At 62.6% G+C, this 57671-nt stretch carries 53 protein-coding genes, 1 tRNA gene and 8 pseudogenes (1 of these 62 running past the window's edge); 49 read left to right on the top strand and 13 right to left on the bottom strand.

Annotated elements, in window-relative coordinates:
- The 15 genes from traC to CFB34_RS32985 all read left to right on the top strand — a co-directional run.
- On the top strand, positions 1–2492 hold the 3' portion of the coding sequence (gene traC, locus CFB34_RS33055; RefSeq protein WP_027811076.1) for a type IV secretion system protein TraC. The gene continues 103 nt to the left of window position 1, outside the view; only the last 2492 of its 2595 coding nucleotides appear in the window; the start codon falls outside the window, past its left edge; it ends in the stop codon at positions 2490–2492.
- Between the two features lie 2 nt (positions 2493–2494).
- Positions 2495–2863 carry a TrbI F-type domain-containing protein gene (locus CFB34_RS33050; RefSeq protein WP_205713840.1) on the top strand — a complete coding sequence of 123 codons (369 nt, stop codon included), beginning with the start codon at positions 2495–2497 and terminating at the stop codon, positions 2861–2863.
- A gap of 214 nt (positions 2864–3077) precedes the next feature.
- Positions 3078–3587, top strand: coding sequence for a S26 family signal peptidase (locus CFB34_RS33045; protein WP_049030195.1), 510 nt, complete (start codon positions 3078–3080; stop codon positions 3585–3587).
- A 193-nt stretch (positions 3588–3780) separates the two neighbouring features.
- Positions 3781–4482 carry a type-F conjugative transfer system protein TraW gene (gene traW / locus CFB34_RS33040; protein WP_223274481.1) on the top strand — a complete coding sequence of 234 codons (702 nt, stop codon included), beginning with the start codon at positions 3781–3783 and terminating at the stop codon, positions 4480–4482.
- 46 nt (positions 4483–4528) lie between these two features.
- Entirely contained in the window at positions 4529–5221 is a 693-nt protein-coding gene (locus CFB34_RS33035) for a hypothetical protein (protein WP_027811080.1), read from the top strand.
- On the top strand, positions 5218–6249 hold the full coding sequence (gene traU / locus CFB34_RS33030; RefSeq protein ID WP_027811081.1) for a conjugal transfer pilus assembly protein TraU: 1032 nt from the start codon (positions 5218–5220) through the stop codon (positions 6247–6249). The genes CFB34_RS33035 and traU overlap by 4 nt, the downstream gene beginning before the upstream one ends.
- On the top strand, positions 6246–7034 hold the full coding sequence (trbC, locus tag CFB34_RS33025; RefSeq protein WP_027811082.1) for a type-F conjugative transfer system pilin assembly protein TrbC: 789 nt from the start codon (positions 6246–6248) through the stop codon (positions 7032–7034). The genes traU and trbC overlap by 4 nt, the downstream gene beginning before the upstream one ends.
- Positions 7035–7039: 5 nt before the next feature.
- Positions 7040–8320, top strand: a complete 1281-nt coding sequence (locus tag CFB34_RS33020; RefSeq protein ID WP_165581455.1) for a hypothetical protein — start codon at positions 7040–7042, stop codon at positions 8318–8320.
- On the top strand, positions 8317–9597 hold the full coding sequence (gene traN, locus CFB34_RS33015; protein WP_049030196.1) for a conjugal transfer protein TraN: 1281 nt from the start codon (positions 8317–8319) through the stop codon (positions 9595–9597). The genes CFB34_RS33020 and traN overlap by 4 nt, the downstream gene beginning before the upstream one ends.
- On the top strand, positions 9594–9986 hold the full coding sequence (locus CFB34_RS33010) for a hypothetical protein (protein ID WP_027811085.1): 393 nt from the start codon (positions 9594–9596) through the stop codon (positions 9984–9986). Before traN ends, CFB34_RS33010 begins: the two co-directional genes overlap by 4 nt.
- A gap of 58 nt (positions 9987–10044) precedes the next feature.
- Positions 10045–10545, top strand: a complete 501-nt coding sequence (locus tag CFB34_RS33005; RefSeq protein ID WP_027814060.1) for a hypothetical protein — start codon at positions 10045–10047, stop codon at positions 10543–10545.
- Positions 10542–10736: a hypothetical protein gene (locus CFB34_RS33000; protein WP_027811087.1), complete on the top strand. Its 195-nt coding sequence runs from the start codon at positions 10542–10544 to the stop codon at positions 10734–10736. The genes CFB34_RS33005 and CFB34_RS33000 overlap by 4 nt, the downstream gene beginning before the upstream one ends.
- Positions 10733–11542, top strand: coding sequence for a conjugal transfer protein TraF (locus CFB34_RS32995; protein WP_027811088.1), 810 nt, complete (start codon positions 10733–10735; stop codon positions 11540–11542). Before CFB34_RS33000 ends, CFB34_RS32995 begins: the two co-directional genes overlap by 4 nt.
- Positions 11542–12987 carry a conjugal transfer protein TraH gene (locus tag CFB34_RS32990; RefSeq protein WP_027811089.1) on the top strand — a complete coding sequence of 482 codons (1446 nt, stop codon included), beginning with the start codon at positions 11542–11544 and terminating at the stop codon, positions 12985–12987. The genes CFB34_RS32995 and CFB34_RS32990 overlap by 1 nt, the downstream gene beginning before the upstream one ends.
- A 2-nt stretch (positions 12988–12989) precedes the next feature.
- Positions 12990–16925, top strand: coding sequence for a conjugal transfer protein TraG N-terminal domain-containing protein (locus CFB34_RS32985; RefSeq protein ID WP_223274480.1), 3936 nt, complete (start codon positions 12990–12992; stop codon positions 16923–16925).
- 37 nt (positions 16926–16962) lie between these two features.
- Here the strand turns inward: CFB34_RS32985 and CFB34_RS32980 are convergent, their stop codons facing one another.
- Positions 16963–17355, bottom strand: a complete 393-nt coding sequence (locus CFB34_RS32980; protein WP_027811091.1) for a hypothetical protein — start codon at positions 17353–17355, stop codon at positions 16963–16965.
- Between the two features lie 263 nt (positions 17356–17618).
- On the opposite strand from CFB34_RS32980, the gene CFB34_RS32975 reads away from it, so the two are divergent.
- The 19 genes and pseudogenes from CFB34_RS32975 to istB all read left to right on the top strand — a co-directional run bounded on the left by CFB34_RS32975 (position 17619) and on the right by istB (position 37893).
- A complete protein-coding gene (locus CFB34_RS32975) occupies positions 17619–18245 on the top strand; it encodes a phospholipase D family protein (RefSeq protein ID WP_027811092.1) in 627 nt (208 codons plus the stop codon).
- 33 nt (positions 18246–18278) lie between these two features.
- On the top strand, positions 18279–18539 hold the full coding sequence (locus CFB34_RS32970) for a hypothetical protein (protein WP_027811093.1): 261 nt from the start codon (positions 18279–18281) through the stop codon (positions 18537–18539).
- Between the two features lie 14 nt (positions 18540–18553).
- On the top strand, positions 18554–20533 hold the full coding sequence (locus CFB34_RS32965; RefSeq protein WP_027811094.1) for a zeta toxin family protein: 1980 nt from the start codon (positions 18554–18556) through the stop codon (positions 20531–20533).
- A gap of 8 nt (positions 20534–20541) precedes the next feature.
- Positions 20542–20958: a hypothetical protein gene (locus CFB34_RS32960; RefSeq protein WP_027811095.1), complete on the top strand. Its 417-nt coding sequence runs from the start codon at positions 20542–20544 to the stop codon at positions 20956–20958.
- 54 nt (positions 20959–21012) lie between these two features.
- Entirely contained in the window at positions 21013–21411 is a 399-nt protein-coding gene (gene bamE, locus CFB34_RS32955; RefSeq protein WP_027811096.1) for an outer membrane protein assembly factor BamE, read from the top strand.
- Between the two features lie 126 nt (positions 21412–21537).
- The gene (locus tag CFB34_RS32950) at positions 21538–22047 is read left to right on the top strand and encodes a hypothetical protein (protein ID WP_027811097.1); all 510 of its coding nucleotides are present in this window, start codon (positions 21538–21540) and stop codon (positions 22045–22047) included.
- A 101-nt stretch (positions 22048–22148) separates the two neighbouring features.
- Positions 22149–22571 carry a hypothetical protein gene (locus CFB34_RS32945; RefSeq protein WP_027811098.1) on the top strand — a complete coding sequence of 141 codons (423 nt, stop codon included), beginning with the start codon at positions 22149–22151 and terminating at the stop codon, positions 22569–22571.
- Complete coding sequence (locus tag CFB34_RS32940; RefSeq protein ID WP_034175799.1) at positions 22568–23050, top strand: protein-disulfide reductase DsbD N-terminal domain-containing protein; 483 nt, start codon at positions 22568–22570, stop codon at positions 23048–23050. The genes CFB34_RS32945 and CFB34_RS32940 overlap by 4 nt, the downstream gene beginning before the upstream one ends.
- Before the next feature lie 380 nt (positions 23051–23430).
- Positions 23431–27999 carry a YadA-like family protein gene (locus tag CFB34_RS32935; RefSeq protein WP_027811100.1) on the top strand — a complete coding sequence of 1523 codons (4569 nt, stop codon included), beginning with the start codon at positions 23431–23433 and terminating at the stop codon, positions 27997–27999.
- Between the two features lie 14 nt (positions 28000–28013).
- A complete protein-coding gene (locus CFB34_RS32930; RefSeq protein WP_027811101.1) occupies positions 28014–28682 on the top strand; it encodes a hypothetical protein in 669 nt (222 codons plus the stop codon).
- 29 nt (positions 28683–28711) lie between these two features.
- Positions 28712–28924 (top strand): hypothetical protein, encoded by a 213-nt coding sequence (locus tag CFB34_RS32925; RefSeq protein WP_034192229.1) that lies wholly within the window; start codon positions 28712–28714, stop codon positions 28922–28924.
- A 15-nt stretch (positions 28925–28939) separates the two neighbouring features.
- Positions 28940–30382 carry a DUF1173 domain-containing protein gene (locus tag CFB34_RS32920; protein WP_027811103.1) on the top strand — a complete coding sequence of 481 codons (1443 nt, stop codon included), beginning with the start codon at positions 28940–28942 and terminating at the stop codon, positions 30380–30382.
- A gap of 262 nt (positions 30383–30644) precedes the next feature.
- Positions 30645–30782 carry a hypothetical protein gene (locus tag CFB34_RS32915; protein WP_153260042.1) on the top strand — a complete coding sequence of 46 codons (138 nt, stop codon included), beginning with the start codon at positions 30645–30647 and terminating at the stop codon, positions 30780–30782.
- 8 nt (positions 30783–30790) lie between these two features.
- Positions 30791–31684 (top strand): hypothetical protein, encoded by an 894-nt coding sequence (locus tag CFB34_RS32910; protein WP_027811104.1) that lies wholly within the window; start codon positions 30791–30793, stop codon positions 31682–31684.
- A 672-nt stretch (positions 31685–32356) separates the two neighbouring features.
- Positions 32357–33268 (top strand): SOS response-associated peptidase family protein, encoded by a 912-nt coding sequence (locus CFB34_RS32905; protein ID WP_027811105.1) that lies wholly within the window; start codon positions 32357–32359, stop codon positions 33266–33268.
- 72 nt (positions 33269–33340) lie between these two features.
- A pseudogene (gene imuA / locus CFB34_RS32900) lies at positions 33341–33964 on the top strand (translesion DNA synthesis-associated protein ImuA); the annotation flags it as partial.
- A gap of 1 nt (position 33965) precedes the next feature.
- A pseudogene (locus CFB34_RS32895) lies at positions 33966–35348 on the top strand (error-prone DNA polymerase); the annotation flags it as partial.
- Positions 35349–35588: 240 nt separating this feature from the next.
- Complete coding sequence (istA, locus tag CFB34_RS32890) at positions 35589–37100, top strand: IS21 family transposase (RefSeq protein ID WP_027809980.1); 1512 nt, start codon at positions 35589–35591, stop codon at positions 37098–37100.
- A gap of 4 nt (positions 37101–37104) precedes the next feature.
- Entirely contained in the window at positions 37105–37893 is a 789-nt protein-coding gene (gene istB / locus CFB34_RS32885; protein ID WP_012213993.1) for an IS21-like element ISBmu1 family helper ATPase IstB, read from the top strand.
- 259 nt (positions 37894–38152) lie between these two features.
- Here the strand turns inward: istB and CFB34_RS32880 are convergent.
- Together CFB34_RS32880 and CFB34_RS32875 are read right to left on the bottom strand one after the other, a co-directional pair.
- Positions 38153–38226 (bottom strand) — tRNA-Gly (locus CFB34_RS32880).
- Positions 38227–38265: 39 nt separating this feature from the next.
- The gene (locus CFB34_RS32875) at positions 38266–38568 is read right to left on the bottom strand and encodes an H-NS histone family protein (protein ID WP_077187207.1); all 303 of its coding nucleotides are present in this window, start codon (positions 38566–38568) and stop codon (positions 38266–38268) included.
- A gap of 187 nt (positions 38569–38755) precedes the next feature.
- On the opposite strand from CFB34_RS32875, the gene CFB34_RS32870 reads away from it, so the two are divergent.
- The 6 genes from CFB34_RS32870 to CFB34_RS32845 all read left to right on the top strand — a co-directional run bounded on the left by CFB34_RS32870 (position 38756) and on the right by CFB34_RS32845 (position 42921).
- Positions 38756–39823: a hypothetical protein gene (locus CFB34_RS32870; protein WP_048992704.1), complete on the top strand. Its 1068-nt coding sequence runs from the start codon at positions 38756–38758 to the stop codon at positions 39821–39823.
- Positions 39824–39874: 51 nt separating this feature from the next.
- The gene (locus CFB34_RS32865; RefSeq protein ID WP_153260041.1) at positions 39875–40015 is read left to right on the top strand and encodes a hypothetical protein; all 141 of its coding nucleotides are present in this window, start codon (positions 39875–39877) and stop codon (positions 40013–40015) included.
- A gap of 69 nt (positions 40016–40084) precedes the next feature.
- Positions 40085–40423 carry a hypothetical protein gene (locus tag CFB34_RS32860; RefSeq protein WP_143282317.1) on the top strand — a complete coding sequence of 113 codons (339 nt, stop codon included), beginning with the start codon at positions 40085–40087 and terminating at the stop codon, positions 40421–40423.
- 87 nt (positions 40424–40510) lie between these two features.
- Positions 40511–41767, top strand: coding sequence for a DUF6402 family protein (locus CFB34_RS32855; protein WP_027813803.1), 1257 nt, complete (start codon positions 40511–40513; stop codon positions 41765–41767).
- Positions 41740–42420 (top strand): hypothetical protein, encoded by a 681-nt coding sequence (locus CFB34_RS32850; RefSeq protein ID WP_027813802.1) that lies wholly within the window; start codon positions 41740–41742, stop codon positions 42418–42420. The genes CFB34_RS32855 and CFB34_RS32850 overlap by 28 nt, the downstream gene beginning before the upstream one ends.
- Before the next feature lie 69 nt (positions 42421–42489).
- A complete protein-coding gene (locus tag CFB34_RS32845; RefSeq protein WP_048985624.1) occupies positions 42490–42921 on the top strand; it encodes a hypothetical protein in 432 nt (143 codons plus the stop codon).
- A gap of 15 nt (positions 42922–42936) precedes the next feature.
- Here CFB34_RS32845 and CFB34_RS32840 read toward each other — a convergent pair whose 3' ends face one another.
- The 8 genes and pseudogenes from CFB34_RS32840 to merR form a co-directional block, all read right to left on the bottom strand.
- Positions 42937–44781: a phage integrase family protein gene (locus tag CFB34_RS32840; RefSeq protein WP_027813964.1), complete on the bottom strand. Its 1845-nt coding sequence runs from the start codon at positions 44779–44781 to the stop codon at positions 42937–42939.
- A 3-nt stretch (positions 44782–44784) separates the two neighbouring features.
- Entirely contained in the window at positions 44785–45213 is a 429-nt protein-coding gene (locus CFB34_RS32835) for a hypothetical protein (RefSeq protein WP_027813566.1), read from the bottom strand.
- A 251-nt stretch (positions 45214–45464) separates the two neighbouring features.
- Entirely contained in the window at positions 45465–45800 is a 336-nt protein-coding gene (locus tag CFB34_RS32830; protein WP_027813564.1) for a hypothetical protein, read from the bottom strand.
- Between the two features lie 4 nt (positions 45801–45804).
- The gene (locus tag CFB34_RS32825) at positions 45805–46230 is read right to left on the bottom strand and encodes a hypothetical protein (protein WP_027813563.1); all 426 of its coding nucleotides are present in this window, start codon (positions 46228–46230) and stop codon (positions 45805–45807) included.
- Positions 46227–46517, bottom strand: coding sequence for a hypothetical protein (locus CFB34_RS32820; protein ID WP_027813562.1), 291 nt, complete (start codon positions 46515–46517; stop codon positions 46227–46229). Before CFB34_RS32820 ends, CFB34_RS32825 begins: the two co-directional genes overlap by 4 nt.
- 81 nt (positions 46518–46598) lie before the next feature.
- Entirely contained in the window at positions 46599–47270 is a 672-nt protein-coding gene (locus CFB34_RS32815) for a hypothetical protein (RefSeq protein ID WP_034176084.1), read from the bottom strand.
- Positions 47271–47735: 465 nt separating this feature from the next.
- Positions 47736–48145: pseudogene (locus CFB34_RS32810) on the bottom strand (DMT family transporter); the annotation flags it as partial.
- A gap of 71 nt (positions 48146–48216) precedes the next feature.
- Positions 48217–48651 carry an Hg(II)-responsive transcriptional regulator gene (gene merR, locus CFB34_RS32805; RefSeq protein ID WP_027813560.1) on the bottom strand — a complete coding sequence of 145 codons (435 nt, stop codon included), beginning with the start codon at positions 48649–48651 and terminating at the stop codon, positions 48217–48219.
- 70 nt (positions 48652–48721) lie between these two features.
- On the opposite strand from merR, the gene merT reads away from it, so the two are divergent.
- From merT to CFB34_RS32760, 9 genes and pseudogenes are all read left to right on the top strand, one after another.
- Positions 48722–49072, top strand: a complete 351-nt coding sequence (merT, locus tag CFB34_RS32800) for a mercuric ion transporter MerT (protein ID WP_027813559.1) — start codon at positions 48722–48724, stop codon at positions 49070–49072.
- 14 nt (positions 49073–49086) lie between these two features.
- Complete coding sequence (gene merP, locus CFB34_RS32795; protein WP_027813558.1) at positions 49087–49362, top strand: mercury resistance system periplasmic binding protein MerP; 276 nt, start codon at positions 49087–49089, stop codon at positions 49360–49362.
- A gap of 18 nt (positions 49363–49380) precedes the next feature.
- Positions 49381–49814: pseudogene (merC, locus tag CFB34_RS32790) on the top strand (organomercurial transporter MerC).
- Positions 49815–49859: 45 nt separating this feature from the next.
- Positions 49860–51539, top strand: a complete 1680-nt coding sequence (gene merA / locus CFB34_RS32785) for a mercury(II) reductase (protein WP_089460186.1) — start codon at positions 49860–49862, stop codon at positions 51537–51539.
- Positions 51540–51555: 16 nt separating this feature from the next.
- Positions 51556–52137, top strand: a complete 582-nt coding sequence (gene merB / locus CFB34_RS32780; RefSeq protein ID WP_080324417.1) for an organomercurial lyase MerB — start codon at positions 51556–51558, stop codon at positions 52135–52137.
- Between the two features lie 74 nt (positions 52138–52211).
- Positions 52212–53893: pseudogene (locus CFB34_RS32775) on the top strand (transposase family protein).
- Between the two features lie 2 nt (positions 53894–53895).
- Positions 53896–54803: pseudogene (locus tag CFB34_RS32770) on the top strand (TniB family NTP-binding protein).
- Positions 54800–56013: pseudogene (locus tag CFB34_RS32765) on the top strand (TniQ family protein). The pseudogenes CFB34_RS32770 and CFB34_RS32765 overlap by 4 nt, the downstream one beginning before the upstream one ends.
- A 62-nt stretch (positions 56014–56075) precedes the next feature.
- Positions 56076–56691: pseudogene (locus CFB34_RS32760) on the top strand (recombinase family protein).
- Between the two features lie 173 nt (positions 56692–56864).
- On the opposite strand, the gene CFB34_RS39220 reads toward CFB34_RS32760, so the two are convergent.
- Together CFB34_RS39220 and CFB34_RS32755 are read right to left on the bottom strand one after the other, a co-directional pair.
- Positions 56865–57191, bottom strand: a complete 327-nt coding sequence (locus CFB34_RS39220; protein WP_347404567.1) for a LysR substrate-binding domain-containing protein — start codon at positions 57189–57191, stop codon at positions 56865–56867.
- A gap of 221 nt (positions 57192–57412) precedes the next feature.
- Positions 57413–57661 (bottom strand): LysR family transcriptional regulator, encoded by a 249-nt coding sequence (locus CFB34_RS32755; protein WP_242808744.1) that lies wholly within the window; start codon positions 57659–57661, stop codon positions 57413–57415.
- Positions 57662–57671 lie beyond the last annotated feature (10 nt).

Raw genomic sequence — 57671 nt, 5'->3', positions numbered from 1 at the left:
CCGTTGCCGCGGACCAGCGACGCATAGAGACGGTCGGACTTCATAACCTGCTTCCGTATGACCAGTACGACCCCGCCACCGAGCTCTACTACAACACGGATTCGGTTGGCTTCGTGCTTGCGGTTGCACCGCAGACGGGCGCCGACGCGGAGTTGACCCGCAGTCTCCACGGCCTATATGACTCGGTTCCGGCCGGCTATGGGCTCCAATGGATGCTGTTGGGCGACCCCATCATCGAGGAGTCATTGAACGCCTACGTCGACCTTCGGCGCGAGTACGCCGAGGCGGGACGTGCGCCCTCGTTCTATCTGGAACAGGCCGAGCGCCGCGCCGCATTCATTCGCGGCAAACTCGGCCAGCCGCTGTTTCTTGGCCAAAACTATTCGATCACGGACAAGCGGCTGTTGCTGTCGATCGTGCGCAAGGGCTCGCTCGACGATCTGAAGCTGATCGAAGAAATCCAGAATATTCGCGACGTCGTCGGTGCGACGTTGAGTTCCGCAAGCCTGGCAAGCCGTAGCGCGGAGCCCAACGATCTGTTGCGTTTTCTCTGGCCGATCCTCAACCCCGGTGCGTTCTTTGGCGATGGGGCTGAAACGATCGATCAGACTTATAGCGACGACAAGCCCATTCGTGACCAACTGACGGCTTTCGGTCACCACATGCGGGTGAAGGCAAAGCATTTGCTCTACGGAGTGCCGCCGGAGGATGCCGACGAGCCCGACGCACGCATCGCTGTGCGCAGCTTTGGCGTGCACCAGTATCCGAAGAGCAAAGAGCTGTGGGAGATGAACAACATCGTCGGCTCGCTCTTCAACGATGTCCATCAATACCCCTGCCCGTACCTGATCACGCTCGGCGTCCTGATTCTCGATCAGACCGCCGTCGAGACACGGGCCGCTTTGCGTAGTGCGCGCGCGACGCAGAACGCCGAATCGAAGATCGCGAAGCTGCAGCCCGAACTGGCGCTGCAGAATCAGGACTGGAAAGCCGTCTCGATGCAGCTCACGCAAGGGGGCTCGATGTGTGAGCTCTATCACACGCTCACGCTCTTCGCGCCGCGCAAGAAGATGGAGCAGTGTGTGGCGGCCGCGAAAGGCATCTGGCGTTCGGAGCGCTTCAAGCTGTTCCCGATGCTGACCCAGCAGCTGACGACATTCCTGTCGGCCCTGCCCATGATGCTGACAAGCGACATGCGGGACGACCTCAAGAAGTTTCGGTTGATCACCACCAAGACCACCGTAAATGCGACCGATATGGCACCGGTGCTCGGCGAGTGGTCGGGTACGAATGGACGGGCAAGCCTGCTCTTTTTTGGCCGTCGCGGTACACCCGCGCTTGTAGACATTTACTCGAGCGGAACGAACTACAACGGCTTTGTCGATGGTACTTCCGGCGCCGGTAAATCGGTGCTCATGAACGACATCATCGGAGCGTTCCGCTCGGTCGGCGGAATCATCCGGATCTGTGACGTGGGCTATTCGTACGAAAAGCAGATCGACATGGGAGACGGCCAGTACATCGACTTCAAGCCTGGGTCGCGAATCGTCATCAATGCGTTTTCGACCGCTGGCATCGATACCGAAAATGGTCTCGACAGCGAGGTGAAATTCATCCGGCCGATCATCGCGCGCATGGTATCGCCGACCGCTCCTATCACTCCGTTCGAGGGCGCGTTGCTCGATGTCGCAGTGCGCATCGTATGGAAGGACTACGGCCAGGAAGGTAGTCCCACGTTGGTGCGAGACGCCCTGCTGAGCCTGAAGGACCAGAATGGGCAACCCGAGCGCATCGCGTATGAACTTGCCGTGCGTCTCGAACCGTTCTGCAAGGGGGGTGTTTACGGCGACTACGTCAACGGGCGCACCAACGTACGACTCGACAATGAAGTGGTTGGACTTGAGCTCGAGCACCTCAACAGCGATCCCCAACTGCGCACGGTGATCATGCTCGGCCTGACCAATCAGGTCACCAACGAAATGTACCGCTTTGACCGGTCGCGACCGAAGCTGTTCCTGCAGGACGAGGGCTGGCAGATCGTCGGTGACGATCAGGAATCGGCCGACTTCATGGAAGAAGGCTATCGGCGTGCGCGCAAATACGAAGGCAGCTTCTTTTTCGCGACGCAGGGGATCACCGACGCCGGGATGAACAAGGCAACGCAGGCCGCGTTCGACAACTCCGCATGGAAGTTCCACCTCAAGCAAAGCGACGACACGCTCAAGAAGATCGAGAAGGGCGACGTGATGGATCTGTCGCCGGGGTTGAAACGCATGTTGAAGTCGCTACGCCCGGTACCCGGTCGCTATAGCGAGTTCGTCCTCGTCGATCCGAACGGCGGCACGCACCTACTGCGCCATATCCCTGACGAATTCACGCTGGCCATGGCGACCACGAAGGGGCCGGACTACGAATTCATGCAGCGTTTGCGTGCCGGCGGCACGTCCACAGAAGACGCGATCCGCGCCCTAATCCAAGCCAAACGGAAGTGAACATGCGACACGACCTCGTACTCACCGGCCTTATCTCGATCGGCGCTTCGTTGGTGCTGGGCTCCCCGCTCGTCTACTTATGGACGCAACGCGAAAGAGTTGCGCCGGTCGTCGTGGTTGACGTGCAGAAGCTCATCAGCGATGAGCAGGAAACGCTGCTGAAGACCTTCAATAATGGCGATCCCGTCCACATGACGGACGACGCGAAGAATAAGGCGACCCAACACGCCGGCGATTACGCAAAGCGCCTGTCGGCCGCGCTGGACCAGCTCGGCACACAGTGCGGCTGCGTTGTCGTCAATAAAGCTGCCGTGCTCGCAGGTGATGCGCCCGACCTCACTGACCTGATCGCCAAGAGGATCGCGAAATGACTCGTCTCCGATCGACGGCCCTCTCCCAGTTTTCTGCGCGCACGCTTGGAACAAAAATGGTGGGCGGACGATTTGCACCGACCGCCGTTGGTGATTATCTGGCCGCCTCGACCAGTACTTGTGCGGCGGCGCTTGCAAACGTAACGACGCATTTCGACTTGCGTCGATCGGGGGGCGCGAATTTTGCAAGAACCGACCTTCGCGGAGATGAGCAGTGATCGCGCTCGTCGCCTACTCCAGCGGCCTGGCTCGCTATCGACGGTTTGTTCGCACCGTGGTCGCGCTGACGGTCGTGGCGGCTGTCGCATGGGGCCTCACGCCTTGGTATGGGCTGACGTTCAACATGTCGACCAGTCTGCCGGGGACGCTCTACTTCATCCGCAAGGGCCCCTGTCGGCCGCGCCTCGGCGACACCATCGCATTTCGGTGGCACGGTGGGGCGACCTACCCCGCAGGACTGACCTTCATCAAACACGTGGCTGGTTTGCCTGGCGATGTCGTGCACGTCGTTGGTCGCAACGTCTGGGTCAATCAGACCTATATCGGCTACGCCAAGCCGCTCTCGCTTGCAGGGATGGCGCTGTTTCCGACCGAAGACGGCGTGATTCCGCCGGGACACTACTTCGTGGCCACGCCGAACCCGAACAGCCTCGATTCGCGGTACTCGATCGCCGGCACCGTTCCTCAAACCGCAATCGTCGGGGAGGCCTATGAAATTTTTTAACCGCTGCCGCGCCCTCAGCACGCCGGCCGGCGCTTCAACTGGAGGCTCAGATGACGCTTCTGATGCTTGCAATTGGCTTGTTCATATGGGCCGTATGGATGTGCGTGATCGTGTTCTGTCTTGGTGTGGGGTTTCTGGTGGCCTGGTTTATAGGCATGTCATTGGTACACCACATTTCTTTATCGTCCAAATAGTGGACACAGGGATAGGTCCAGCCTGCTTGCTCGTTGGTTGGAGGCAGCTACGACAGCTTATCCGACGAGCTGCAGTCCTGTGGATCGCGGCACTGACGGTCGCGGTATCCCCGATTTCAGCGATTGCGGAGGACCTGGGCGTGGTTGGCCCGACGTATCCGATTGCGGAGCACGACGCGATTGCGATGCTGAAGCGCCGCCTGCTCGAACTGCAAGCCAATGGTGGGCTGGCGGCCATCGAGCGCCGTGCGCGCCAGCGCGCGCTGCATGACGTCACGTCCCTGCCCCCGGTGCCGGGCATTTCGACCGTCAGCGCGTACTCGAGTCGCCTGATTGATCCGACGGTCACCTACTCCAAGCCCGTCACCAACGACGAGGGCGCCGTGATCGTCGCCGCCGGCACGCGTATCAATCCGCTCGACATTGTCACGCTGCACGAGCGCCTGGTGTTCTTCGACGGCCGCGATGCGGGACAGGTCAAGGCGGTGCAGGCGCTCGCGGCCCGCTCCGGCGATTCCATCAAACCGATCCTGACTGCTGGTTCGTGGTTTGACCTGACGAAGTCGTGGAAACGGCAAGTGTATTTCGATCAGCAGGGTCGACTTAGCCAGCGTTTCGGGATCACCCGCGTGCCGGCCGTCATCAGCCAGCGCGGCAACCAACTGCTTCTTGAGGAAGAACCTGCGGAGCAACTGCGTTGACCCGGCGACCAAATCACCTGTCACCTCCCAATTTATCGGAATCGCGATGAACAACTATGACCGTCTGGACTTCACTGCCGACCCGGCCGTTATCGACGTCGTCGAGAAGAACTCGCCCCACGACGGCGCTGCTGCTCTTCAGCACTTCAATGCGACAGTCGAGCCGATCCGGTATGTCGTAGACGTCACCAATGATCAGGTCGTCGTTTCAGGAAAGGGTGTGCTCGCGACTTACTACTGGCGCGCGAGCCCCTACGACAGCAGGGTCGCTCGTCTATCCGTTCAACCTGACCGCCAGATCGTAGGAGACAGCAGCGGGGAAACCTTTCGTGTTGTGGTGGGTGCTGTAGATGATATCCACCGTCCTGCTGCGGTCATCGCCGAGCATCTGAGCGAGGTCGAAGCCGTTGAGCTGATCGGTCGTATCGAGAAGGGGGTGAAGGGCGCCCTCGGTATCGGCGTCGAATCGACCCATACGGTCCAGTTGGATGAGCCTCTTCCCGTCTCCGGCGTTGTTGAGTCCGCACGTCGTTCGATTGGAGCGAAGCTGCTCGACATCCTGGCCACGGTAACGTCACGTGTGGTATGGGTCGCCGCTTGGGGCGTTGCCGGTGCGGCGACCGGCGGTCTTGCAGTGATCCTCCTGCCGATCGTCTATCGCCTTGGCCATCACGTCGGCGCATACCTGATCGACTTCGTCTTCCACGTGTATCCGGCGATGCGGGAGCTGCTTTCATGAGCATGCGCCCTCTCCTTCGCCGCTGGATTCTCGCGATCGCGCTGGTTGCCAGCTGCTTCTCGTTCTCGGCGCCGGCCGATGCGGGTCAGTGTGTCGGCCGATTCGCCAATCCGATCACGGATATCTGCTGGGAATGCGCTTTCCCGATGGCCATCGGTAGCGTCACGTTCCTCAATATGGGCCAGGACGACACCCCGAACCCGGGCGGATTCCTCTGCTTCTGTAGCGGCACGTTTGGCGTCAAGTTCAGCTTCTGGGAGCCGATCCGGCGCGTCGACGTCACGCGCTCGCCCTACTGCTTCGTGTCGCTCGGCGGGATCTCGCTGAACCCGGGCATCCACGCCCCGGAGGGGGAGGTGCGCGAGCAGAAGGACGACACCAAGCAGAGCTTCTATCAGGTGCACTGGTACACCGATCCGGTCATGTACTACACCGAGATCCTGCTAGACGACCCCTGTATGGAGACGGGCAGCTTCGATGTCGCGTACATGACCGAAGTCGATCCGACGTGGAGCGACGACGATCTCACCATGCTCCTCGAGCCGGAGACCTACCTGTTCGGCAGTCCGATCGCCCAGGCCGCTTGCGCAGGTGACTGCGTGCTCTCGAGCCTAGGTTTCGGCAGCAACCTGCTCTTCTGGTGCGCGGGCTGCAACGGCTCGATCTATCCATTCAACGGCCACGTTCAGGCCCATGTGTCCGCGATCCAGGCGTCGTCACTGCTGGTCGAGCGCATGACCGCAAAGCTGCATCGCGAGGGTTTGATGTGGGGCACGACAGGTGACGGGGCCATGTGCGGCTACTACCTGCAGCCGGTGATGGACAAGACCCAATACAAGTACACGATGCTCTACCCCGTTGCGCAAACCGACCAGATCAACGGTCAGTGCTGTCAGCCGTATGGCCGCACGTCGGCGCTCTGGGGCGCCGGAAAGATGATCCCGTACACGGGGGAGGACTTCGCGTACGAGATTTTCCGCAAGCGCAACTGCTGCATGGGTGCGAACCTCGGAGACTTGCCCCAATGAGTCGGCTCACTTTCTCCATCATAGCCGCCGGCACGATCGCCCTCGCGGCCGGTCATGTGTCGGCACAAACCGTGTCGAATGACGCGCTCGCGCGTGAGCAGCAGCAGATCAATACCACGCGCCGAGCGATCTTCGATGAGGCAGCCAGCGGCACCGCACGTTACCGAGGCGTGATGCCATCGTCGGATGCGATTGATGCCGAGATGAGCCGTATCCAGCGCAGTCGCGATCGGCAGATGGCCCAGGCGGCAGCAAAGGCAGCTCACGATGGCAACGCGTTCCCGAACCTACCGGCGCCGGCGCCAGCCGCCGCCGGTGCAGATCCGTTCGCCGTCGCCAAACGGTACGAAAGCCGTACGCAGCGTCGTGTGACCGACTCCTTCGTCGCGTTCGCGAGCTTCTCGATGCCCGCTGCCTCGCTGGTACGCCTGGTGAAGACCATGAATCAGGCCGGGGGAACTGTGGTGTTCCGGGGCTTCAAGAACGACTCGCTGAAGGCGACGGCCGCTGAAATGCAGCGGCTGGGGATTGCGTCCGGCGGCATCGTCGTCAACCCGAAGGCGTTCACGCAGTATCGCATCGCCCGTGTGCCCGCCTATGTCGTCACACGCGGTGGAGACGCCAACAGTCAGGTCGACAGCAGCGGATGTGCGCTGCCGGCGTCGTACGTCTCCTTGTCGGGAGACGTGACGCCCGCGTATGCCCTGCGCCAGATCGTCGATCACAGCCCTACCTACGGGGGGATCGCCGAGCGATATCTCCGTGCACTGGGGGATGTCGAATGAACGGAATGCGGGCAACCCTGCGCCGAAGCGCACCACTGGCCATCGCGACCGCTCTGGCTGCGGTCGCCGTGTGCGCTGCTGCGGACGCCCCATCTACCGGGACTGCGTTTACTGAAGGCCAGTCGTTCGGTAAGTCAGGAATGAACGCGGCTCACGGAAGCATCAGTGGCGGTAGCTCGAACGTGCCGAACTACACGAACCAGGACGGCGAGCTGACGCCGCTGTATGGCGGTGGGCAGGGCAGTCTCGGGCCGGCCGGGTCAGGGAAGGAAGCGGATTGCTCAACGCAGCCAGCGAACCCGAGTGCCTACTGGCGTCAGGAATGCGATGCCGTGAATTACCTCGCGAAGAAGCCTCCCAATCGCATGCCGATCACCGCGAGCGATCCGATCGTGACCGGAAGCAAGGGCGCGATCAATAACCCCGGGTCTACGACGAGTTCGCAGGACTGCCACAACGTGACGTCGACGGTGCCGGCGACCTACCGGAAGGAAACCTGCGAACAGGCCGTGGGTACGCAAACCTATACCTGCAACCGCATCAATGACCCCGTCTGCACCGAACCCTATCAAGGCTGCGCCGCTGGCGGGGTCGTCGAGGGAAGCTTCACCGGCGGGTTTGCCGCGCGCCTGGCATCGAACTCTGCGCTCTGGAACTTCGGCGCTGACACGGGCTATCACGACAACTCAGGCTACAACGGACTGACCGTGTCCGGCTCGATGAGTTTCAGCGTCCAGAACCTTGGTCAGATCGGTACCGCAGTCATCAGCCAGATCACGGCAAACAATACGCTGCGCAGCGTCGACATTAACGGCGTCACGGTCTACACCGATGCGCCGGACGGCGGGCGCATTCTCCAATGCGGAGTGGCGACGCTGCCGGCGTCGGCCGGCGGTATTGATGGACGGCAGACCACCGGCTATCTTGCCGCGTCTTCGCCTGGTGTGACCTTCACACACAATTTGATTTACAACGGCATTCGGAGCGTGTGTTCGGATAAAACTGCCTTTACGGCAGATGGCGGTCTCACAGAGTATCGACCGTTCTTTACCTTCGGTAGCGAGTACGAGGGGAACCCGTCGACCATTGCGCCCAACACCGACATCCGCGCGTATTTGCACGAGGGCGTCAATACCGTCGAGATTCAAGCGGCGATAGGCGGGTACGGTTTCCAGGGCGGCGGGCAGGCCCGAGTTCAGCTCACGCTGAACCAGATCTGCACCGCGACTTGCACGCCGAACTGGATCGACCAGTGCAGCTCGTTCGAACAGCGGGCCGCACAATGAATATCCGCGCTCTCATGTTCGCCGCGCGTGCGTTCACCCTCGTCGGCAGTGTAATGACCGTCACCCTGCTCGCCGCGCCGGTAGCGTATGCCGCGCCCACCTGCCAACGCACTGGTTCAACCTGCATCGAGCCGGCCGGCACACGCATCATCAACGGGATTCCGCTCTACCAGGATTGCTGGAACTACCAGGATACCTACGAATGCCAAGCCGCTTCCACCGTTAACGACTGCGCGCCATTGCAGCAGCAAGGCTGCGGCCTAGTGAACCAGCAGTGTGTGTCATACAACGACGCGGTGCAGGGAAGCTGCGACACGATGCAGTACACGTACCAGTGTCTCGATACTCCGGCGCACACGACGACCGTCACCCAATGCACGAACACGATGTGCGCACCGGGTGCCGGATGCTTCTCGTCAAGTAGTGGTGCGGACGGCGCGCTCGGCAAGGTCGTAGCAGGGCTGGAAACCGGGCGCGAAGCCGGCGCCTACGGTGTCGGTGGCGGTAACGTGAACATTTTCAAAGGCTACGACAGCAGCTGCTCGATCAAGGTGCTGGGCGGCCTCGAGATCAAGAGCTGCTGCACCAGCAACGGCGGCGGTGCCGCTTACTCGAACAACGCGATCGGAAGCGCCGCGGTCAGCGCTGGACTGTCGGTTGGCGGAACGGCGGCGAAGCAGGGCATCGCGTTAGGGTCGAAGTATGTCTTTGACCAGCTGTACGAAACGGTCGATAGCTCGATCGTGAACTCTGGTCTCTTGCAGATGGGCGCATGGGCGGACAGGGCGTTGTCTACCTCCGGAACCTTTGGTGCCTACGGCTTTAGTTTTTCGTTCTCCCTCACCAATGGTGTTCAGCTTGCCGATTTCAATCCGTACGTATTCGCGGCCGAGATCGCTGCGCAGCTGATCCAGATGTGGCTCGCCTGTTCCCCTGACGAGCAGGTGCTCAGTCTGAAGCGTGGCCAGAACCTCTGTGTCCAGTACAACCAGGGCTGCTCCAAGCGCGTGCTCGGCGTTTGCGTCGAGGAAAAGAAGAGCTACTGCTGTTTCAATTCGTTGATCGCGAAGCTCGTCAACCAGCAGGGCAAGGCGCAACTCGGCATCCCGTTCGCAGGCTGCGGTGGCTTCACGGCCGACCAGCTGCAGCGTATCGATTTTTCGAGTATCGACTTTACCGAGTTCGTCAATTCGATCCAGTCCAAAGCCGTCGACGAGGACGCGATTCTGCAGCGCGTGCGGCAATCGATCGGAAGCGGCAAAGGGGTATCCCAATGAAGCGCCTCGTCTCCGCAGCGTTTACTACTGCGATTTTTGCGCTGCCGGCCGCCGCCTTCGCCGGCAGCTACGACGACTTCAGTGCAGTTCTCATCGACGCGATTGATCACGGGTCAGCGTTTGGCGCGCTGCGTGGACCCGTTGCGGGTTCACTCGTCACCAAGCTGCACGCCAACGGTCCGGTCTACGTCACGGCTCGCTCGATCGGCGACTTGCCGCGGCCTGGCTGCAAGCGTCTGGATGTGCTGTTCGACGTCCGCGGCATCCAGACCGAGGCGGGCGAAACCAGCGGGCGTCTGGACGTGAAGATGAACTACTGCCGCGATCGAATTCCGCCGATTGGCTTGGCGCCGGCGGCGCCGGCGCAACCTGCAGGAGATACACCGTGACGCGGGGCCGCCCACTGGTTGCAGATTTCAAAACCCTCACTACCCAGGAGCGTTGATCATGTCCATCGAAAGCCTGTTTCCCCCTTCGCGTGTCCGCTCGAACTGGCGCTATGCGCTACTCGCCAGCCTGCCCTGCTACGTGCGGCGATTCCTCTTCGCTTTCGTCATTGTGCCGGCGGCCGTCCCCGTCGTCGCGCTCGCAATACTGAATCATGGGTCTTTCACGGGTATGGCAACGACCGTGCTCGAACAGGCGGCTGGAAGCGGTACGAATCCGGACACGATCCGACTGCGGACATGCACCGATACGGCGGCTCGCCACGCGCCGTCGGCCGCCATTTGTATGCACTGGCGCACTGACGACGTGCCGATCACGACGCTCGCCCCTCAGGTTGGTCACGGCTTGTTCGTCGCGTGGCTCGTTGCTGTCGTCGTCATGCTTGCGACGGATCTCGGCGTTTCCCCGCCCTCGCCTATCGGACTGCGCAGACGTCTCGACTCGATCGGACGGCCGCGTGCCGAACTTAGTCGTGCAATCCGCGAAGGAGAGGTGAAGTGAGACTGCAGATTACGATCACCAGTATGCGCGCCGCGCCGGCGCCCGACTTGCCGAGCCATCTCTTTGCTGGTGCCGCCAGTGACCGCGCGACCTTCCGGGTAACGCACGGCGCCGCGCCGTCGCGCGAAGCCATTTCCGTGTTGCTCGAGGACGCCGGCTTTGAAGTCGACGCGCAGCGGAGCCGGCCATGAGCGCATTCCGTGGATTCCGGCTCGCGGTAGCGGTCCTGCTTCCTGCAGCGCTGCTGGTGCCGCCGTTTGCGGACGCAGACGGGTTGGACTACAAGTCCGCCTGGAGCTGCGACGGGCAAGAGAAATTCAACTGGTACTGCGATGACGACAAGCCCGCGGCGCCCGCGGGTGCGAGCGCGGCCAAACCGGTCGATTCCGACGACTTCGATCAGATCAAGTCGGCCGACGAGATGCGCGAGGCACTGAAGCACCGACTCGACGTCGCAAACATGGACCCGACGCCCGAGCACATCAAGGAGTACATCAAGCTTTGGGAGTACGTCCAGCAAAAGAGCGCTGTCTTCGCCGATCAATGGCGCCGAGTCGTATGGCAGAACCCGAGCCTCGATTACTCGCTCAAGCGTCCGACCAACAACGTCGCTGTCCATACCTATGACCGGACCCGGGATTCCGACCAGGACGGGCAACTGCGTGCACTCGCGCAGAAGCACGGCCTGATTTTCTTCTTCCGCTCGGACTGCCCGTACTGCCATGCGATGGCCCCGACGATTGTGCTGCTCGCGCAGCGCTATGGCATCGACGTGCTGCCGGTCTCTCTGGACGGTCGGGGTATTGGCGAGTTTCCGAACCCGACGCCTGACCACGGTCAGGCGTCGGTCTGGGGTGTGCAGCAGGTGCCCGCCCTCTTCATTGCGTCCAAAGAGACCGGCGACCACGCAATGATCGGCTCGGGAACGATGTCCCTCCAGGACATCATCGACCGCATTTTCGTTCTCACTGCCTCGCAGCCCGGGGAGCTTTTCTGATGAAACCGACACGCTGGTTTGCCGTACTGACGGCTGCAGTGGTTGCCATCGCCCCGGTGTGTGCGCAGGCGATGTCGATGCAGCAGGTCTTCGACTCAATCAACGCCATGGGCAACGTATCGAGCCCTCGGGCGTTGCAGGGCGAGACGATGGATATGTACAGCGGCGGCAGTGTGTTCATGCGCACGCCACACAAGACTTACCAGCTCGCGAGCGTCACCGCCCCGGAATGGGGTGCGGGTTGCGGCGGGATTGACCTGTTTGCCGGCGGGTTCAGCTTCATCAATAAGGAGCAGTTTGTTGCGCTGCTGCGCAACATCGGCTCGAACGCCTTGGGCTACGCATTCAAGCTTGCCCTGCAGAACCTCTGCCCGACCTGCGACAACGTCATGCAGTCGTTGCAGACCATCGCCCGCGACGTCAACCGGATGAACATCGACTCGTGCCAGGCCGCTGAGGGCATCGTCAATGCGGTGACGCCTGTTGCATGGAAAAAAGAGCAGGCGAACCTGGCCGACACGCTCGGGCCATTCACGAACCTGTATTCGGATATGACGGATGCCTGGACAAATACCGGAAACAGCTCGGCGCAAGCGGCGCAGACGATCAATACGGCCACTGCATCGGATTCCAATCTCGCGGCCAAGCAGCCGTACGGCAATGTGACGTGGCAGGCGCTGCAGCAGCTGCCGGACCTGAGCACGTCGGATCGCGAATTCCTCATGTCGCTGGTGGGGACGGTCATTTTTCCCGACCCGTCGGATTCGGGCGGCACGGAGGTGAATCCTGTATTCCTGCCGCGAATCGGCAGCCTCACGGTGCAGGAGTTGGTCGGTAACGATCCTGCTGCGAACAGTGGCACCACGATTCAGGTGTACGTGTGTGACGAGACGACGAAGTGCCTGAATCCGTCAGTTCAGGAAATTGGATACACCCCCTTCCGTACGCTCGTACAGCAAAAGCTGCAGGTAATCACGGATGCGATCGCATCGCGCTCCGCGATCCCGAACCCGGCGGACACGTTTCGGTTCCTGAGCATGACGGACCTGCCGGTCTACAAAATGATCGCGGTCGGCACGCGTCTGAACAATTCGTCTCTGGCTGACCAGTTGTTGAGTACCTACCAGTCGCTGATCGCTGCCAAGTACGCCGAAGCGTATATCCACGGATCCGCTGAAGATCTTCGCCGGGCAATCGCGCGTTACGGCACCGTGAAATCCAGCACGTCGCTGCTCGACGAGGCCACGAAGCTCAATACCAACATTGACACGGTCGAATCGGAAGCACGCAGCGCAGTGATGCAAGCCTTCAGCCAGACGTCGAACGCGTGGCAACTGGTCGAGCAACTCCAATCGATCGAGCGCGCCGTGCACGCGAATGTGTCGTCCTCGCTTCGGAACTCGTTGGCCTTTGGCCAGACGTTGAACGGCGGGGGGACTCAATGAACATGGAAATCGACACCTATGGGAACGTCGATACCTTGTACTACGTCATGCAGGGTATCGCGTCTTTCATGGGTAGCGGAACCTGGACAGGTCTCATCCGTTACACGTTGTTGAGCGGCGTCGTAATCTGGACGATCGTCGCGATCGGCCGGAAAGGCTATGAGATCTTCCGGTGGTTCGCCGCCGCGATGCTGATGACGCAGCTGCTGTTGCTACCGGTCGAGAACGTGTTCATCACGGACGTCAACAACGTGCAGCCGACTCGGGAGGTGGATCACGTCCCCGCCTATCTCGCCGCGGTTGCCCAGAGCTTCACGCTCATCTCTCGCGTGCTGACACAGTCGTACGAAACGATCTTTTCGGTGCCGGATACGCTGACCCTGAAAAAGGGGGATGTGGGTTTCGGCATCTCCGTGCTGCAGAAGGTGAACAAGGCTGAAATCACCGATCCGGGGCTGCACGCTGACCTTATCCAGTTCTTCAAGGAGTGCACGGTCTACGACATCCAGGACGGCGCGATTGATCCGAAGACGATCATGAACGGCACCGACCCCTTCAATACCGTGTTCACGTCGACGAGCCCTGCCCGATATGTGACGACGAACACCCTCACCGCGAACCCTACGACGGACACCTGTTCCGCGACCGGCACTTTGTTGCTGCTGCGCGTACAGGACGCTGAGCAAGCGGCCGAGCAGATGTATGGCAGCGAGATGTATCCGGAGATCGCCGACCCCTCCATGGCGAAGGCGGAATTCGTCAACGCGATTGGAGATTCGTACGGCTTCATCCTCCAGTCGTCGCAGAACGCGTCGTCGGCGCTACGACAGGCAATGTTCAACAACGTATGGCGCCAGGCGGGAGCGGAGCTGCCCGCGATGCTGAACGATCCGGCGCGCGTGGCCGAGGTCAATGCGTTGATGAGTTCTGCCCAGGCTGCAGTGGCGACGAACGGCTCACTCGCCTCCATGGCGATTCTCGCCAAGAACACGCTGCCGACCGTTCGCAACTATGCCGAAGCGATCATCTATGCGGTTTTCCCGCTCATTCTGGTGCTCTGCCTGATCAGCGGCGCGGATGGGGCCAAACGAATCCTCGCGATGTACGCCAAGACGGTGGCATGGGTGTCTGTCTGGCCGATGCTCTTCGCGGTCATCAACGGGCTGTCGCTGATTCACCTGAGCCATGAGATGCGCTCGATGTCGCTGCAGGCCGGCGTGCCGTTCGGCATGGCGGCGAAGTTCGGACAGACGTTGCTCGACGAGCAGGCGCTGCTTGGATACATGGTGATTATTACGCCTCCCCTTGCGTGGCTGTTGCTGAACTTCGCATCGGCCGGCGTTGTCGGTGCGTTCTCTCAACTGAGCGGCGCGTTGACCGGCTCTGCTCAACAGATCGGTGGTCAACAGGCGCAAGGCGACGAAAACATCGGCAACGTGCACATGGATTCGTCGTCGATCGATAACGCGTCGCGCAACGTGACCTCGGCGAACAAGTACGACAACACTGTGCAGTCGCGCACCGGGTCGATGAACGTCGATACCGGGACCGGCTCGGCCTTCACGAACTTTGCCAATGGCCTGATCGCTCGCACCGAGTTTCAGAACAGCCTCGGCGTTTCGGCCACGTCCCAGGACGCATTTGAGCGGTCGCTCGGCACCGACACCTCGACGGGTGTCGCGGCAAACCGCACGAATTCCACGTTCGCTGGGCGGGAGCAGCTTGCGTCCAGCACGAACAGTGTCTCGAGCAGCCAGGAGCGTGGAAGCTCACAGCGCCTGTCCGACGATTCCAGTTCGGGTACGCGGGCCTCGTCTAGCCAAACAGGTGAGCGGCGGACCGCACATGATCAGCAATATGCGATAGATCAGTCGCACTCCGTCGACGGTACAACTTCTGCAGGAGCCAAAGGTTCGATCATGCTTGGTGGCGGCTTTGCCAAGTCGTTTGGCGAGGATGGGGCGCCGTCCGGCAACGCCGGCGGTGGAGGCGGCGGCTCAGCCGGTGGTAGCGGGCGTGGGCCTTCCGGCAATGGTCGGCAAGGAAGCAGCAATCCGGTCTCGAACTCGCCTCTTTTTAACCAAGCAGAAGAAGACAAACTCGCTCGTAAGGCCGAGTCACTTGGAAAATCGCCGAACGAAGTTCAAGCGATTCGGGATGCGTATCGATTGAAGGTGCGGGCTGCGGATTATGCAAATGGCGGTGGCACGGGGAAAGGGCAGTCGAGTCTGAAGTTTGGTCTCGATGTTTCGGGCGAAGGTGGATATACGAAGTCTTGGCGGAATTCTGACGCACAAAAATTCGTCGATCAAAACAGTAGTTTGGCCGCCTACACCGAGAGCGATAACGTCTCTCACGAAGGCTCGCAGATGCACAATGACTCCACCGGAATGGAGTCCGGGCAGCACGTTCGCCGCGACCGGTCGGCGTCTCTGACGGACCAGGTTTCGTCCGGCTCTCGCGTTGCAGCGGATCTCACTCGCAGCGCAGACGTGCGCCAGCGCGGATCGACGCAAGTGGTTTCGCGCGTAGATACCTCGACCAACCTGATGACGCCTGAGAACCTGCAGGCGGTCGCTGCGCGCAACGGTATCCGATACAGCCAGCTGATGACGTTGCCGTCCCCGCAGATCGCTCAGCTGGTCGCCCAAGATGCAGCGATGCGCGACATCGTTTCGCGCAACTCGACGTTGCCGACCACGGCTCGTGATGGGTCTACTCTCCCTGCGAGCGGCATCGACGTCGTTCGCCAGGACCAACGCAACCAGTCCGGCGTTGGTGCAAGTGCCCCCGCGTCGTTCCAGCGTTTTGCAGGTGCGGTTGGACCAGTGGATACGACACCCCTGGATGTTGCGACGCCGATGCCCCAAATCGTGACCGACGCACAGCACCGTGTGGATGTTACGCAGCAACGGGTCGCGAGCGAGTCCGCCGCGCCGATCAAGCAGGTGCGTGACCACGTCGATCCGTCGGCCGACAACAAGCCGCTCATGACGCCCGAGCGGGCGCCGGGCCGCTTGCTTTCCTCTCCGCCCGCGGCGCCGTCAGCTTCCGATAGCAAGGGGCCCCTGTCGGCATGGGTGAACTCGATTCAGCCGAGCGGGCCGGCTGGAACAACGTCCACCTCGGCACCAATTGAAAACTTCCTACATCCGCGAACTACGGGAAATGGCCCGACTCTTGAAGCCGCTCGAGCGACGGAAACCGGCACGGGCTCGCCCGCGACTCAACCGCGTCTGTCCGAATCTGACTTCAGGATCGTGACTCTGCCGGCCGGCAATGATCACATGTCACATCGGCAGAGTGATCGTCGAGTGCCCGATGCTCCTGACGGGACATACAGCCGGCCGTCTCCGGAGCTACCCAGCCCTGATCAAGAAGCTGTAGCGCGGCCCGTCGGCTCGATACGGGGTCGCCGGGTGGTTGACGATGGAAGTCGGGGAAGTAGCTTGCCGACCGCATCAATGAAGCGTAGCGGCGGGGTCTCAGTCATGGCTCCTGGAACGACGGCTGGCAACCCTGGTTCACGAATCGACAACGTCAAACCAGCTAACTCTGGTCAGGAGCAGGCTACGCCGGCGCCTATCGCGCCTGAACCAGCTGGCCGGAGAAGTTCGCCGTCCGGTGGCATCGGCCTCGCAAGCGTCGGGTCAGAAGTCGGTGGCGTCGACAGAAAGGTGCAGATCGGTCGCGCGCCAGGCGGGTCATCTGCTGCAGGGGATGCCTTGCCATCGACACCCTCGCAATACCTCGATGCCGCAACCGTCGGAGCCGACGCATCTGCTCCGCACGACGACTCGGCGGTAAGCGGCGCGGCCACTTCCCCGAGCGTTTTGGCTTCGGCGAGTCGACTAGGACGCGGTTCTGCAGATGACGCACGTGGAGTCAAGTCGCTCCCGAGCGCGGGCGTTGCAAACGATGATCCCGACAACCAATGAAAAAGGGGCCTTGCGGCCCCGGACGGTAATTCCCCAATCAATGACGCCAATCGCTATGACTCATCTGATTTCTTTGGTCTCTCCAAAACCAATCGTTCGAGAGGTCGCTGCTTGCATTGTTGCTCGAACGAGCGGTGTTCCAGCCGTCATCATAGTGCGCGCCGGTCATGATGAGATGGCCCAGCTTGACTGCAACGCCCAATTGGGCGAACACGCCGAAGATGCAGGAAAAGAGAGCGCCAAAAGCCAAAATGGTAAAGGGCAGCTGCATTACCGTAATCACGATGGCCGCAACCAGGAGCGTGGTCAGATAGCCCCACATGATTTTCCGGTAAATCAATCGGCCACTGCGCGAGGCGATAAACGATGTGAAAACCGAGAAAATCGCTGCTGCCATTATCGCCATGAAATTCGCAAGCACATAGTCCATGATGAGCGCCCCCGTACGCAATTAGTATCGACGTTACGCCTGATTTCTCGTACTGGCAAGTTAATCCTTGATGACGTAATTCGTCGTGGTGTCAATTCATTTGCGTCTTTAATTAGCGCGATCTCGACGGTGAGTCGAGTGCGTCTGGTCGCGCTCACGTTTTCTGCCCTGCTTCTTGCTGCTTGCGCCTCGGTGCACAGCTACGACGCCTGCGCCCGCTCCTATTCAGCGGATGGCCACGCCTCCCACGTCGGGAGGTCGGCATGAAGTTTCTCCTCTTCCTCGCGATCACGGCCGGTGTCGGCTACTACGTGCTGCATGACGGGCCGACGCCGGATCTCGGCAATTTGTCGTCGTCCGTTGGGCATTTTGCGAGCTCTCTGAAGCACCCAGCCGACAACGCCTCACATTCTGAAAGCGCAGGCTCTGGCGACCACGCCTCCGTCCAATTCGCGACTTCACCCGACGGCCAGGCCGAGGCGCTCGTGCTGAGCGTGATCGACAGCGCGCAGTCGGAGCTCGACGTCGCCGCTTACGAGCTCACCAATCGTCGCATCGTTACCCATCTGATCGAGCGCGCCCGCGCTGGTGTCCAGGTCCGTGTCGTCCTCGACCGCTCCCAGCTTGACGGCCGCGGCTCGAAGCTCGCGGATCTCGTCGCGGCCGGAATACCGGTTCGCATCGACATGGCCGTACCGCTCATGCACGACAAGTTCATCGTCGCTGATAGCGATACGACCCAGACAGGCTCGATGAACTACACGCAGGCCGGTGCCAATCACAACGCTGAAAACGTCCTCGTCATCTGGCATCACGCCACGGTCGCCGCAGCCGTGCGCGCCGCGTGGGCGCGCCTATGGAATGAATCGAAGCCTTACCCAGGTGTTTGACCCGGCAATCACGCGCGTAAGCCGAACTTTTTAATGGAGAACACGATGCCTCATGTCGATTTCGAAGTCGCCTGCCAGACGATCGGGCAGCTGATCGCCCACTATGTCGCCGTCATCGCTGAAGAGGAGTCGCGCAGCGAGCCGGATGCGGAGTGCATCGCTATAGCCGACGCGGAACGCAAGACTCTGGTTGCCGCTCGCGATGCGCTGCATCCGGATGATGCGGCTGCGATCGCTCGTGCGCTGGACATCTACGGCCTGCGTGTCCGTCGCTTGAACATCGGTCACGCCTGATTCCGGAGCCCATCATGGACACTATTCCGGATGTCGTGATGCAGCGCGCGTATGCGCGAGTGGAGCGCGAGGCGATTGACGGCAGCCGCGAGCAAGCCGAGCCGAAGGCGATCCTCATCGGTGGCCAACCCGGTGCCGGCAAGACGGCCATTGCGCGTCAGGCGATGGGCGAACTCAACGAGCGCGGTGGTGCCGTTTTGATCGACGCCGATCGCATGAGGGAGAACCTGCCGCAGTACAGCCGGCTTCTTCGCGAGGATCCGCAACATGCAGCCGACCTGACGCATGCCGATGCTGGCCGGTGGGCGGGCCGGCTAACCACGGCCGCATCCGACGTGCGCCGTGATCTTGTGGTCGACGGCACGATGCGTAACCCCGATAGCCTGCGCAATCTGGCGCGGCGGCTCAAGGACCGCGGTTACACGCTGGAGGTTCGGGGCGTGGCCATGCCAGCGGACGTGTCGCTTACGCGTGCGCAGATGCGTACCGAGCGCGAAATCGCGACGACGGGCGTGGGACGGGTGGTCAATCGCGAGCAGCACGACCAGGCGTATGCCGGCATGGTGGAAACGGTCGCATTGCTCGAGCGTGAGAAGGCAGTGGATCGAATCCTGATCGTCGATCGGCATCACCGCGAGATATACCGCAACGAACTGCATCAGGGTGAATGGCGCGAGCCGCAAGCGGCCGCGGCGTCGATCGTGCATGAGCGCGAGCGTCCGATGACCCGCGACGAGATAGCCCATCACGTTCAAATGCTCGATGACATTCGTGACGCTCGTACAGGCCGAGGCGCGCCGGCGCCGGAGATTGCCGACATCTCGCTGCGTCGTGAGCAGGCGCTACGCGTCCCGGAGAGGGATGCGCAAGCACGGGTCAACGGAGCGTCTGCGGATGCGCGGCCGGCACCGGAGCGCGGCTTGCGCGACGTCCTCCGGTCGATGACGCGTGACGTGCCGAACGTCGGTGGCCACTTCCCCGATCCGGTCGCCGAGGAAATCGCTGCGTCGCGCCATCTGCCCGCCCTCGAGGCCAGGCTTCGCTCGCACGGGATGACTCACCTGACACCGCTGGACGCCGGCGCGTCGTCGGTCGTGCTGGCGGCCGACGACAAGCATGTGGTGCGGCTCGGAACCGGCGATCTTGCCGTTCGGCCAAAAATTCCCGAGGTCTTGCAGCCGGTGGCGAGCGGCACCGAAGGCAATCTGCGATACGAAATCATGCCCCGCGCCGATATGCGAGGCGTGACATCGGCCGACGTCGCGCGCACGGCCGACGCGCTTCGTCAGCGCGGATACCACTGGAGCGATCAGGGCGTCGACAATCTGGGCATCGTGGACGGTCGTGTGGTCGTCGTCGATCCGGGTGGCATAGAGCCGGTACGCGAACGGGCCATTCTGCCGTCTGCACGCCAACCGGATCAGCCAAAGACGGAGGTCGAAGTCGATACGGCGCGCGCGCCGCGCCGGCGTACCGTTGACCACGCGCGCGACGCGGAGCGCGGCCGCGCGTTCGACACGCTGGGCCGTGACCAGGCGCTCGCCCTCTTCCCCGAGCTCGACGCGGCCTACCACCACCTCGAAACGCGGACCTCGATCAGCACGGTTCCCCACAGCGAAATCGAACGCGCCAACCTGTCCGAACAGATCCATCGGGGCCAGCTACCCGAGGGTGACGTGCCGGACGATGTTTCGCGCCGGGCGATCGGCCTGGCCGGCGATTACCACAACCTGATTCTGCGCGATGCGCAGCAGTTGGAGCGCCACTACCGCGGTGAGGTGCTCGCCAACTCGACGCACCACTCGCTGGTCAAGATCGGTCAGACCGTTGGCATCGTCTATCCGCGCGATCGTCTGTCCCGCGATGTCGAGGTCGGCGAGCAGATCGCGATTCAGTATTCGCCGGACAGCGCGCTGCACCAGGTCAGGGAGCGCGATCACGAAGCGGAACGCGCAGACCGATCACACGACCACCAGCTTTCTATCGAGCGATAGGGGCCGCCATGTCTATTTTCAATCGCCCCCGACGTGTGCGTCCCGTTCCGCATTTTACGCGGCTCTATCTGGCCGAACGTCGACACATTCGCCGTCGGCTGTGGACCAGTCCGAGACTGCTGCGTATCGAAGCCGATTGGGCGACGCGTTACGTCGTGCAGTGGCTCGCACTGTGCTGGTTGGCATGGGCACCGGCGTTGTTGCTCTGGTGGCGGCTGATCTCCAACGGATTCCACCTCGACTACCCGATCGTCGTCGAGCCGCGCGCTTCGCTGCCGATGTACGTGTTCGCCGGCCTCGTCGCTTCGCTTTTCTACGCGTGGTGGCGACCGTACATCAGCTACGTCGAGCTGCAGGTCAGGCGCCACATGGACGACTGGTATCGCACTGTATGTGAAGCGGCGCGATCCGGCCGCCTGTATTAGGCCAGCAACGAATCACCGCCATTTTTGACTGTTGATCACACCAAGGGGAAGACCATGAAATTCACGAAGAACACGCTCCTGATCGTCGCGTTGTCGGCCACTGCGTTACTTGCCGGTTGCGCCACCACTGGCAACGAGCACCTCGAATCCGCGACGCAATCAAGCGTTCAGGCCCAAATCCAGCAGGGCAAGAGCACGAAGCAGGACGTTCAGGATGCTTTCGGTTCACCGAACAAGACCACATTCACCGATTCGGGTCTCGAGATCTGGACATACGAGCTGGCGCACGCCACGCCGCACGCTATCAACTTCGTCCCGATCGTCGGTGCGTTTGCACATGGCGCTGACGTGCGGAAGAAGACGTTGACAGTGCTGTTCGACGACAGCGGGGTCGTCAAGAAATACACGTTTGCCGAGACCACCGACGTGGCCAAGGGAGGCATCGGCCAGTAGCGCCTGCCTGATCGCAATTTAGTGGCGGGAAGGTGCTGTTCCTTACCTTGCGCCTTCCCTTTGACGCCAGCCGGCTTGCCGGCTGGTCTTTTTCCCCGATCTCGCGTTTCTGTAGAGGCACCCGCAATGAATCGATATCGCGCATCTTCCATCGAGCGCCGGCGAGCTGCAGCCTCGATCGCCTGGCCAAAAGGCACGTTGATCCTGACCAACACGGATCCCTCTGCCCAACGCACGCTGAAGGGCGCGGCGGTCGCGCTTGCGGCGGCGGCTTGCCTGTTTTCCATCACTTGCACAAACGGGCCCTTGCAGTCCTGGGCTCGCTCGCGCGAGCACTTCGACATGCGACCTGCGATGGAGGCCGCCCTGAAAGCCGGAAGTCGTTCCGCCGGTACATGGCTTGCCGTTCATTTCAATCGCGACTATCCGGGCTTGCTCCAGGCCGAGTCAGACGCTGGCGAACCGACAGCGATGTACCTGGTTGCTCGCATGCACCTGCAAAAGCACGCGGGTTTCGGCCACACCACGGCGGCGACCGATTCGGATCAGGAAATCGGCATGCAACTCATGCGTCGAGCCGCGGCGGCAGGCGGTCAGGACGCCCTGCGCTATCTGGTCAGTGGGTCTGCGAACTGAACACCACGATGGAATTGGACAAATACGCGGCATGTAAAGGAGAAAGCCGTATGCATACGCGTCCCCTTCACCCCCCCGTTCATCGTCGACATGTGCGAATCATGCTTGGCGTGTTGGCGCTCGTTACCTGGTTACTGATTGCGCCTATTGCTTACCTTGATGCGCTCGGATTCTGGAATAGCACGGAGCCCGTGTTCATCGCCGCGTTTGTTACGGCGCTACTGTTCTTGGCGGCTGTACGTTCGACGTGCACTCGACGTGGAACGTGGAGCGCACTACGTCGTGCGCAACGCGGTTTGCACCGTTTCGGCATGTGTGTCTATTTCATTTGCATGCTGTTGATGATCGTGATCGTCGGGAACTTCGATTCGTCGGCGGCCGGGTTGGCGGAATCGGCTTTCGACTTGTGTTTCGACGGAATGGTTGCCGGCGCAACGTTGTACTTCTGGAGCCTACTGGCGCTGCCGGTCTTATATATTCTCGCCCGCACTGAATCGGCGTGGAAGCAGCGAGGTGCGCGATGACCGCTCGAACTCGCGTTCTGCACCGTTTAGTCGTGGCCGTGTCGCTGGCGTTGCTTGCGTGGATCGTTGGCGGTGTCCTCGCTCGCCAGGCACACGCGCAGGAGTTTCTGTCGCCCGAGCAAGCGTTCCGCGTTCGCATGACCGAAGAACGTGGCGCTGTCGTCCTCCATTTTGCGATCGCTGACGGTTACCGACTTTACGGCGACCGCTTCCGGGTCGCGAGTGATGACGGCCGCGCGCACCTCGGTTCAATTCAGCACCGCGCCGGCAAGGTCGTCGCTGATCCGAGTGCTGGGCGTCCGGTTGAGGTGTTCGAGCGAGAAGTGACGTTGCGTGTGCCGGTCAATGCTCGCGAGATGTTCGGCCTCACGGTGACCTATCAAGGCTGTGCAATCAACCAGATCTGCTATCCGCCGATGCAGCGGACCTTTCCGGTGATTGCTGCTGCACTGCTGTCGCAGTCGGAGGCGTCGCGATGACGGCCGTCCTTTCTCCCTTCTCGCGTGCCCAGTACGCCTATGCGGTCTGTACGACAGACCCCGGTTCGCCAAAGTGGTTCAGCCACCTCCATGCCGCTCGGCACCACGCGATAGCACCCGCTCGCGCATGCGTCGGCATCCACGATGGGGAATTCCCGCCCCTGACTGCCGATATCCCGATGCTGCGCGACGCCTTCGAGGGTGCCGTGCTTGAGATTCACCAAAGGCAGCGCCGTCAGATCGATGGCGATGTTGCCGAAAGAAACCCCCTCTGTTCCCGGAATCTTGGCGGAGGACAGGAACAGAGGGCTCCAGGTCCTGCGCGAGCGCAGGCGTAAACGTCCCGTAGACCGGGCACTCGTTGTTAAGCGGGGATTGTAATGAAATTTTCGAAACGCCCTACACCAAGCGGTTTATCGATCGCGATCGCCGCGGCGATCGCATCGATGGCTGGTCCAGTGCATGCTCAGACGTCCGGAGACGGTGCGCTTTCAGATGGGAATGGTGCCGTTGCCTCTGGCGATTATTCCGTTGCGATCGGCACGGCGGTTACCTCTGCCGGGCCGCGCTCGTTGAGCTTTGGTTACGCGTCGACGGCGGCCGGAGCCGATTCGATCGTGCTCGGGACGTCCAGCACCGCGCAGACGAATGCGGTAGCGGTCGGCAATACGACGGCGGCCGGTACGAATGCAACGGCAATGGGTTCCGCCGCCACTGCCGCGGGCAATGGTTCCGTCGCGATCGGAACCGGCGCCGTCGCGAACAATTCGCAGGATGTCGCAATCGGATCGGGATCCACGACCGGCGCCGCGCACCCGCTTAGTAGCTTCGTTATTGCTGGTGAGAACTACTCGGTGGCGGGATCAACGTCCAACGGGGTGGTGAGTTTCGGTGCGCCGCAAAGTCCGAGGCAACTGACTAATGTTGCCGCCGGCGCCGTTAGTGCAACAAGTCTCGACGCCGTCAACGGATCCGAGCTCTATCACATGGGACAGGCAGTTGGGAGTCTCTCAACGTCGACGAGTCAGTCCGTGACGTCGCTGTCGACTGCGACCGCCAACAATGCCACGGGAGTTGCCGCCGTCTCTTCCGGACTCGCTACGCTGTCAACCACCGCCTCACAATCTTTGTCGTCGCTATCGACAGGGCTCTCGAGCAACACGGCCAACGTCACGAGCCTGTCGAGCAGTGCAGCCTCAAGCGTAGGTTCGCTCTCAACCAGCGTGGCCGGCGCCGGTACGGCGTTGGCCAGCTTGTCGACCGGTATTGCGCAGTCAGCCACGTCGCTGTCAACGGGCCTGGCAAGCAACACGGCCAGCATCACGAGTCTGTCGAGCAGTACGGCATCAGGCTTTGGTTCGCTCTCAACTGGGCTGTCCGACGTCGGCACGACGGTCGCGAGCTTGTCGACGAGCACGGTTGCAGGGTTCTCGTCACTGTCGACGTCGACCGCTCAAACGGTCAGCAGCCTGTCAACCGGCGCGGCCAGTGCGATCGGTTCGTTATCGACCGGGACCGCACAGGCTGTCACGTCGCTGTCGACGGGCTTCGCCAGCAACACGGCCAACATCACGAGTCTGTCGAGCAGTACGGCATCAGGCTTTGGTTCGCTCTCAACTGGGCTGTCCGACGTCGGCACGACGGTCGCGAGCTTGTCGACGGGCACGGCTGCAGGGTTCGTGTCGCTCTCGACGTCGACCGCACAAACGATCGGAAGTCTGTCGACGAGCACGGCCAGCGCGATTGCGACGTTGTCGACTACGACAAGCCGATCGATCTCGTCTCTTTCGACTGGCCTGGCCGGCGACGGCGCGACACTCTCGGCAATGCAGTCCGCTTTGGCTGCAGGGACCGTTGGTCTGGTTCAGCAAGCAGGCGGTGCCGGCACGGGCGCGATCACAATCGGCGCCAGTACCGGCGGTACGGTGCTCAACGTCGCCGGCAACGCGGGCGCGCGGCAGGTCAAGGGTGTGGCCGCAGGCACAGACGCTACCGATGCGGTCGACCTGCAGCAGCTGCAGAGCGTGGCGGCTCAGACAGGCGCAATCGGCTCGAGCGCGGTCGTCTACGACGATGTGTCCCACACGAGCATCACCTTTGGTGCGGTGGGTGTGCCAGTCACTTTGACCAACCTCGCGGACGGCTCCGTGAACGCCGGCAGCACGGACGCGGTCAACGGCCGGCAACTCTATGCCGCGCAGCAGGCGACGAATGCCAACAGTGGTGCGATCGCCGCACTGTCTACTTCAACGCAGGCGGTCACGTCGTCGCTTTCGACGGGCGCGGTTAATAGTGCGGCCTTGTTCGGAAGCTTTTCATCCAGCACGGCTGCCACTTTCTCGCTCCTGTCGACTGGCTTGTCCGCGACCAACGAAAGTGTGTCGTCTCTCACGTCGAGCCTGGTGGCCGGAACCGTCGGGTTGGTCCAGCAGACCGGCGGGACCGGCAGTGGCCGGATCATGGTCGGGGCCAACACCGGCGGTACGGCCCTCGACGTGGCCGGCACATCTGGACCGCGTCAGGTCGAGGGCGTTGCCGCGGGCATCGACGGCACCGATGCGGTCAACCTGCAGCAGCTGCAGAGCGTGGCAGGCCAGACGGGCGCAATCGGCGCGAGCGCAGTTAGCTATGACGGCGCGTCGCATACCCGCGTCACGCTCGGTGCATCAGGGTCGCCTGTGACCCTGACCAACCTCGCGGACGCCTCGTTGAACGCGAGCAGCACCGACGCTGTCACGGGTCGGCAGCTCTATGCTGCCCAGCAGGCGACGAACGCAAACGTCGGCGCGATCGCTGCCCTGTCCACGTCAACGCTGGCGGCAGCGTCCTCGCTTTCCACGGGCATCGCCAGCAACGTCGTCTCGATCGCGAGCCTGTCGACCAGCACGACCACGGCGCTTTCTTCTCTCTCGACCGGCGTCTCCCATGGCCTGGCGTCGCTGTCGACCGGCTTGTCCTCGGCCAACGCCGGCATATCAGCCCTCGCGTCCAGTCTTGCGGTCGGGACTGTCGGGCTGGTGCAGCAGTCCGGCGGCGCCAGCACCGGCACGATTACGGTCGGCGCCGGCACCGGCGGCATCGCGCTCGACGTCGGCGGAACTGCGGGCGCGCGCCAGATCAAGGGCGTAGCCGCCGGCACAAACGCCACCGACGCGGTCAACCTGCAGCAACTGCAGGGCGTAACGGCGGCTGTGGGCGCCGTCGGCGACGGCGCAGTCTCCTATGATGACTCGACGCATTCGCGCGTCACGCTCGGCGCCCCCGGCGTCGGATCGCCCGTCGTGCTCACCAACGTCGCAGACGCGGCACTGACGGCCACCAGCACGGACGCCGTGTCTGGTCGGCAGCTTTACACCGCCAACCAGGCGATCAGCGCCAACGCGGTCTCGATCGCAATGCTGTCGACGTCGACTGGCCTCGCCGTGTCGTCGTTGTCCACCGGCGTCGCCAACGGCGGGGCGACGCTGGCCGCGCTGCAATCGGGACTGGCGGCCGGTACGATTGGCCTGGTGCAGCAAGCCAGCGGTTCCAGCACGGGCACGATCACGGTCGGCGCCAGCACCGGCGGTACGGCGTTTGACATCGCCGGCACTGCCGGCGCGCGCCAGGTCAAGGGCGTAGCTGCCGGCACTGACGCCACCGATGCGGTCAACCTCCAGCAGCTGCAGGGCGTGGCATCTCAGGCCAGCGCGCTCGGCGCGAGCGCGGTCGCCTACGACGACGCCTCGCATACGCGGGTCACATTCGGCACGGCAGGCGCGCCCGTCGCCCTAACCAACGTCGCTGATGCGGCCTTGACGGCGAACAGCACCGACGCGGTCTCGGGACGTCAACTCTATGCGACGAACCAGAGCGTCTCCGCCCTGGCTGGCCAGCTCGCTACGGGTACCGTCGGACTCGTGCAACAACGCGGCGGCTCGAGTGCCGGCGCGATTACGATCGGTGCCGGCACAGGCGGCACCAACATCGACGTCAGCGGCCTGGCTGGCGCGCGCCGCGTCTCTGGTGTGGCAGCGGGTGTGAACGTCACCGACGCGGTCAATGTCGGCCAGTTGAACCAGGTTATCGGTACGGTCAATACGATCGCCGGTAACGCACTGTCTTACGACGATCTCACGAAGCTCAGCGTGACGCTTGGAGGGCTCGGAGCCGGGGTGGCCGTCACCATCCATAACCTGGCGCCCGGCGCGTTATCAGCAACCAGCGCGGATGCGGTCAACGGGGCTCAGCTCTTTGCCACGAATGCGAACGTCGCCGCCAATACCAGCGCGATCGATGTACTTTCTGCCCGACTTGGCGCGATCCTTCCGTCGAGGTTCAGCCAGAGCCTCCCCGAGCCCGGCCAGGGCAGCCTCAAATATGCTGCGTTCAACAGCACCGGCGCCGGTTCAGTTGCAACCGGCACGGATGCGACGGCTATCGGCAGCAATGCGGTGGCCACCGGCGATCGCAGTGTTGCACTCGGCGTGGGTGCCGTTGCCCAAGGCAGCGGCTCGATCGCGGTCGGCAGCGGTGCGAGCACAACTGGCGCCAATGCCGTGGCGCTGGGCGCCGGTTCAGTGGCCGATCGCGACGATTCGGTGTCGATCGGCAACTCGGCGACCGGTACGACGCGAACACTGACCAATGTCTCGGCCGGAACGGCCCCGACCGATGCCGTCAACGTCCAGCAGCTGAACGACACGGTGACGAACCTGAGCAACCGCATCGAACACGACCGACGTGACGCCAATGGCGGCATCGCCGCGGCTGTCGCGATCGCCAGTCTGCCCCAGGCGCCGGCGCCGGGAAAGAGCATGGTGGCCATCGGGGGCGGGACGTACGGCGGGCAGTCCGCCATGGCGCTCGGCATTTCAACGTATGCCGGCCACTGGATTCTGAAGGCGAACGGCTCGACCGATACGCGCGGCACCGTGGCCGCCGGTGTAGGTGCGGGATTCGTCTGGTAACCAAGGAGATCACCATGAATTCGAAACTTCCTGCTGGACCGGACGTGGTGACAGGCATCGGTCTGCGCAATCCTGAGGTGCCGATTGCTTTCGAGCGCGCGCTGCAGGCTCGCGTCGACTACGCGATGGCGATCTGCACGACCGATGAGGGATCCGAAGCGCGGAACGCACTCCTGAAACGGGCACGCTATGGGGCGAGCGATCTCGGCCGAGATCTTGTCCTGGTCGGTGCCGACGATCTCAGTTGTTCGCCGTTGCTCGCCGACGTGCCCGTGTTGCGAGACGCATTCGAAAGTGCCGTCGACTGGGCGCAGGTCGACCAGGCCAACGCCGAGGCTGAACTGGCGGAGGCCTTGGCTGAAGCCGAGAACGAGCTGGCGCGAGAGAAGGCGGCCGACGAGCGACGTGCCAACACGAAGGCGGCAATCGAAGCCGGCGATTGGCCGGCGCTGGATCTCCCAACGCCCGACGCCTTCGTGCAGGCGCTGGCCGCGGGCAAATCGGTCGACGTCGACGGGCACTGTTTCGACTTCGTCAGCGGCGAAGGTCTGTGGTGTACGAATCCGTATGGCGTCGATGCCTATTTCGGAGACGCCATACCGTCGGTCACCTACGCCCGTGAACTGCTCGGTGCGATTGCGCTCGGCACCGTATTCGGCGACGTCCCGCCTGACAGCGATTGAGCTACCCCATCCACATACCGGAGCTTCCCATGCCCGATCAGGTGTTTCGAAGTGGCAAACCCGTGACAGCACACAGCATCGTGTCGGCCGCGATCGCTGGCGACATGACGGCCGACGAGGCCGTGGAACTCGTCCAGTTGCTGATTGAGGCCCGCGCGCGCGGCCTAGATGTCCGAGAGGCCGATCCCCGCTCTGCCAAAGCGCCCTTGAGGGGCTCGGCCAAGCGCTCAGCCGCCGTTTAAACCAGGAGATCTGGCATGCAGAACTTTGAATTAGACGGGTTGGAATACGAGGCGGGAAGCAATAGTTTCCTCGCGAAACTGCCAGCTGCGCACGAGGCAAAGACACGTCCGCTCTGCCTGTGCTCGACCCCACCGATTCCGATGTACATCGCACGTTTCGAGGGGCGGTATCAGGTCAAGCGTATGCCCGGTACCGGCGCGAAGCACAAGCTCGGCTGCGACTCGTACGAAACCCCGCCCGGCCTGAGCGGTTACGGCGATGTAGAGGGGTCGGCCATCGTCGAGGATCCGGAATCCGGAGAGGTCACCCTCAAGTTCGGTTTCGCGTTGGCGAAAGGTGCCTCGCGGGAGATGCCGGAGCCCTCTGGCGATGAGCCTGACAGCATCAAGACGGATGGCAAGAAGCTGACCTTGCGGGGTTTGCTGCACTACCTCTGGGAACAGGCCGGCCTGAATCGCTGGTCGCCGGCCATGGCCGGCAAGCGGAACTGGTCTGTGGTCCGCAAATATCTGCTGTTGGCCGTCGCGGGCAAGAATGCGAAGAAGATGAGCCTCGAGGACATGCTGTACGTCCCTGAGATGTTCGTCGGCGACCAGAAGGACCGCATCGCCCAGCGACGCACCGAGCATCTCGCCCGGATTTCTGTTTCCGAATCCGGGAAGCCGCACTTCGTGCTGGTGATCGGTGAGCTCAAGGAAATCGCGACCGCTCGCTTTGGCTTCAAGCTGGTCATCAAGCATCTACCCGACTATGGCCTGATGGTCGACGAGAAGACCAAGAAGCGGATCGAGAAGGTCTTCGCGTCCGAGCTCGAGATCTGGGCGGCAACGGAAGGCACCCACCTCATGGTCATCGCCACCGCGAGCCTGTCAGCGGCCGGTATCGCCACCGTCCAGGAGGTGTCGATGATGCTGGCCAACGAATCGTGGATCCCGTTCGAATCGCTCGCCGATAACGCGCTTCTGAAGGCCTTGGCCACCCGTCGTTACCAGAAGTGCCTGCGCTACAACCAGACCGCTAAGCATCCAATCGCCACGGCGTTATTGACTGACGCCGAGCGCGGTACGGCGCTCTATGTTGTGCCGGCCGACGTGTCGTCCGGCTACCAGTCCGAGCTAGACACGCTTATCGCGGAGTCGGAACTGGATTCATGGATCTGGCGGCCGGGGACCGAAGTGATGCCCCCGCTTCCCCTGACCGCCTTCGACGCGGCGCGGAAGGCCCAACGGCAACCGCGGCCGCTCGCATCGGCAGCGGCCACGAATGCCCTAGCGGTACCGGGCTCCGCGATTGCGCGCGAGCTCGAAAACAGAACGCGCACGGTGGTTAAGGCGCCCGAAACGGAACCGGATCCGACTCCGCTGTTCGCCGAACCACCGGTCGTCGATGAGCCGCCCCCGAGGTTCGATGATCAACCGCCCTATACCGATGAGGATCGACCGGCGAATTGGTTGTGAGTGCAACTGGTCATGGAATCGCCTAGTTCCGCTGGACTGAAAGCGATTCTTTTGGAATGTTGTGTAGCGCTAACGAATACGGAGGACTGGATAGGCCAGTCAAAAAAAACGCCCCGATTGCACTCGGGGCGCGACCAAGATGACGTACGACAGGGACCTTCGGCGTCGCAGGCGTCAAACCAGAAAGTTCGGATTCTAGAACAGAAGCGTGCCCTGTCAAGCGTCATCTATGTGACAGCAACTTAACGAATCAGCACATCAGATGATGATCCAGAACAACATTGGCCGTATTGTCGGTGAGGCATTGAAAACAGATGCAACGGCGCTGCCGCTCCGCCCCGTGGTAGCGGCTGGCGGCGATCCGGATATCCAAAATTCGAGGGTATCGGGTACGGACTGAACCAGCTCATGACTCGGCTGATTCCCGGTACGTCGCCGAATCTGGCGCACGCCCCGATGAATCCGACCTGTCCGGCCGCCAGCGACGACTGGATGGCCGCGCCTACGCACGCCCCCCGTCGACGCGCGTCGCTGCCCGAGCGCGTTTGGCCGGCGGATATTCCGTGTCCGGCGCCGGCGAACAGCCCCCGGCTGCTGCGCGAGTTGAAGTTGCGCCTCGGCCGATATCTCGAAACGCCGCAGGCCTGGTTGCCGGCCCTGAACGCTGCCAATGGAAGCCGCCGCCAGCAGCGCAGCGAGCGCCGTATAGCGTGCGTGCAACTGGTGCGAGCGCTCGTCAAATTTTGTGATGTCTCGACGTTGCGTATTGCAGTGCCGGCGCAGAGCGGCTGGGTGGATTTCACCCTGCCCTACCTGGCCGAGCAGGCGGGTCTCTCGGTGCGCCGTGCCGAGCGCGCGCTGCGCGACCTGGTCACCGCACGGCTGGTGAAAAGCCGGCCGCAGTGCGAGGTGGCGGTCGGCGACGAAGGGCCGCGCTATCGTGGGCTTGCCGCCATTCGCTACGTGACGCCTGCACTATTCGAACAATTCGGCCTGGGCAAGTGGCTGCGCCATGAGCGCACTCGCGCCCACCTACGTGCGCAGCGCCGGCGTAATGCCGCGCGCAAGTCCGAGCGGAAGGCCCATGCCAGTGCCGGCCAGCTGCGCACGCTGCTCACCGACAAACTGGCCGCTGCTCAGGCCAAGGCCGTCGCTCGGAGCACGCGCTCCGACGACGATCGTCGTGCCGATCTCGAGCGCGCGATCATGATCCGCGCCGGCGAACTCAAAGATATCTACCCGGACTGGGACCGCGACCGGTGTTTCCGGGTCGCGCATAACCAGCTCGCCCCACCCGCCTAGCGTACAAACGGTTTCCTCCTATCTATCGCTACCGCGAGGATGGCGCTTGCGCGGATCCGCCGTCGTGCCGTCTTCTGCCGGTATTTGGTGTCTCATTCGCTGGTTTTCGGCCTGGATTCTGACGCCGTGTCGCCGCCTAGCCGTTCGCAACTGTGGATAAGTGCATTTAACTGTCGGGACGGCTCGCCGTTAAGTGTCGGGGCTTAGTCAGAACCTATCTCTACCTATACCCCATATCGACCCGCGGCAATGCCGCGGTGTCACGCGGGCTTCGCCCGCTTGGCAGGAAACCCCCACGGGCTGCATGCGCTTTCCACCGGCAGGCCGTAAGCGCTACGGCGGCCGCTGGCCGCCGCACCGCTAACGGCGCGACAAAAGATTTCGGGGCGCGTCAAAGCCGCACCCCGAAATCAGCGCGCGCGCGTGCGCGCCCGACTGCCCGCAAGCACCATCGACTATCCTCGGCAGCTTAGCTTTCAGAGAGGGGGGGTATCTTAATACGCAACTAACGGTCAAATGGATCGCCCCCACCAAAATTTTCCCTGCCGCTCCACACCCCCATGTCTACAAGAACGGGGCCGCCCCCAACCCGAGTGGAATCCTCACAATTCTGTTCAGCCCGTGCCTGAGCGCGATACTCTGTCGGAAGAGCAATGGTTATGGGAGGCGACGATGTGCTACTCGGCCAAGATCCAGGCGAACTATCGAGAGTACGTTCGACGTTACGGCGCCGACATGGACATCGAGACGTTCCGGCGCATCTTCTTCGCGCGCGCATCCGGGGCTGACATCAAGATCCCGAAAGCTGTCGACGCCGCGTTCGCAGGTGTCGATGATGAGATCACTACCGCGATCGCCGCGTATCGAAACCAGCGAACACGCGAGCTGGAGACCGCTCTGTTCGAGCAACGCGCGCGGCTGGCCGCGGCCGAGAAAAAGCTCGCCGCGAAGATCACGAAGAAGGCCAGCGAGGACGTCCGAATCGCCACGAACAAGATCGATGCGGCAACGCGCGGGCTCGACGATCTTCGCCGGCAGGACCTGCAGGAGCGTGATTCGCGGATCTTCCCCGGCTGGTATGCGCCCGTGCTGATCGAACTCGACGGCAAGCGCCTGATCGTGCCGATGCGGTACCGCTGCCGTATTCCGGGCTGGACCGAGGCGGAAGAAAAACAGAAGCAGGGAAGCTACAACGCGCGTTTCGACTCGCTCGGCACCGCCTGGCGCAAGGTGTTTGGCTTCACGCACGGTATCGTGCTCGCCGACACGTTCTTCGAGCACGTCGACCGAGACGGGAAGGACGTCATCCTGCGTTTCGATCCGACACCACCGCAGCAGATGCAGCTCGCGTGCTTATGGACGTGCACCGAGATTCCCGGTGCCGACGACCTCTGGTCGTTTGCGGCGATCACCGACGATCCGCCGCCCGAAGTCGCGGCCGCAGGGCACGACAGGTGTGTGATTCCGCTGAAATCCTCGAACGTCGACGCCTGGCTCGCACCGGATCCAAGCCGGCGCGCGCAGTTGCGCGACATCCTCGCCGACCGCGAGCGGCCGTACTACGAGCACCAGCTCGCTGCGTAAACCCGGGGGTTGGAGGGACGGTTATCTCTGTCATATACTGTACAAACATACAGTATTTTGCGAACCGACCCCATGCACCCCGCTCTCGCCCATCCAGAAGCAATCCATCCGAGTTTATGGCGAGCCAGCCAACTGGCGCGCTCGAGCGTGCGCGGCGTCGACACGGGCCATCCGGAGTTGACGGCCGAACTGCCCGGCGGCGGATGGCCGCCCGGCGCGCTGATCGAACTGCTCGCGCCGCAGCCTGGAATCGGCGAACTCCGGCTGCTGGCGCCGGTGCTCGCGCGCGCGGCCGGCAAGCCGGTCATGCTGATCCAGCCGCCGCATGCGCTGCAACCGCTGGCGCTCGCGTATTGGGGTATCGATCCGTCCGGCTTCGTGATGCTGCCGGCACCGCGCTCGGCCGACGCGCTGTGGGCCGCCGAACAGGCGCTGCGTGCTGGCACGTGCGCCGCCGTGCTGCTCTGGCAGTCGCACGTGCGCGCGGACGCATTGCGGCGGCTCAATCTGGCCGCGCAGAGCGGCCAGGCGCTGTTCTACCTCTTCCGGCCGGCGGCCGCCGCGCGCGACGCGTCGCCGGCGCCATTGCGACTCGCGCTGGCACCCAAGCGCGACGGCGTCGACGTCACGTTCGTGAAGCGCCGCGGGCCTGCACGCGATACGCCGCTGTTCGTTCCCTTGTCCCCCTCGCCGATTCGTCGATTTCGAACATCAGCGTCGCGAAGAGGTCATGCAGTACATCTACCGCAAGTACGGCCGCGATCGCGCAGCGCTGACGGCCGCCGTCACGACGTACCGGCCGCGCAGCGCTTTGCGGGAGGCCGGCAAGGCGCTCGGCGTGGATCCGGCGATCGTCGAACGCGTTGCGAAGCAGCACCACTGGTTCGATTCGCGCGCGGATCTGCTGCAGCGGTTTGCCGAGGCTGGCCTCGACCCCGACGCGCCGCTGAATCAGCAGTGGGCCGCATTTGCCGCGCAGCTGCTCGGCTATCCACGACACCTGTCGCAGCACTCGGGCGGCTTCGTGATCAGCCGCGGCAAGCTCACGCGCCTTGTGCCAGTCCAGAACGCGAAGATGGTGGATCGCTCGATCATCCAGTGGGACAAGGACGACATCGAGGCGCTCGGCATTCTCAAAATCGACGTCCTGGCGCTCGGCATGCTATCGATGGTGCGCCGCGCGCTCGACATGATCTCGGAGAAGCGCGGCGAGACGTTCGAGTTGCAGGACATTCCGGCCGAAGACAAGGCGACCTACGACATGCTGTGCGACGGCGACAGCATGGGCGTGTTCCAGGTCGAATCGCGCGCGCAGATGTCGATGCTGCCGCGACTGCGGCCGCAGTGTTTCTACGACCTGGTGATCGAAGTCGCGATCGTACGGCCGGGCCCCGTGCAAGGCGGGATGGTGCATCCGTTTCTGCGCCGGCGCCAAGGGCTGGAGCCCGTCACGTTTCCATCTGAAGGCATGGAGAAGGCACTGGCGCGCACACTCGGCGTGCCGATCTTCCAGGAGCAGGTCATGCAGGTCGCGATGCTCGCGGCCGGCTTCTCCGCCGGCGAGGCCGACCAACTGCGCCGCGCGATGGCGGCATGGAAGCGCAAGGGTGGACTGGAGCCGTACCACGAGCGTCTGGTGAGCGGCATGCTCGAGCGCGGCTACGATCGCGAGTTCGCCGAGTCGATCTTCGCCCAGATCAAAGGCTTTGGCGAATACGGCTTCCCGGAAAGCCACGCGGCCAGCTTCGCGCTGCTCGTCTACTCGAGTGCATGGCTGCGTCGACACGAACCGGCCGTGTTCCTGGCTGCGCTGCTCAATAGCCAGCCGATGGGCTTTTACACGCCGTCGCAGCTGCTGCAGGACGCGCGGCGCCGCGGCGTTGAAGTGCTGCCCGTCGACGTCAACGTCAGCACATGGGATTCGGCGATCGAAGGGCCGACAACGTCGGCGCCCGTGCGCCTCGGCTTCTCGCTGCTGCGCGGCATGCGCGAGGACGTCGCGAGCCGGATCGAGCTCGCACGCGCGGCGCGGCCATTTGCCGACGTCGCGGATCTGGCGCGTCGCGCCCAGCTTGATCGTAAGCGACTCGGCCCGACCGTTTGTCACGGGGCGGCGCTATGGAGCCAATGCGGGGTCGGCATAAGGGCGCCACTTGAGGGGCGGCACATAGGCGCCAGTCCAAGGGCGGCGTAATGGCGCCACGTTAGGGGCGGCGCATAGGCGCCAGCAGCATCAGGGCGAGAACGCGGTTCGAACTTTCCGAGTCGGTACGCTCCGTTCTTTTTGAACGGAGCGTCCATGGCCAACAGGAGGTTCGAATTGTTTGAATACCGCCAAGTCCTTGTCCGCATGCGGCAAGGCGATTCTGACCGCGACATCGCGCGCGGCGGTTTGATGGGGCGCAAGAAGCTGACGACCGTGCGCCGCGAGGCTGAAGCGCGTAGTTGGCTGGATCCGGTGCAGCCGCTGCCGGACGACGCTACGATCGCGGGTGTCTTCGGGCGCACGCCGCACCTGCCGCACACCTGTGTGTCGACGGTTGAGCCATATCGCGAACAGGTCCGCGAATGGCTTGCCGCCGGCGTTCAGGGCACCACGATCCATGCCGCCCTTCAACGCAATCATGGCTACGCCGGCAGCTATTGTGCCGTGAAGCGCATGCTGCGCCATCTGGCTGCCGAGCGCAGCGTGGCCACCACAACGATCCTCGACTTCGCACCGGCCGACGCCGCGCAGGTCGACTTCGGCGCGGGACCCGTGCTGACGGTCGAGGGCATTGCGGTCCGGACGTGGATCTTCGTGATGACGTTGTGCTGGTCGCGCCACCAGTATGCCGAGATCGTGCTGGACCAGACCGTCGAGACGTGGCTCGCCAGCCACCGGCGCGCCTTCGAATGGTTCGGCGGCTGTCCCGACCGGGTCATCATCGATAACGCGAAGTGCGCGATCATCCGGGCGTGTCGATACGAGCCGGCGGTGCAACGCTCGTACGCCGCGCTTGCCGAGGGATATGGATTCCGGATCGACGCCTGTCCGCCGCACGATCCCCAGAAGAAGGGCGTCGTCGAATCGGGCGTCAAATACGTCAAGAAGTCCTTCGTGCCGCTGCGCGAGTTCCGGGATCTGGCCGACGCCAACCGGCAACTGCGCGAATGGGTGATGCAGCAGGCCGGCACTCGTATCCACGGCACCGTCCACGAACGGCCGCTGACGCGCTTCGGCGTCGAGCGCCCGTTGCTCGCTGCATTGCCGGACGTGCCGCCGGTACTGTCGGTCTGGAAGGAGGTGGCGGTCCATCGCGACGGCCACGTCGTCTACAAGCACGCGCTGTACTCTGCACCGTTCACGCTCGTCGGCAAGTCGCTCTGGCTGAAGGCGACCGATACGGTCATCCAGCTGTTCCATCGGCATGAACTCGTCGCAACCCATCCGCGGCAGCGGGCCGGCGGTCGCCACACGGTGCGAGATCACCAGCCGCCCGAAGCGCAGGCCTGGCTCGAGCACGATCCGCAGTGGTGTCTGGCGCGCGCGAAGGAGATCGGGCCGTCGTGCCACGGCGTGATCCTCGCGCTGTTCAACGACAAGGTGCTCGTCAACCTGCGCGGCGCGCAGGGGATCATCCGGCTGCGACAGAAAGTCGGCGATCAGAGGCTGGAAGCAGCCTGCGAGCGTGCGCTCGCGTTCAGCAGCGCGAAGTACAGCACCATCAAGGGCATCCTCGACAAAGGCCTGGACAGCGAACCGGTGCCGCGTCCCGCGTCGGCCCCGACTGGCGCTTACCAGAACGGCGGCCGCTTCGGCCGTGATCTCCAATCCCTGCTGATCCACTGACACCATGAACCCGAGTCCCGAATTGAATTCCATCCTCAAACAGCTGCGCCTGTCCGGCATCCTCGACTCGCTTGAGCAGCGCAACCGTCAGGCGATCGACGGGCAGCTCGCCTATACCGAGTTCCTTGCCATGCTGCTGCACGACGAGGTTGCCCGTCGCGAACACAAGAAGCTCGGCACCCGTCTGCTGCGCGCCGGCTTCGCGATGGGCAAGACGCTCGAGACGTTCGACTTCGACCGGCTGCCTACGTTGAACCGCTCACACGTTCATGATCTCGCGACAGGCCGGTATCTCGACGAGAAGGTCGCGATCCTGATCGCCGGTCCAACCGGCACCGGCAAAAGCCACTTGGCCCAGGCGCTGGGCCACTGCGCCGCCCGCCAAGGCCGCGATGTGCTGTTCATCTCGCAGACCGAGCTGCTCAAGCGATTGAACGCCGCGCGCGCCACCGGCGCCTATGACCGCAAGTTCCAGCAGTACGCCCGGGTGCCGCTGCTGATCGTCGATGACTTCGCGCTCAAACCGCTACGTACCCCGCAGGACGAGGACTTCCACGATCTCGTCGCGGCCCGCTACGAGCACGCGGCGACCATCCTGACGTCGAATCTCGACTTCGGTGAATGGGGCGCCGCGTTCCCCGACAACCGCATCCTCGGCACCGCCACACTCGACCGACTACGCCACGGCGCCTACCGGCTCGTCCTCGAGGGCGACAGTTACCGCACCCCGAAACCGATGCCAGATCCCCCTCAAAATGCAGTTGCCAAAAACGGCAAAAAACCGCAACCTTGAAACCGTTCGAATCCGCGTTTTACCCCCGGTTCTGCTGGCGCCATTACGCCGCCCATCCCCGGCTCCTTTACGCCGCCCCGCGACACCAACATCCCACCTACCCCCGCAGCGACTGGCCGAATTTCGGCCTCACCGACGTGGATCCACGGGAATACTGGTTCTGGGTGCTCCGCTTAGTCGGAGCTTTCGGCGAGGATACCGAAGGATAAGTTGCAAACCTGCCCTCGACGCTTGAGGGCATTTTTTTCAATCGGAAATGTGGAGCGGGTGAAGGGAATCGAACCCTCGTCGTAAGCTTGGAAGGCTTCAGCTCTACCATTGAGCTACACCCGCGGAAGCGGAATTCGCGGGCTTTGCCGCGAAAGCGCTCTTTTACTCTGCAGCGGGAATCAGAAAGCGATCGCGATTCTTCGCGTTTGCAATCCACTGCGGTGCCTTGCCCCGCCCGCTCCAGGTGGCTCCTGTCTTCGGATCCTGATACTTGGGTGCCACGGGAGCTCGCTCCCCAGACGCTGCAGCACGTCGGCGCCCAAACAGCTGCTCGGGCGTGATGCCGTACTCTGCGATCTGTTCGCGCATCGCTGCAATGACACTGTCGAGCTCTGCGAGACGTGCTTCTTCTGCTTGCTGTGCCAACGCATCAGCCTGCGCTTTCAATTCAAGATAAGTTGCCATGGAGATGGAAGAGAATCAGTTAAACAACGAACGAGTAGCCTAGTCGGCAAACTCGGTCCCGTCAACACGATTCCGGCATAATCACAAATACCGTCGGTTACGTTTTTCGCGTCCAAAGGTACGCCGGCACGACGCACACACGATAACCAGTCAGTCGATTGAGAGCGACTAGAAAATGGAACAAGCGATGAGCGCAACTACCACCTCACTCGAAGCCGTCGTGGACAACATTTCCTCGAAGCTGCGCGACGAGATCAGGCTGCTCGTCGACGCAAAATACGAAGTCGACGAGCTCGCATGCCGCAGTGCGGCCGGTCGGCGTCTCATTGAACCGTTCCACGACGGTGCCTACGGCCCACGGATCGGAGCTTCTTTTTTCAGAACCGTCTTTCCGTTCAGCAATCTCGAACCGTGCGGCGATTCGTTTAGCGCGCTTGCGCCTGTTTCGCAGACGATCGGCGCGAGCTGGCGATGGACTACCTCCTCTGTCCCTGAGAACGAGCGACCGGCTCTGCTGGCCAGGTTGCAAGACCCGGCTCGCGCGACGGCAGAAGGCTACGATCGAGCCGAGTTCATCTGGATCAAACCGCTCGGTCTATTTCTGGCGCACGAGGGCAAGAATCGCGTGGGATTCTTCCGCGATATGGGTGCGCAATGGATCCCGGCGCACGTTGCGCCGTACGATTACCCGGCCGCCGATCGCCTCGCGACCTACGCGGCGAAGCACGCGCATCAGACCATGTATTGGGCCGTGCTAGACGGCCAACTGCTAGCACCGATCAACCATCCTGCCTGGGCGCTGCCGATCCTGCGGGCCTACGGTGTGGCGGAACATCATCGGTGGCCGCACGAGTTCCCTGCGGTCGACGTAGTCACTGCAGCGCTTACCGAACGCCTGGTCAATCCGGTCTCCAGTCGGCCGGCACCGCTCGACTTGGAGTTGGTCCGCGAGAAAGAGGAATACGAATCGGAAGAGATTCCGTGCTCGATCCTCGACATCGACGCGCTCTCCGCACCATGGTTCTTTCTGAAGGTAATGTTCGGCGTCAGCATCATCGCGATCATGTTGATCTGCATCATGCCGGCAGACTGGTCGAATCTGCGCATCGCGGCCGGAGTCGTCGCCGGCTTGGGTTTCGGCGGCTTGCTAACACCAGGCGTCAAGCTGCTTCGTGCGCCGCGACGGCTCGTCGATCCCTACGCGTCGCTACGCAAATTCTCGCCGCTCGAGCGTAAGGCAGCGGGGATCCGGTGACGTACAACCAAGCCGGCATGGCCGGCCACTTTTCTAACACAGTGTCGAGCTATGCCGATCAAATTGACGCACGAAACAGCGCCGTACATTGCGCGCGCCATCGTCGAATCCGGGTCGTTTATCGGCGGACCGATCCTCGGTGACGCAGGCATGAACGCCTACATTGATGGTGGCCTCTACAACCGCGACTAGGCCGAGCGAACCGGCGCTACCCTGGAATTCGAATGGACTGGACCGGTTTCCGCTGCGCCGGCGAGAGGTGTGCATGAGCCGGATGTGCTGTATGACGAGCGGCCGCACCGCGCGTTCATCGTCGTTTGTACACGCAAGCATCTTCGAGTCACTGGCGTGCGGTTCCGGTCGGGCCTCTCGTGGCGAGACGCGGTTTACGTGCCATCGAAGCCGACCGCGGCCGCCAGCCTTTCGCCAGCGGCTTGGCTCGCGTGGGCCCGAACGTGGCAGCCAGGGTGGTTGGACAACCAGGCGGCCGAACTCGAAAGCGCAATGTTGGCTCGCCTGGCGAGCAAGCCTTCCGTGTCGATCGTGCCGCCGGCGGATTGCCCCTACCTTTTCATCTTGCGCAATCGCGACCTGATCTAACAGTTGTTTTCATTGTCTCTGATCGATTTTCCGATGAATCGATTAATCTGATACCCGTTCGTTTGAAAAGTCGTTATTCAAGGCCCTATGCCAGACGTCAAGAAAGTCCCGTATTACCAACTGGAGTCCGGAGTTCTATATTCCAGCAAACGGTGGAAATGTTACTCTGGCGTGGTCGGATGCGTTCCCATCGACACGCAGCAAAAAATCTCGTTCGATAGACTTGCGCCGAACGAGCCGCCGTCACCGCCACCATCGAAGGCAGCCGCTCCTCTCGCGCCACAGAAGCCGCCTGCTCCAGCACCGGCCAAGCCGCCCGCCAAGCCACAACCGAGTGATAAGCCCCAAGACGCCGAGCAAGCGAACAAGCTGCCTGAGTTCGATCTGCAGGACATTCCCAAAGCGATGGACAAGATGGGCTGGCCGATCTCGGCCAAGCTTGCGCGAGAGTGGTTTGCAAGCCCTAAGCACGCCTATAACGACCAGCTCAACTCGGTGCAGCCGATCGACGACAGGACAGTCTCTCTGGAATGGGCGTTGCGGTTTCGCGGAGCACTTGAGCGTTTCAATCAACTCGTCCGACAAGCGATTTACACTCCGAATGCTGCTACATCGGCGAGGAATACGCTGACGCCCGTGATCGAGAAGAGTTTCGCGGCCGGACAAATGAACGCGGCAGGTATCGTGATCGACACTACGCCGTTTCTGACGGATCTGCTTCAGTTTCATGTCGCCTGGAGATTTCAGTACCAGTCAGTATCATCCGTCGACACACTCGACGGTACGGCGTTGACCGATCTAACCGGCGCACTGGCAAACTTCAACTTCTACGCTGCTGTTGGGAAGGCGACCGTTACCGGCGAGCGTTACTACAAGTACGAAGGCAAGAACAAAATATTCTGTCTCGAACCGGTTGCACAGATTACCCACATCTATGTCTACATCAAGGATAGCTATTCATTTAACGATGATTCGCCTTCCAAGAGCCAGTATCTTGGCCACTGGAACAAGAACGGAATGGTGCTGTCGTACGTCGCTGCAGCCAACGATTTCTTCAAGAGCAGCAACTTGAATGTCGGAAATTCAACCATCGAAAAGTGGCACTATCTTCCTGAAGGCGAAGAGGTCAACAAACCGATCGACAAACGGACAAGTCTCTTTCGGAAATTTATGGCGAAGGATGTGTACTGGCCAGTGCACAACAAGACATATCGCGAGTGGAGAGCGGCACACAATCGTGGCGGTGACTTTATGGTTTACAGTAGACCCAAACTCGTGAAACTGGACAACCCGATTGTTTTGAAACTTGATACCGTATGCAGACCCATCCCGGCGGAACAATGAAGATGATCCGCCTCATCCTCAGAGCGATCTTGGTAGTCGGGGCCGTGGCCTTGGTTGCCGCCATCGTGTGGCCGTTCCTGCCGCCTGGCGCCACGAACGCGATCGCGATTTTCGCGCTCAAGAACGGCAAGACCGCGATCTTCATCGTCACCGCGGTCATCTTTGCAGCCTACTTCTACTGGCTTCTTCGAAATATCGCCCATTTCGGCCGAGCGAAGCGCGCGGGACTGGCGATCGTGACACTTGGCTTATTGGCCTGCCTCGCGCTCATCAGTTTAGGCGGGGTCACGACAGACGACACCGATTGTCAGCGCTTCAACTACAACGCCAAGATGAATGGTGGAATCAAACAGGTCGACGGCACGACCTACATCGTCAACATCTGCGGAAGTGGTGCGCGCAGTCATGGATTTTTTGCAGATCAGAACGAGCAGGTCAAACTCGTCATCACCGATGCGAATGGCTCGACGCTCGCCACGCGCTTATTTTTCGTTTTTTGGGACGGCCGGCCGGGTGAAGACTCGATCAAGATCCGCGATGGCAAATTGATTTACTTCGACGCGTCCGATCAGTACGACAGCATGCGTTCGATCTCGCTGCCGCCCACCTTGATCGACTGGGTTGCCGCAAGAATTCCGATTTGGCTTCGCTGAGAGTAGCCGCCCGTACAGCCATCAAACGGCTCCGCCGTCCAATCCCACAAAAATCAGCCTCGGCGAAATATGCAGGTCACCAGAAAACATGTAATCGCGATCGCGCTTGTCTTGGTACTGGCGATTCCGGCTCTTGCGTTACGGAAGCCATACGAAGATTGCGAGAGCTATACGCAGGATCTTAACGGGGGAACGAAAGAGTTCGGTGGCAAGAAGTACAAGATCGAGCTATGTCGGGTGCCCCGCTCTTTTGCCGATGGTGACGAAATTCGACTCCGGGTGATGGGTCCGGCAGGAGACGTGCTGGCGGAGCGTTATTTTGCGGTGCGCACGCTCAACGATGCAGCACCCACGGAACTGCGGTACAGCGACGACAACATTTTCTACTACGACCAGTCGAAGTCGTCTCCGTTGCGCTTCATTGCCATGCCGCCTTCCCGGACGGACTGGTGGACGGCACGCATACCGTTGCTGCAACGACTGCTCGCGTTCTTTTCATAAGATCGGGAGACGCACTCAGCCGTCGCGTGTTAGCCGGGCATGGTACTTCGCCGCCTCGCGGCGCATCCGCGCCTCTTCCGGCGACACGTAGATCGACGTGGTGCCGAGCGACGCGTGGCCGAGCGTGCGCTGCACGACCTCGAGCGCGACGCCGGCGGCCAACATCTGCGTGCCGACCGTGTGCCGGAATGCATGGGGCGACGTGCTGGCCAGCTTGCGCCGTTCAGACTCAGTGAGATCCGACATCACCGCGAGCAGCTGCGCGATCGCCCATTGCGTGAGTCCGCGCGCGCCGCGCACCGAATAGCCGCCCCGCGCTGCGGCGCCGGCTACTGCTTCGTCAGTGTCGACGGGCTCGCCGAATTTCTCGCGGGCTCGCGGCGTCGGCGGGATGACCAACGGCGCCACCAGCGGCAACCCGGGCGGCTTCGCTGCGGCCGCCGCGTCGAGATCCTGGCCGCGATCGCGCCAGTGCGCGCGCAGCGCGTCGACGCACTCGTCGCTGATCGGCACGAAGCGTTGCTTGTTGCCCTTGCCGATCACCTCGAGCAACCAGCTGGCCGGCGTGTCGTCGTCCGCCGGCATCCAGACAAGCGCCGCACGCCTCGCCGCGGCCGCCTCAGCGATCCGCAGGCCACCATCCCCCATCAGCAGCAACAGCGCACGTGCTGTCCGCCAGCGCGGCCCGCTCGGCCCCTGCAGCTCGCTGCGTTCGGCCAGCGTCTCGCGTACGCGCGTCCAGAGGTCAAGCGGTAGTGCTCGCTCGACCTGCAGCTTGCGCACCCGCCTGACGACGCTGGGATCGGAGACGGCCGCCCAAGGGTTGCCGGCCAGATACCGCACCGCGACGAGCCACGTGAATGCCGCGCGAATCGCGCGCACCGCGTAGCGCTGGCTTTCCGGTGACAGGCCACCCGGCGCGAACGGCCGCCACTGGCTGCTCGTGCGCGCGACTGGCGGCCCCGTGAAGCGTTCGCCCGGCGCGGCGAGAAACGCCTTGTAGGCCTCGCAATCCTCAACCCGCATCGACGACAGCGCGACGCCGCGTTCCGCCACGCACCACAGCACGAGGCGCTCGAGCTCCTTCCTGTAGACCCGCTGCGTCGCGGGCCGGTCGTCGTAGCGATGCAGATAGGCCCGCACCGCATCGAGATCGTGCGCCGCGCCGAGATACGCGAACACGGGCGCGCGGTTCGCCCCGTGCGCGCCGGACAGCTCGACGGGCAGCGCCAGGCGCTCGAGCGGGGCCAGCTGCCCGGCGCCGGCGGTGACGCCCGCCGACGTCGGCGCGAGCGCGTCGCCGGCGTCGACGTCGACCTCAACGGGCGCGCCGATCGACGCCGCGTGACGCCGCAACCAGGCGACCAGCACGCGGGCGCGGCCGACGCCGATGCGCGGCACCGATCGCCACCACTGCCCACCGCGGCGGTTCACGAACGCGACGAGCTCGCCGAGCGTGTGGATGCCCTCTCCCTCCAGGCGTGCGGCAACGAGCGGCCGAAACCAGCGACCGACCGGGTGCTCGGCCCGCGGCGCGGCGACCGCCCACTGCGCGGCGACCTGCTCGATCAGTTGCAGCGACACGGGCGTCAGGCGGGGCTCGCCGTATTTCGCGATCGCCGCCTGCAGGTGGGCTTGCAATACTGGCGAGCCGTCGCGTAGCGCGGCCGCGACCAAGTCGTCGCGCATCGTGCGCAGCAGCTGAGCGACGTCGACCGGCTCGACGGCATCACGGTCGAAGTACAGTCGCTCGATTGTCTCGATCGGCAAGCCTTTCACGCGCGCGCGCAGCGCCGTGAATTCGGTGCGGCTGTAGCTGCGCAACGGCATCTGGGCGAGCTGCTGGGGACGATTTGCCATGGCTCAGCCTGCAGGAATGGGCGATACGACCGTATCGGCCGTGGTGACGCGCTGAAGCCGTTCGAACGCGGCGATATAGCGATGCATCGGTACCGCCGCCAGCTGCGCGTCCAACCGTGCGAGCACGTGCTCGACCGCCGCGCGCTCGAGGTCGGTCAGCGCGCCCGACTCGCCCCGCTCGGCGCGATCGGCGCAGTCCTGGAGGGCCGCCTCGGCCCGTCGATAGAGTGCCGCCTCGGTCGAGTCGAGAAAGTACGCGAGGTAGATCGCATTCAATAGCGTGGCCAGCTGCGCGACGTCGTCGTTCGCGTCGCGTAGTGCCGCGAGCGCCACGTGGTGCTTCAGCTGGATCCGACGCAGTTCGCCGGTCGGGATCGGCAGCAGTTGCGCCCTGGTCAGCGGCCGGCGGTTACGGGACGTGGCTTTTCTCATCGGCTCGGAAAATTCGACGAGCGGACCTTGTCGCACCGCTCGCATTGATACGCGTGGAGACCGCTGTCGTTCAGTATGTAGCGGTAATGGGTATGCTGCACCCAGCGATGCGCACCCACCAGACACGCTAAACGTGCCATCCAATTGCGGAGCATGTTGTCCTCCAGTTCGATTTTCGTCTGCAGCTCGAGCGGCGCTGCGGCACCGTTCGGGCAGCGCATCGGGAAACTCGCAGAGCGCCGTGCAGGTTGTCATTCGGCCGTCGCGGTTTGAGCTGGCCCGAATGTGTCGGCCCAGCTCTCGTCCGTCACGTTGTCGAGCGTGGCAATCGCCGCCGCACGCGACGCGTCGATGCTCGACGCCTCACTGTTCGGCACGTGCATGCCTGTCAGCACGTCGGAAGCCGCATAGCAAGGGACATCATCGCGCCCGACGATCGCATGAACGGCCCATGTCCGACCGCGGTGCTCGAACGGTATGCCGATCACCTGGACATCGCCCGTCCGCATGGCGAGCGTGAACACCACGCCATTGACGTATTGGGGCGCCGGCCGGACAGGCGGTTTTTTCCGGTAAGAGCGGGCCATGGTATTAACTCCTGCAGGGAATCGGCACCCAGAGTTCGGACACCGGCGGTTCGCCGAGGACAAGCGCGAGGAAATCGCCTGCCGCCGCCGGGTGTTCAATGAAGCGCTGTACATGGGCCGGCCGAGCAAACGCGACATCCAGCAACGCGCCCGATGCGCTGCGGACCAACGAGTGCGAGACGAAGCGTTGTTGCGCGCCGTCGCCACCGTTCACAAGCCAGCCGCGTACCGGCGTATCGCCGGGATGCGATTGCAGCCAGCGCGTGACCTGCTCGTGGCAGCGATGCGGATTGGGAGGCCAATGCGCCAGCGCGCCGGCACCCGCGTAACGGTCGATCGACAGAGCGTTCGCATAGTCGTGCGCGATGGCGTCGGAAAGCGTCAGCTTCACGGCGGTCAGCGCGGCGTTACGGTCGAAGGCAGCGGTCATGATGCGCGGTCGTCCGATGTGGTGCGCCCGGACGGTGCGGCCGCGGCGCTGACCAGATCCAGCAGCCGATGCTCGTCGCGCTGCAGCGCTTGCCGTCCCGCGTCATCGACGGTCTTTCGGGCGGCGTTCACGAAGCCGAGCCAGTACGCGAACAGGCTGACGGCTGATGCATGCAGTGCCCTGCGTTCGGCATCGTCGCCGGCGGCCGCGGCGAAGGTCATATAGTCGCGGATATGCCTTTCGGCCGATGCGGTCAGTTCAGGATACGAGACGGTGTAGTCGTGCACGTTGGTCTATCAGGTGTTGAAGTTGGAGGAATCGAGATCCACCGGAACCGCTCCGATGGATCTCTCGTCATTGCTGTTTTTCTACCAGGCCGGTGCGAACGCGCCGGGCTTCAAAATGAGATTCATGAAATGGTGCGTGGTCAGCGACACCGGCCGCTTCTTCGGACGCTTCAAGATCTCGAACTGACACGGCGCCACTTCGACGAGCAAGCCACATCCTTCCGGCACCTCCGACGCCTCGATCATGCCGGCCGGCGCTGCGTAGTACAGCACCTCCGCGATTTTCCCGTAGCCGGCCCGCTTCTCGGGGCGAGCCACGTCCGCGAGAAAATCCGCGCGACTCACCTTCACTTCATCGACACACGGATTGATGCGCTTTTCGTCGTAGTTCGCAGCGACTGAAAACACGTCGGGACGAATCGCTTGCCGGCCACCGCTTTCAAGGTCGACCAGCAATTCGATGTTCTGCCACGTCACGCGACCTTGACTCTGACGCCACTGCGCCAAGCGGCCAGCAAGAGTGTGATGCGGCTGACGCCGCTCGACCTCGCGCGCCTTCTCGGCGGCAAGCTCTTGCTCGCCCGCTTTCGTGATGCGAAAGCGAACGCCGTAGCCGAAGCGCTCGAAGCGCTCAACCAACCCGAGTGCGGCCAGGTCCAGGTCGATGCCGTCCGTCATCCCGGCACCACCATTCGCCAGGCCTTGCCAATAGAACCGCAGGCGTTTGTAGTGTTGGCGTGTCAGCGTCGTCATCGCGTTTTCCGTTACGATTCGTATCCCGGTTGGTGAATAGGATCAGTCGGGTGACCGCCACAGACGCGACACCAGAAGACCCCTTCCGATGGTTGGTCCATCGGAACCACCTCGTGACCGATCATCTCCCTGTCCTCATCATAGTGACGTGGATCTAGGGGAGGCAGTACGCCTGTGAACGAACAATAGAGTTTGACACAGCGCGCACAATAAAATCAGATGCTTAGCGATCTACTGGGTTAGGCACCGATGAAATAGAGCTTGACACTAACGCAATCCAACACAATTCGCAGAAGCATTTTGCGACAAAAGAGTTTGACACAAGTTGTAATGCCCCAAGGGTACACCGGCGCCGACTGCCGAAGCTTCTAGCCTCTGATCAGAGCGGGAACGGCACCTCGTAATCTTCGTCTTGCCCGTGGCATATCGCCTGCTCGCCGTTCTGCACGCGCTCAGTTCGCGCACCTAATGCTTGTGCCGGTGATGCACATCCGGGAAGTGTGCATGCGAATGGGTGATGGGCAGGTGCACATGCGGATGGGTATGGGGTTCATCGCTATCGAATGGGAAATCGTGCTCGTGCTGGTGATGTTCGTCGTGGCGATGGCGATGCGTGTGTTCGAGAGGCTCGTGCGTATGCTCATGCTCATGTCGTTCACGCACGTGCAGCCAAATGCCCAGCGCCATCATGGCGGTGGCGATCCAGAAAGACACGGACGGCCACTCGGGCCAGATAAGCAACGATAGCGCCACGCCGAAAAGCGGCGCAACCGAGAAGTAGGCGCCGGCCCGGGCTGACCGAGGTGCCGGAGCGCGATCACAAAGAACACCAGACTCACGCCGTAGCCGGCAAGCCCGGTCAGCATCGCAGCAGCGACCGTGATCGCGCCCGGTAACGGGTGCCCTCAAGAAACGGACTTTTGCGTACGTTAATGGCGAATGGCACTTACGCGGCGCCGACGTCACGTGGTTCTTCGCCTCGCTGCAATGAGGCAATCAGCGGACACGACACGTTGCCCTTGCGCGAATGGCACGCGCACACGAGCTGGGTGAGCACGGCTTCCATGCGTTCGAGATCGGCGAGTTTGTCCTGAATGTCGCGGAGCTTGTGCTCCGCGAGGCTGCTCGCCTCGTCGCAATGCGTCCCATCCTCCAGTTTCAACAGGTCCGCTATTTCGTCGAGGCTGAAGCCCAGCCGCTGGGCCGACTTGACGAACCGAACCCTCGTCACATCGCCTTCGCCATAGCGGCGAATGCTGCCATACGGCTTATCCGGTTCCAGCAGCAATCCCTTGCGCTGATAGAACCGGATCGTCTCCACATTGACGCCGGCGGCCTTCGCGAAGGCGCCGATGGTCAGGCTTTCGCTACCGTTATCCATACCGCTTGACTCCGTACATAGGTACGGAAGTAAGGTTACGCTACTCAGTGGATATTCGGAAGGGCAGCGTATGGCGGAACAGCAGAATGGGCGCGGCGCACTTGCCGCCGGCGGACTGGCCGCTATCCTCGCGTCGACCTGCTGCCTCGGGCCACTGGTGCTCGTCGCGCTGGGTGTGAGCGGCGCCTGGATCGGCAATCTGACTTTGCTCGAACCCTGGCGGCCGGCTTTCATCGGCGTGGCACTGGTGGCGTTGTTCTTCGCCGGCCGACGCATCTTTCGGCCCGTTGCGGTGTGCAGGCCCGGCGAGGTGTGCGCGATTCCACAGGTGCGCGCCGCGTACAAGCTCATCTTCTGGATCGTTGTCGCGTTGGTACTGATCGCGGTTGGTTTCCCCTACGTACTGCCCCTGTTCTATTGAACCTGGAGTTCATCATGAAAAAGCTGCTTGCAGCACTCGCGCTCGCCGTTGTTGCCGTCCCGGTCTGGGCCGCGACGCAGACGGTTACGCTGTCTGTGCCCGGCATGACGTGTGCCGCCTGCCCCATTACGGTCAAACACGCGCTGTCCCAAGTTACGGGCGTCGAAAAAACGGATGTCCGTTTCGAGCAGCGCGAAGCCGTCGTGACGTTCGACGATGGCAAGACGAGCGTCCAGGCACTGACCAAGGCTACGGCGGACGCGGGCTATCCGTCGTCGGTCAAGCCCTGAAACTACAGAGGTACTGCAATGTCATTCGTCACGCGCGCGGCCGATAAGGCCGGTTTGCTTGGCAGCATCGTGTCGGCGATGGGCTGTGCGAGCTGCTTCCCGCGATCGCCAGTCTGGGCGCCACCATTGGTCTGGGCTTCCTGAGCCAGTACGAAGGGTTGTTCATCCGCATCCTGCTACCGGCCTTCGCCGGCGTCGCGCTGTTCGCCAATGCGGTCGGCTGGCTCAAGCATCGGCAGTGGCGCCGTACCGTGCCCGGCCTGATCGGGCCGCTGCTGGTGCTGGCAGCCGTGTTTGTGATGCGCGCCTATGGCGAGCGCAGCGGCTGGCTGCTCTATCCCGGTCTCGCCATTATGGTGGCGACATCGCTCTGGGACCTGTTCTCCCCGGCCCAACGCGTCTGTGCCACCGATACGTGTGATTCGTGCACGGGCAGCGTGCGCAAGGGTTGAGTAGTGGCGCATCTAACTAAATCCATGAAAGAACGGAGCAAGGCGATGATGACCTTGAAGATTGACGGGATGACCTGCGCTTCCTGCGCCGAGCATGTCAGGCAGGCGCTGGAAAAGGTGCCCGGCGTGCGCTCGGCAGCGGTCTCCTATTCCAAAGCCCTAGCCGATCTGACGGTCGATGAAGGGGTTAGTCACGACACGCTGACTGCCGCGGTGACGACAGCCGGCTATCACGCCAGGGTGGCTGACGTGCCACCCCACTCAGCAGGCCTGCCCGGCAAGACGCCCGGCTCGGCGGAAACTGGTGGGAAGCGTAGCGGCGGTGATAGCGCGCTGCGGATCGCCGTGATCGGCAGTGGTGGCGCTGCCATGGCGGCTGCGCTAAAGGCTGCCGAAAACGGCGCGCAGGTGACGCTGATCGAGCGCGGCACCATCGGCGGCACCTGCGTGAACGTCGGCTGCGTGCCCTCCAAAATCATGATCCGTGCCGCCCATATCGCGTATCTGCGGCAGACGAGTCCCTTCGACGCGGGCATTACCGCGACGGCACCGGCCATTGACCGGCCGCGCATGCTCGCCCAGCAGCAGGCGCGCGTGGACGAGCTGCGCCACGCCAAATATGAAAACATTCTCGACACGAGCCCGAACATCAACGTCCTGCACGGCGAGGCGCGGTTCACGGGAAGCCATTCGCTCACGATCACGCTGACCGCCGGCGGCGAACGTACGGTGTCGTTCGATCGCTGCCTGATTGCCACAGGTGCAACTGCCGCAGTGCCGCCGATTCCGGGCCTGAAGGACACGCCGTACTGGACCTCGACCGAAGCGCTGGTGAACGACGCGATTCCCGAGCGACTGGCTGTGATCGGCTCGTCGGTAGTCGCACTGGAACTGGCCCAGGCATTTGCACGGCTGGGCAGCCATGTTACGGTCCTGGCCCGTCACACGCTGCTCTACCAGGAGGACCCGGCGATCGGCGAAGCCGTGACGGCCGCCTTTCGCGCCGAGGGCATCGAGGTGCTGGAACAGACCCAGGCAACCCACGTGTCGCACGCCGATGGCAAGTTCGTCGTCACCACGAACCACGGCGAGCTGCGGGCCGACCAGTTGCTGGTGGCAACAGGTCGTGCTCCCAACACCGGTAGTCTGAATGTGGCGGGCGCCGGCGTGCAGCTCGACGAGCGCGGCGCCATCGTGATCGACGGCGGCATGCGCACGAGCGCACCGGATATCTATGCGGCGGGCGACTGCACCAACCAGCCGCAGTTCGTCTATGTCGCGGCGGCTGCCGGTACACGCGCGGCGATCAACATGACCGGAGGTGATGTACGTCTCAATCTCGATACGATGCCGACGGTCGTCTTCACTGAGCCACAGGTTGCGACGGTTGGCTACAGCGAGGCGCAGGCGCACCGGGCGGGCATCGAGACCGACAATCGCACCCTAACGCTCGACAATGTCCCACGTGCGCTGGTGAACTTCGACACGCACGGCTTCATCAAGCTGGTGGCGGAAGCCGGCACCGGCCGGCTCATCGGCGTGCAGGCGGTGGCGCCCGAGGCGGGCGAACTCATCCAGACGGCCGCGATCGCGATCCGCGCAAGGATGACCGTGCAGGACCTCGCCGACCAGCTGTTCCCGTACCTGACAATGGTCGAGGGGCTCAAGCTCGCTGCGCAGACCTTCTCGAAGGATGTGAAGCAGCTCTCATGCTGCGCGGGATAACCTGTGGGGGACGACGATGAACCTTGCGCGCCATACGGCCGAACTGGTCGAGCGCCTGGCGATGGCCAACCAGTTGGAAGGCTTTGCAGATCTCTTTGTCGTGCTGCTGCGTGAACTCAGCAAGGGGGCGCCGGTTTCTCCGGCCGCATTGGCCCTGGCCTTGGACTGGCCCATCGAGCGGGTGAGCGTGGCACTCGAACAGGCGGTAAGCACGGAGTGGGACGACTATGGCAACGTCGTCGGCTACGGCTTGACGTTGCGTGAGACCCCGCACACTTTCGAGGTCGACGGCCGGCGCCTGTACACGTGGTGTGCCTTCGATACGCTGTTCTTCCCGGCGCTGATCGACCGGACGGCCCACGTGGTCTCGCGATGTGCCGCCACCGGCACACCGGTCTCGCTCACGGTCACGCCCACCGCGATAGAGGACATCGAGCCGACGGGCGCGGCCGTGTCGCTGATCCTCCCGCAGAACACGCCTGACATCCGCGCTGCGTTCTGCTGTCATGTGCATTTCTTTGCCTCTGCCGCTGTCATTTCCAGAAGACGACTGCACCATTCAGCGCGGTTTGAAGCCTCTTGTGCATACGGCTCCTGACAGCCAGATATCAGGACTCCTCTGCACGAAACTCGTCTATGCTCAATACTCGTGTGCACCAAAGCGAGATGAGCATGGCGACCGATACCGCACCGATTACCGAGCACGGCGTGGCCACCCTGCCAGAACAGGCATGGGAGCGTGCGCGTCGTCGCGCGGAGATCATTGGGCCGTTGGCGCAGTCGGAGACGGTTGGGCATGAAGCGGCCGACGCGGCAGCCCAGGCATTGGGGCTGTCCCGGCGGCAGGTCTACGTCCTGATCCGCCGTGCCCGGCTAGGATCGGGGCTGGTCACTGACTTGGCTCTTGGGCAGTCGAGCGGTGGCAAAGGTAAAGGCCGCTTGCCGGAGTCGGTCGAACGAATCATCCGCGAGTTACTGCAAAAGCGCTTCCTGACCAAGCAGAAGCGTAGCTTGGCGGCGTTCCACCGCGAAGTTGTGCGGGCGTGCAAGCTGCAAAAGCTGCGGGTGCCGGCGCGCAACACGGTGGCTCTGCGGATCGCCGGCCTCGATCCGCGCGAGGTCACTCACCGCCGGGAAGGACAAGATGCCGCCCGCGACCTGCAAGGTGTTGGTGGTGTTCCGCCACCCGTCTCCGCGCCGCTGGAGCAGGTGCAGATCGACCACACAGTCATCGACCTGATCGTGGTGGACGAGCGCGACCGGCAACCGATTGGCCGTCCATACCTGACCCTCGCCATCGACGTATTCACCCGCTGCGTGGTTGGCATGGTCGTTACGCTGGAAGCCCCGTCCGCCGTCTCGGTCGGCTTGTGCTTGGTGCATGCCGCCTGCGACAAGCGCCCTTGGTTGGAAGGGTTGAACGTAGAGATGGATTGGCCGATGAGCGGCAAGCCCAGACTGCTCTACTTGGACAACGCGGCTGAGTTCAAGAGCGAGGCGCTGCGCCGTGGCTGCGAGCAGCATGGCATCCGGTTGGACTATCGCCCGCTCGGGCAGCCGCACTACGGCGGTATCGTGGAACGGATCATCGGCACGGCGATGCAGATGATCCACGACGAATTGCCGGGGACGACCTTCTCCAATCCTGACCAGCGCGGGGAATACGCCTCCGAGAAGATGGCCGCCCTGACACTGCGCGAGCTGGAGCGCTGGCTCACATTGGCGGTCGGCACCTATCACGGCTCCGTGCACAACGGCCTGCTCCAACCGCCGGCCGCGCGCTGGGCCGAAGCTATCACGCGGACCGGCGTGCCAACCGTCATCACTCGCGCTACGGCTTTTCTGGTCGATTTTCTGCCCATCATCCGCCGCACGCTGACCCGCACCGGCTTCGTCATCGACCACATCCACTACTACGCCGATGCGCTCAAGCCGTGGATAGCTCGGCGGGACCGCTTGCCTGCGTTCCTGATCCGGCGCGACCCGCGCGACATCAGCCGCATATGGGTGCTGGAACCAGAGGGGCAGCACTACCTGGAAATTCCCTACCGTACCTTGTCGCACCCGGCTGTCACCCTCTGGGAACAACGACAGGCGCTGGCGAAATTGCGGCAGCAAGGGCGCGAACAGGTGGATGAGTCGGCGTTGTTCCGCATGATCGGCCAGATGCGCGAAATCGTTACCACCGCGCAGAAGGCTACGCGCAAGGCGCGGCGCGACGCGGATCGACGCCAGCATCTCAAGGCAACGGCAACGCCTGTCAAAACCACGCCACCACCGGCGCTGACATGGATGGGCAGCAGGCAGACAACCAGCCGCCGGCCAAACCGTTCGACCAGATTGAGGAGTGGTAGCCGTGGAAGAATATCCCATCATCGACTTGTCCCACCTGCTGCCGGCGGCCCAGGGCTTGGCCCGTCTCCCGGCGGACGAACGCATCCATCGCCTTCGCGCCGACCGCTGGATCGGCTATCCGCGAGCAGTCGAGGCGCTGAACCGGCTGGAAATCCTGTATACGTGGCCAAACAAGCAACGCATGCCCAACCTGCTGCTGGTCGGCCCGACCAACAACGGCAAGTCGATGATCGTCGAGAAGTTCCGGCGCACGCATCCGGCCAGAGCCGATGCCGACCAGGAGCACATTCCGGTACTGGTCGTGCAGATGCCATCCGAACCGTCGGTAATCCGCTTCTACGTCGCGCTGCTCGCGGCGATGGGTGCGCCATTGCGACCGCGCCCACGGCTGCCAGAAATGGAACAACTGGCGCTGGCACTGCTGCGCAAGGTCGGCGTGCGCATGCTGGTGATCGACGAGTTGCACAACGTCCTGGCCGTAACAGCGTCAATCGCCGGGAATTCCTCAATCTCCTGCGCTTCCTCGGCAATGAACTGCGCATCCCACTGGTCGGGGTCGGCACGCGCGACGCCTACCTGGCCATCCGCTCCGATGACCAGTTGGAAAATCGCTTCGAGCCGATGATGCTGCCGGTATGGGAGGCCAATCACGATTGCTGCTCACTGCTGGCCAGTTTCGCCGCTTCGCTTCCACTGCGGCGACCCTCGTCGATTGCCACGCTGGACATGGCCCGCTACCTGCTCACACGCAGCGAGGGCACCATCGGCGAACTGGCGCACTTGCTGATGGCGGCGGCCATCGTCGCAGTGGAGAGCGGCGAGGAAGCGATCAACCATCGCACGCTGAGCATGGCCGATTACACCGGTCCCAGCGAGCGGCGGCGGCAATTCGAGCGGGAACTGATGTGAAGCCAGCGCCACGCTGGCCACTGCATCCGGCCCCCAGAGAAGGCGAAGCCTTGTCTTCGTGGCTCAACCGCGTGGCCCTTTGCTATCACATGGAGGTGTCCGAGCTGCTGGAGCACGATCTTGGTCACGCTCAGGTTGATGACCTGGATACCGCGCCACCACTGGCGCTGTTGGCGATGCTCTCCCAGCGGAGCGGCATCGAGCCGGACCGGCTGCGTTGCATGAGTTTCGCCGGCTGGGTGCCTTGGCTACTGGACAGCCTTGATGATCAGATTCCAGACGCATTGGAAACCTATGCGTTCCAGCTCTCGGTGCTGCTGCCGAAACTCCGCCGTAGGACGCGATCCATCACGAGCTGGCGTGCCTGGCTGCCCAGCCAGCCGATACATCGCGCCTGTCCTCTCTGTCTGAACGACCCGGCAAACCAAGCCGAACTGCTTGCATGGAAGCTGCCCCTGATGCTGAGCTGCCCGCTGCATGGCTGCTGGCTGGAATCCTATTGGGCGTGCCTGGGCGGTTTCTCGGCTGGGAGAACGCCGACACTGCGTCGCGCACCGCCAGCGACGCGATTGCAGTGATGGACCGGCGTACCTGGCAGGCACTGACGACCGCCATGTGGAACTGCCGTGCCGACGCATCCACGCTGGATTGTGGTTTCGACTGCTACGCACGCTGCTCGATGAGCTGAACACCCGCTTTCGGCGTGCGGAACCTACGCGGGGTATCTCCGCCAAGTCTGGCAAGGCTGCGGGCATCCGCTGCGTGCTGGGCAAAGTCTGTGGCGACCGTATGAAACCCTGAACCCGGCAATACGGTTGCAGATGCTGGAGGCGGCGGCAACGGCAATCAGCTTGATCGAGTTGAGGGATATCAGCCCGCCAGGCGAGCATGCAAAGCTGTTCTCGTCCGAGCCCCAAACCGGGTTCACCAGTGGTCTGCCGGCGAAACCGCCGAAGCCCGAACCCGTCAATCACTGGCAACGGCGGTCCAAGCTATCAGTGAGGCGATCATTGAAGCCCGGCACGACCCCGAGACGGCACGCTCGCTGTTCGCGTTGGCTTCCTATGGTCGGCGCGATCCCGCTTCCCTGGAACAGTTGCGCGCCACCTTTGCAAAGGAAGGCATTCCCCCGGAATTTCTGTCACATTACGAGGCTGATGGACCCTTTGCATGTCTTAGACAGAATGACGGGTTAAGTGACAAATTTTGACGACCAGAACTTTCCGAGTGCACACTGTCACATAATCGAACGTATACGTGACGGGTGAAAAGGTGCTGATCGGCTACATGCGGGTATCGAAGGCGGACGGATCCCAGTCCACCAATTTGCAACGCGATGCGCTCATCGCCGCTGGTGTGAGCCTTGCGCACCTTTACGAGGATCTGGCCTCGGGCAGGCGCGATGATCGCCCAGGGTTGGCTGCTTGCCTGAAGGCGCTTTCGTGAAGGGGACACGCTGATCGTGTGGAAGCTCGATCGGCTTGGCCGTGATCTGCGCCACCTGATCAACACCGTGCACGACCTAACTGCGCGTAGCGTGGCCTGAAGGTCCTGACCGGTCACGGTGCGGCGGTCGACACGACGACTGCGCCGGCAAGCTTGTGTTCGGTATTTTTGCCGCGCTGGCCGAGTTCGAGCGTGAGTTGATTTCCGAGCGAACAGTCGCTGGACTTATCTCGGCGCGCGCTCGCGGCAGGAAAGGGGGGCGCCCCTTCAAGATGACCGCCGCCAAGCTACGCCTGGCCAGCATGGGCAACCGGAAACCAAGGTGGGCGATCTCTGCGAAGAACTCGGGATTACCCGGCAGACGCTCTACCGGCACGTGTCGCCCAAGGGCGAACTGCGGCCAGACGGCGTAAAGCTGCTCTCCCTCGGTTCAGCCGCATAAATGGAGGCGACCTGGAACGGGGCGCTGTTCAGTGCGGCAACGATCCGATTACCGGTGTCGACCCTCAAGAGCCGCTCAGAATTTCTGGCCCAGCGCCGGCAGTGCAGCGGTTGCGGTCAGTGAGATGCGCGCAGAGAAGGTCAGCTCTCGGCCAGAAGCAGACATTCGTTTTGCTATTTATATTCTATTGAGCCTAAATCCGGAGAATGGAGAATCAAATCTGCAAGGCTTGCCACCGGACCGCTTAACGAAGTTTCTGAGCGATGTACGAGATAAAGATCTTTGTAAACATCTTCTTCAATCGGAATTGCATGTAACCATCCGCTTGCCTGTTCATGCTTGACCGCGCTTTCCATCACAAGCGAGATTCCTAGCCCTGCGTGGACCGCGTGTTTGACCGCCTCGGTGCTACTAACTGCATACCCACTGTGAACTCTGCCGAGTCGGCACCGGCATATTGTTGTAGTAGGCGCCCAGTCCGGTAGCCGCTTCGCCTCCAAGCAAGATCTGGGATTTTAACCACTTAAGTGGAATGGTCGACTCGGCAGCCCAAGGATGGCCGGGCGAACAATGACAACATCCTCTCGCGCCGCCATACTGTTGAGACGAACCAGGACGTGAGTCCCACCACTCCATTACCGCTACATCCACTTCAAGCGTTTCCAGCAAAGCGGCAATCTCGATATTTTTGCCGATCCTCACATCGATCTTGTTTGCTAATTTATCTTGGAGCGCCTTGATATAGGGTTGTAAAAGATAAATGCGATATTGGAGCTTGCACCAACGACCAGGCTTTTATTGTGGAGGGCTGCCGTAGCCTTATGGCTAGTACGGAGCAATTGTTCCGCATAGGGGAAAAAATCTTTCCCTCCAATGTCAGGCTTTGCGGCATTGTTGCGCGGTCAATCAGCCGGGCCTGCAAAGACTGCTCCAGCCGCTTGATATGCTGCGTTACTGTTGGCTGGGACAATCCAGTTTGC

Source organism: Burkholderia sp. HI4860 (genome assembly GCF_002223045.2).
Taxonomy (GTDB): domain Bacteria; phylum Pseudomonadota; class Gammaproteobacteria; order Burkholderiales; family Burkholderiaceae; genus Burkholderia.
Note: the sequence above shows the minus strand (reverse complement) of the source record. Positions and strands in the feature narration are given on the sequence as shown.

Bases quoted from the DNA above. Each gene is read 5' to 3' on its own strand.
- CFB34_RS33050 (WP_205713840.1), top strand. From the start codon at position 2,495: ATGCGACACGACCTCGTACTCACCGGCCTTATCTCGATCGGCGCTTCG.
- CFB34_RS33035 (WP_027811080.1), top strand. From the start codon at position 4,529: ATGAACAACTATGACCGTCTGGACTTCACTGCCGACCCGGCCGTTATC.
- traU (WP_027811081.1), top strand. From the start codon at position 5,218: ATGAGCATGCGCCCTCTCCTTCGCCGCTGGATTCTCGCGATCGCGCTG.
- trbC (WP_027811082.1), top strand. From the start codon at position 6,246: ATGAGTCGGCTCACTTTCTCCATCATAGCCGCCGGCACGATCGCCCTC.
- CFB34_RS33020 (WP_165581455.1), top strand. From the start codon at position 7,040: ATGCGGGCAACCCTGCGCCGAAGCGCACCACTGGCCATCGCGACCGCT.
- traN (WP_049030196.1), top strand. From the start codon at position 8,317: ATGAATATCCGCGCTCTCATGTTCGCCGCGCGTGCGTTCACCCTCGTC.
- CFB34_RS33010 (WP_027811085.1), top strand. From the start codon at position 9,594: ATGAAGCGCCTCGTCTCCGCAGCGTTTACTACTGCGATTTTTGCGCTG.
- CFB34_RS33005 (WP_027814060.1), top strand. From the start codon at position 10,045: ATGTCCATCGAAAGCCTGTTTCCCCCTTCGCGTGTCCGCTCGAACTGG.
- CFB34_RS32995 (WP_027811088.1), top strand. From the start codon at position 10,733: ATGAGCGCATTCCGTGGATTCCGGCTCGCGGTAGCGGTCCTGCTTCCT.
- CFB34_RS32990 (WP_027811089.1), top strand. From the start codon at position 11,542: ATGAAACCGACACGCTGGTTTGCCGTACTGACGGCTGCAGTGGTTGCC.
- CFB34_RS32985 (WP_223274480.1), top strand. From the start codon at position 12,990: ATGGAAATCGACACCTATGGGAACGTCGATACCTTGTACTACGTCATG.
- CFB34_RS32980 (WP_027811091.1), bottom strand. From the start codon at position 17,355: ATGGACTATGTGCTTGCGAATTTCATGGCGATAATGGCAGCAGCGATT.
- CFB34_RS32975 (WP_027811092.1), top strand. From the start codon at position 17,619: ATGAAGTTTCTCCTCTTCCTCGCGATCACGGCCGGTGTCGGCTACTAC.
- CFB34_RS32970 (WP_027811093.1), top strand. From the start codon at position 18,279: ATGGAGAACACGATGCCTCATGTCGATTTCGAAGTCGCCTGCCAGACG.
- CFB34_RS32965 (WP_027811094.1), top strand. From the start codon at position 18,554: ATGGACACTATTCCGGATGTCGTGATGCAGCGCGCGTATGCGCGAGTG.
- CFB34_RS32960 (WP_027811095.1), top strand. From the start codon at position 20,542: ATGTCTATTTTCAATCGCCCCCGACGTGTGCGTCCCGTTCCGCATTTT.
- bamE (WP_027811096.1), top strand. From the start codon at position 21,013: ATGAAATTCACGAAGAACACGCTCCTGATCGTCGCGTTGTCGGCCACT.
- CFB34_RS32950 (WP_027811097.1), top strand. From the start codon at position 21,538: ATGAATCGATATCGCGCATCTTCCATCGAGCGCCGGCGAGCTGCAGCC.
- CFB34_RS32945 (WP_027811098.1), top strand. From the start codon at position 22,149: ATGCTTGGCGTGTTGGCGCTCGTTACCTGGTTACTGATTGCGCCTATT.
- CFB34_RS32940 (WP_034175799.1), top strand. From the start codon at position 22,568: ATGACCGCTCGAACTCGCGTTCTGCACCGTTTAGTCGTGGCCGTGTCG.
- CFB34_RS32935 (WP_027811100.1), top strand. From the start codon at position 23,431: ATGAAATTTTCGAAACGCCCTACACCAAGCGGTTTATCGATCGCGATC.
- CFB34_RS32930 (WP_027811101.1), top strand. From the start codon at position 28,014: ATGAATTCGAAACTTCCTGCTGGACCGGACGTGGTGACAGGCATCGGT.
- CFB34_RS32925 (WP_034192229.1), top strand. From the start codon at position 28,712: ATGCCCGATCAGGTGTTTCGAAGTGGCAAACCCGTGACAGCACACAGC.
- CFB34_RS32920 (WP_027811103.1), top strand. From the start codon at position 28,940: ATGCAGAACTTTGAATTAGACGGGTTGGAATACGAGGCGGGAAGCAAT.
- CFB34_RS32915 (WP_153260042.1), top strand. From the start codon at position 30,645: ATGATGATCCAGAACAACATTGGCCGTATTGTCGGTGAGGCATTGAAA.
- CFB34_RS32910 (WP_027811104.1), top strand. From the start codon at position 30,791: ATGACTCGGCTGATTCCCGGTACGTCGCCGAATCTGGCGCACGCCCCG.
- CFB34_RS32905 (WP_027811105.1), top strand. From the start codon at position 32,357: ATGTGCTACTCGGCCAAGATCCAGGCGAACTATCGAGAGTACGTTCGA.
- istB (WP_012213993.1), top strand. From the start codon at position 37,105: ATGAACCCGAGTCCCGAATTGAATTCCATCCTCAAACAGCTGCGCCTG.
- CFB34_RS32875 (WP_077187207.1), bottom strand. From the start codon at position 38,568: ATGGCAACTTATCTTGAATTGAAAGCGCAGGCTGATGCGTTGGCACAG.
- CFB34_RS32870 (WP_048992704.1), top strand. From the start codon at position 38,756: ATGAGCGCAACTACCACCTCACTCGAAGCCGTCGTGGACAACATTTCC.
- CFB34_RS32865 (WP_153260041.1), top strand. From the start codon at position 39,875: ATGCCGATCAAATTGACGCACGAAACAGCGCCGTACATTGCGCGCGCC.
- CFB34_RS32855 (WP_027813803.1), top strand. From the start codon at position 40,511: ATGCCAGACGTCAAGAAAGTCCCGTATTACCAACTGGAGTCCGGAGTT.
- CFB34_RS32850 (WP_027813802.1), top strand. From the start codon at position 41,740: ATGCAGACCCATCCCGGCGGAACAATGAAGATGATCCGCCTCATCCTC.
- CFB34_RS32845 (WP_048985624.1), top strand. From the start codon at position 42,490: ATGCAGGTCACCAGAAAACATGTAATCGCGATCGCGCTTGTCTTGGTA.
- CFB34_RS32840 (WP_027813964.1), bottom strand. From the start codon at position 44,781: ATGGCAAATCGTCCCCAGCAGCTCGCCCAGATGCCGTTGCGCAGCTAC.
- CFB34_RS32835 (WP_027813566.1), bottom strand. From the start codon at position 45,213: ATGAGAAAAGCCACGTCCCGTAACCGCCGGCCGCTGACCAGGGCGCAA.
- CFB34_RS32830 (WP_027813564.1), bottom strand. From the start codon at position 45,800: ATGGCCCGCTCTTACCGGAAAAAACCGCCTGTCCGGCCGGCGCCCCAA.
- CFB34_RS32825 (WP_027813563.1), bottom strand. From the start codon at position 46,230: ATGACCGCTGCCTTCGACCGTAACGCCGCGCTGACCGCCGTGAAGCTG.
- CFB34_RS32815 (WP_034176084.1), bottom strand. From the start codon at position 47,270: ATGACGACGCTGACACGCCAACACTACAAACGCCTGCGGTTCTATTGG.
- merR (WP_027813560.1), bottom strand. From the start codon at position 48,651: ATGGATAACGGTAGCGAAAGCCTGACCATCGGCGCCTTCGCGAAGGCC.
- merT (WP_027813559.1), top strand. From the start codon at position 48,722: ATGGCGGAACAGCAGAATGGGCGCGGCGCACTTGCCGCCGGCGGACTG.
- merP (WP_027813558.1), top strand. From the start codon at position 49,087: ATGAAAAAGCTGCTTGCAGCACTCGCGCTCGCCGTTGTTGCCGTCCCG.
- merA (WP_089460186.1), top strand. From the start codon at position 49,860: ATGATGACCTTGAAGATTGACGGGATGACCTGCGCTTCCTGCGCCGAG.
- merB (WP_080324417.1), top strand. From the start codon at position 51,556: ATGAACCTTGCGCGCCATACGGCCGAACTGGTCGAGCGCCTGGCGATG.